51 protein-coding genes and 1 pseudogene (1 of these 52 running past the window's edge) are annotated in these 57,671 nt (G+C 40.9%); 24 read left to right on the top strand and 28 right to left on the bottom strand.

Annotated features, from left to right (window positions below; all coding sequences use genetic code 11):
* Window positions 1-298 precede the first annotated feature (298 nt).
* Window positions 299-1,123, top strand: a complete 825-nt coding sequence (locus H5182_RS11000) for a polysaccharide deacetylase family protein (protein ID WP_182760018.1) — start codon at window positions 299-301, stop codon at window positions 1,121-1,123.
* Here H5182_RS11000 and H5182_RS11005 read toward each other — a convergent pair.
* From H5182_RS11005 to yceD, 14 genes are all read right to left on the bottom strand, one after another.
* Window positions 1,120-2,973: a metallophosphatase gene (locus H5182_RS11005; RefSeq protein WP_145233594.1), complete on the bottom strand. Its 1,854-nt coding sequence runs from the start codon at window positions 2,971-2,973 to the stop codon at window positions 1,120-1,122. The genes H5182_RS11000 and H5182_RS11005 overlap by 4 nt on opposite strands.
* Window positions 2,974-2,980: 7 nt before the next feature.
* Window positions 2,981-3,760, bottom strand: a complete 780-nt coding sequence (locus H5182_RS11010; protein ID WP_145233593.1) for a TatD family hydrolase — start codon at window positions 3,758-3,760, stop codon at window positions 2,981-2,983.
* Between the two features lie 11 nt (window positions 3,761-3,771).
* On the bottom strand, window positions 3,772-4,098 hold the full coding sequence (locus H5182_RS11015) for a PilZ domain-containing protein (RefSeq protein ID WP_145233592.1): 327 nt from the start codon (window positions 4,096-4,098) through the stop codon (window positions 3,772-3,774).
* A 7-nt stretch (window positions 4,099-4,105) separates the two neighbouring features.
* Window positions 4,106-5,002 carry a DNA polymerase III subunit delta' gene (gene holB, locus H5182_RS11020; protein WP_149982363.1) on the bottom strand — a complete coding sequence of 299 codons (897 nt, stop codon included), beginning with the start codon at window positions 5,000-5,002 and terminating at the stop codon, window positions 4,106-4,108.
* Between the two features lies 1 nt (window position 5,003).
* Window positions 5,004-5,633: a dTMP kinase gene (tmk, locus tag H5182_RS11025; protein WP_182760019.1), complete on the bottom strand. Its 630-nt coding sequence runs from the start codon at window positions 5,631-5,633 to the stop codon at window positions 5,004-5,006.
* 54 nt (window positions 5,634-5,687) lie between these two features.
* Entirely contained in the window at window positions 5,688-6,689 is a 1,002-nt protein-coding gene (mltG, locus tag H5182_RS11030) for an endolytic transglycosylase MltG (protein WP_149982365.1), read from the bottom strand.
* The gene (pabC, locus tag H5182_RS11035; RefSeq protein WP_259398279.1) at window positions 6,683-7,525 is read right to left on the bottom strand and encodes an aminodeoxychorismate lyase; all 843 of its coding nucleotides are present in this window, start codon (window positions 7,523-7,525) and stop codon (window positions 6,683-6,685) included. The genes mltG and pabC overlap by 7 nt, the downstream gene beginning before the upstream one ends.
* Window positions 7,526-7,579: 54 nt before the next feature.
* Complete coding sequence (fabF, locus tag H5182_RS11040; RefSeq protein WP_149982366.1) at window positions 7,580-8,818, bottom strand: beta-ketoacyl-ACP synthase II; 1,239 nt, start codon at window positions 8,816-8,818, stop codon at window positions 7,580-7,582.
* Between the two features lie 118 nt (window positions 8,819-8,936).
* The gene (gene acpP / locus H5182_RS11045; RefSeq protein ID WP_016707440.1) at window positions 8,937-9,173 is read right to left on the bottom strand and encodes an acyl carrier protein; all 237 of its coding nucleotides are present in this window, start codon (window positions 9,171-9,173) and stop codon (window positions 8,937-8,939) included.
* 240 nt (window positions 9,174-9,413) lie between these two features.
* Window positions 9,414-10,160 (bottom strand): 3-oxoacyl-ACP reductase FabG, encoded by a 747-nt coding sequence (gene fabG / locus H5182_RS11050; protein ID WP_145233587.1) that lies wholly within the window; start codon window positions 10,158-10,160, stop codon window positions 9,414-9,416.
* A gap of 12 nt (window positions 10,161-10,172) precedes the next feature.
* Window positions 10,173-11,099 (bottom strand): ACP S-malonyltransferase, encoded by a 927-nt coding sequence (fabD, locus tag H5182_RS11055; RefSeq protein ID WP_182760021.1) that lies wholly within the window; start codon window positions 11,097-11,099, stop codon window positions 10,173-10,175.
* A gap of 59 nt (window positions 11,100-11,158) precedes the next feature.
* Window positions 11,159-12,202: a phosphate acyltransferase PlsX gene (gene plsX, locus H5182_RS11060; RefSeq protein ID WP_145233585.1), complete on the bottom strand. Its 1,044-nt coding sequence runs from the start codon at window positions 12,200-12,202 to the stop codon at window positions 11,159-11,161.
* Window positions 12,203-12,214: 12 nt separating this feature from the next.
* Complete coding sequence (gene rpmF / locus H5182_RS11065; protein WP_002962381.1) at window positions 12,215-12,385, bottom strand: 50S ribosomal protein L32; 171 nt, start codon at window positions 12,383-12,385, stop codon at window positions 12,215-12,217.
* Window positions 12,386-12,394: 9 nt separating this feature from the next.
* On the bottom strand, window positions 12,395-12,919 hold the full coding sequence (gene yceD / locus H5182_RS11070; protein WP_145233584.1) for a 23S rRNA accumulation protein YceD: 525 nt from the start codon (window positions 12,917-12,919) through the stop codon (window positions 12,395-12,397).
* Between the two features lie 142 nt (window positions 12,920-13,061).
* On the opposite strand from yceD, the gene H5182_RS11075 reads away from it, so the two are divergent.
* On the top strand, window positions 13,062-13,655 hold the full coding sequence (locus H5182_RS11075) for a nucleoside triphosphate pyrophosphatase (RefSeq protein ID WP_145233583.1): 594 nt from the start codon (window positions 13,062-13,064) through the stop codon (window positions 13,653-13,655).
* Between the two features lie 18 nt (window positions 13,656-13,673).
* On the opposite strand, the gene H5182_RS11080 is transcribed toward H5182_RS11075, so the two are convergent.
* Both H5182_RS11080 and rluC read right to left on the bottom strand, forming a co-directional pair.
* On the bottom strand, window positions 13,674-14,318 hold the full coding sequence (locus tag H5182_RS11080; RefSeq protein WP_182718733.1) for an HAD-IA family hydrolase: 645 nt from the start codon (window positions 14,316-14,318) through the stop codon (window positions 13,674-13,676).
* The gene (gene rluC, locus H5182_RS11085; protein WP_182760022.1) at window positions 14,315-15,274 is read right to left on the bottom strand and encodes a 23S rRNA pseudouridine(955/2504/2580) synthase RluC; all 960 of its coding nucleotides are present in this window, start codon (window positions 15,272-15,274) and stop codon (window positions 14,315-14,317) included. Before rluC ends, H5182_RS11080 begins: the two co-directional genes overlap by 4 nt.
* Before the next feature lie 625 nt (window positions 15,275-15,899).
* Between rluC and rne the strand changes: the two genes are divergently transcribed.
* Window positions 15,900-19,271, top strand: coding sequence for a ribonuclease E (gene rne / locus H5182_RS11090; RefSeq protein WP_182760023.1), 3,372 nt, complete (start codon window positions 15,900-15,902; stop codon window positions 19,269-19,271).
* A gap of 201 nt (window positions 19,272-19,472) precedes the next feature.
* Here rne and H5182_RS11095 read toward each other — a convergent pair whose 3' ends face one another.
* The 5 genes and pseudogenes from H5182_RS11095 to yejK all read right to left on the bottom strand — a co-directional run bounded on the left by H5182_RS11095 (window position 19,473) and on the right by yejK (window position 23,363).
* Window positions 19,473-19,931 carry a GFA family protein gene (locus tag H5182_RS11095; protein WP_145233578.1) on the bottom strand — a complete coding sequence of 153 codons (459 nt, stop codon included), beginning with the start codon at window positions 19,929-19,931 and terminating at the stop codon, window positions 19,473-19,475.
* Complete coding sequence (locus H5182_RS11100) at window positions 19,912-20,643, bottom strand: alpha/beta fold hydrolase (protein WP_182731427.1); 732 nt, start codon at window positions 20,641-20,643, stop codon at window positions 19,912-19,914. The genes H5182_RS11095 and H5182_RS11100 overlap by 20 nt, the downstream gene beginning before the upstream one ends.
* A 213-nt stretch (window positions 20,644-20,856) precedes the next feature.
* Window positions 20,857-21,057: a hypothetical protein gene (locus H5182_RS11105; protein ID WP_182731426.1), complete on the bottom strand. Its 201-nt coding sequence runs from the start codon at window positions 21,055-21,057 to the stop codon at window positions 20,857-20,859.
* A 196-nt stretch (window positions 21,058-21,253) separates the two neighbouring features.
* Window positions 21,254-22,047, bottom strand: a pseudogene (locus H5182_RS11110) (alpha/beta fold hydrolase).
* A gap of 302 nt (window positions 22,048-22,349) precedes the next feature.
* Window positions 22,350-23,363, bottom strand: coding sequence for a nucleoid-associated protein YejK (gene yejK / locus H5182_RS11115; RefSeq protein WP_149982371.1), 1,014 nt, complete (start codon window positions 23,361-23,363; stop codon window positions 22,350-22,352).
* Between the two features lie 62 nt (window positions 23,364-23,425).
* On the opposite strand from yejK, the gene H5182_RS11120 reads away from it, so the two are divergent.
* The 7 genes from H5182_RS11120 to H5182_RS11150 all read left to right on the top strand — a co-directional run bounded on the left by H5182_RS11120 (window position 23,426) and on the right by H5182_RS11150 (window position 29,670).
* Window positions 23,426-23,638: a DUF1414 domain-containing protein gene (locus tag H5182_RS11120; protein ID WP_016707302.1), complete on the top strand. Its 213-nt coding sequence runs from the start codon at window positions 23,426-23,428 to the stop codon at window positions 23,636-23,638.
* A gap of 5 nt (window positions 23,639-23,643) precedes the next feature.
* Window positions 23,644-25,140 (top strand): DUF3413 domain-containing protein, encoded by a 1,497-nt coding sequence (locus H5182_RS11125; RefSeq protein ID WP_182760024.1) that lies wholly within the window; start codon window positions 23,644-23,646, stop codon window positions 25,138-25,140.
* Window positions 25,141-25,216: 76 nt separating this feature from the next.
* A complete protein-coding gene (locus H5182_RS11130; RefSeq protein ID WP_145233567.1) occupies window positions 25,217-25,693 on the top strand; it encodes a DUF4124 domain-containing protein in 477 nt (158 codons plus the stop codon).
* A gap of 82 nt (window positions 25,694-25,775) precedes the next feature.
* Window positions 25,776-27,494 carry a bifunctional isocitrate dehydrogenase kinase/phosphatase gene (gene aceK, locus H5182_RS11135; protein WP_182760025.1) on the top strand — a complete coding sequence of 573 codons (1,719 nt, stop codon included), beginning with the start codon at window positions 25,776-25,778 and terminating at the stop codon, window positions 27,492-27,494.
* A gap of 15 nt (window positions 27,495-27,509) precedes the next feature.
* Entirely contained in the window at window positions 27,510-28,448 is a 939-nt protein-coding gene (locus H5182_RS11140) for a LysR family transcriptional regulator (protein ID WP_145233562.1), read from the top strand.
* 167 nt (window positions 28,449-28,615) lie between these two features.
* A complete protein-coding gene (locus H5182_RS11145) occupies window positions 28,616-29,059 on the top strand; it encodes a PA2169 family four-helix-bundle protein (RefSeq protein ID WP_145233559.1) in 444 nt (147 codons plus the stop codon).
* 215 nt (window positions 29,060-29,274) lie between these two features.
* A complete protein-coding gene (locus H5182_RS11150) occupies window positions 29,275-29,670 on the top strand; it encodes a biopolymer transporter ExbD (RefSeq protein ID WP_145233557.1) in 396 nt (131 codons plus the stop codon).
* A gap of 57 nt (window positions 29,671-29,727) precedes the next feature.
* Here the strand turns inward: H5182_RS11150 and H5182_RS11155 are convergent, their stop codons facing one another.
* The 3 genes from H5182_RS11155 to H5182_RS11165 are packed head-to-tail and all read right to left on the bottom strand — an operon-like array spanning window position 29,728 to window position 34,399.
* Window positions 29,728-32,727 carry a TonB-dependent receptor plug domain-containing protein gene (locus tag H5182_RS11155; RefSeq protein ID WP_404936216.1) on the bottom strand — a complete coding sequence of 1,000 codons (3,000 nt, stop codon included), beginning with the start codon at window positions 32,725-32,727 and terminating at the stop codon, window positions 29,728-29,730.
* Window positions 32,728-32,768: 41 nt separating this feature from the next.
* Complete coding sequence (locus tag H5182_RS11160; protein ID WP_145233555.1) at window positions 32,769-33,845, bottom strand: FecR family protein; 1,077 nt, start codon at window positions 33,843-33,845, stop codon at window positions 32,769-32,771.
* Window positions 33,842-34,399: an RNA polymerase sigma factor gene (locus H5182_RS11165; protein ID WP_145233553.1), complete on the bottom strand. Its 558-nt coding sequence runs from the start codon at window positions 34,397-34,399 to the stop codon at window positions 33,842-33,844. Before H5182_RS11165 ends, H5182_RS11160 begins: the two co-directional genes overlap by 4 nt.
* A 384-nt stretch (window positions 34,400-34,783) precedes the next feature.
* On the opposite strand from H5182_RS11165, the gene H5182_RS11170 reads away from it, so the two are divergent.
* From H5182_RS11170 to H5182_RS11205, 8 genes are all read left to right on the top strand, one after another.
* On the top strand, window positions 34,784-35,980 hold the full coding sequence (locus H5182_RS11170) for an efflux RND transporter periplasmic adaptor subunit (protein WP_182760026.1): 1,197 nt from the start codon (window positions 34,784-34,786) through the stop codon (window positions 35,978-35,980).
* A gap of 14 nt (window positions 35,981-35,994) precedes the next feature.
* Window positions 35,995-39,168, top strand: a complete 3,174-nt coding sequence (locus H5182_RS11175; RefSeq protein WP_182735221.1) for an efflux RND transporter permease subunit — start codon at window positions 35,995-35,997, stop codon at window positions 39,166-39,168.
* A gap of 123 nt (window positions 39,169-39,291) precedes the next feature.
* Entirely contained in the window at window positions 39,292-39,924 is a 633-nt protein-coding gene (locus tag H5182_RS11180) for a PilZ domain-containing protein (protein ID WP_145234077.1), read from the top strand.
* 87 nt (window positions 39,925-40,011) lie between these two features.
* Complete coding sequence (locus H5182_RS11185) at window positions 40,012-41,067, top strand: agmatine/peptidylarginine deiminase (protein WP_182760027.1); 1,056 nt, start codon at window positions 40,012-40,014, stop codon at window positions 41,065-41,067.
* Window positions 41,064-41,957 (top strand): carbon-nitrogen hydrolase, encoded by an 894-nt coding sequence (locus tag H5182_RS11190; RefSeq protein WP_182760028.1) that lies wholly within the window; start codon window positions 41,064-41,066, stop codon window positions 41,955-41,957. Before H5182_RS11185 ends, H5182_RS11190 begins: the two co-directional genes overlap by 4 nt.
* 44 nt (window positions 41,958-42,001) lie before the next feature.
* Entirely contained in the window at window positions 42,002-45,475 is a 3,474-nt protein-coding gene (gene mfd, locus H5182_RS11195; RefSeq protein ID WP_182760029.1) for a transcription-repair coupling factor, read from the top strand.
* Window positions 45,475-46,311, top strand: a complete 837-nt coding sequence (locus H5182_RS11200) for a peptidoglycan binding protein CsiV (protein WP_145233539.1) — start codon at window positions 45,475-45,477, stop codon at window positions 46,309-46,311. Before mfd ends, H5182_RS11200 begins: the two co-directional genes overlap by 1 nt.
* An 18-nt stretch (window positions 46,312-46,329) precedes the next feature.
* Window positions 46,330-46,581: a DUF3862 domain-containing protein gene (locus H5182_RS11205; protein ID WP_145233537.1), complete on the top strand. Its 252-nt coding sequence runs from the start codon at window positions 46,330-46,332 to the stop codon at window positions 46,579-46,581.
* A 45-nt stretch (window positions 46,582-46,626) separates the two neighbouring features.
* Here the strand turns inward: H5182_RS11205 and H5182_RS11210 are convergent, their stop codons facing one another.
* The 4 genes from H5182_RS11210 to H5182_RS11225 all read right to left on the bottom strand — a co-directional run bounded on the left by H5182_RS11210 (window position 46,627) and on the right by H5182_RS11225 (window position 52,677).
* The gene (locus tag H5182_RS11210; RefSeq protein ID WP_182760030.1) at window positions 46,627-47,175 is read right to left on the bottom strand and encodes an HPP family protein; all 549 of its coding nucleotides are present in this window, start codon (window positions 47,173-47,175) and stop codon (window positions 46,627-46,629) included.
* Between the two features lie 70 nt (window positions 47,176-47,245).
* Entirely contained in the window at window positions 47,246-48,601 is a 1,356-nt protein-coding gene (locus tag H5182_RS11215) for a hypothetical protein (protein ID WP_182735217.1), read from the bottom strand.
* A 113-nt stretch (window positions 48,602-48,714) separates the two neighbouring features.
* Window positions 48,715-51,432 (bottom strand): TonB-dependent siderophore receptor, encoded by a 2,718-nt coding sequence (locus H5182_RS11220; RefSeq protein ID WP_145233519.1) that lies wholly within the window; start codon window positions 51,430-51,432, stop codon window positions 48,715-48,717.
* An 822-nt stretch (window positions 51,433-52,254) separates the two neighbouring features.
* Window positions 52,255-52,677, bottom strand: a complete 423-nt coding sequence (locus tag H5182_RS11225) for a hypothetical protein (RefSeq protein ID WP_145233516.1) — start codon at window positions 52,675-52,677, stop codon at window positions 52,255-52,257.
* Between the two features lie 338 nt (window positions 52,678-53,015).
* Between H5182_RS11225 and ccoN the strand changes: the two genes are divergently transcribed.
* The 6 genes from ccoN to H5182_RS11255 all read left to right on the top strand — a co-directional run.
* Complete coding sequence (gene ccoN / locus H5182_RS11230; protein WP_145233514.1) at window positions 53,016-54,449, top strand: cytochrome-c oxidase, cbb3-type subunit I; 1,434 nt, start codon at window positions 53,016-53,018, stop codon at window positions 54,447-54,449.
* Between the two features lie 12 nt (window positions 54,450-54,461).
* Window positions 54,462-55,136 carry a cytochrome-c oxidase, cbb3-type subunit II gene (ccoO, locus tag H5182_RS11235; protein WP_145234075.1) on the top strand — a complete coding sequence of 225 codons (675 nt, stop codon included), beginning with the start codon at window positions 54,462-54,464 and terminating at the stop codon, window positions 55,134-55,136.
* A gap of 6 nt (window positions 55,137-55,142) precedes the next feature.
* Window positions 55,143-55,328, top strand: a complete 186-nt coding sequence (locus tag H5182_RS11240) for a cbb3-type cytochrome c oxidase subunit 3 (RefSeq protein ID WP_064667100.1) — start codon at window positions 55,143-55,145, stop codon at window positions 55,326-55,328.
* A complete protein-coding gene (gene ccoP / locus H5182_RS11245) occupies window positions 55,325-56,290 on the top strand; it encodes a cytochrome-c oxidase, cbb3-type subunit III (protein WP_145233511.1) in 966 nt (321 codons plus the stop codon). Before H5182_RS11240 ends, ccoP begins: the two co-directional genes overlap by 4 nt.
* Window positions 56,291-56,439: 149 nt before the next feature.
* Window positions 56,440-56,931, top strand: coding sequence for a FixH family protein (locus H5182_RS11250; protein WP_145233509.1), 492 nt, complete (start codon window positions 56,440-56,442; stop codon window positions 56,929-56,931).
* A 10-nt stretch (window positions 56,932-56,941) separates the two neighbouring features.
* Window positions 56,942-57,671 carry the start of a heavy metal translocating P-type ATPase gene (locus H5182_RS11255; RefSeq protein ID WP_182731416.1) on the top strand. It continues 1,646 nt past the right edge of the window, so only the first 730 of its 2,376 coding nucleotides appear in the window; its start codon is at window positions 56,942-56,944; its stop codon lies beyond the right edge, outside the window.

Here is a 57,671-nt window from a genome sequence, read left to right on the forward strand (position 1 = left end):
CACCCCAAACGCGATCGAAAAACAGGAGTATTTCAGTATGGGGTAGAGCCAAATTTTTAAGGCTGTACTTAATATTTTTCTTAAGTACCTACCTATGACATCCATGTAAGTAACAAAGAGTTAATCGCCCCTAGGAAGAACCCTTTGGGCAGCGCATGTTTGGAATTTATACTGCGTTATCGCCTATTTATGGGGAACAACCACACTACATAGGCTCTGCCTTGCCTAAATACCAAACATACTGCTGCAAAATTAACCATAAAAGGTCAACACGCCCAAAGAAAGTGTAAGGACTACCATGTTAAAAATATCTTCATTGATCATGACTATTTCAGTACTGTCATTCTCTGTTATTGCCAATCCTGAGTCGCAAAAATACCTTGGTTTTAATTACCCGCATAAAGCGCAAAATGCTGTGAGTATCACGTTTGATGATGCCCGTCACAGCCAAGTCGATGTTGGCGCTGCGATTTTGAACAGGTACCAAGTCAAAGCAACTTTTTATGTTTCCCCTTTTAACGTCAAGCAGCGCCTAACTCAGTGGCAAGACGCGGTAAAATCGGGCCATGAAATTGCAAATCATACTAGCAGCCACGTATGTACAGGGAATTTTGAATGGTTAAGAGCACAAGACTTATCACTTGAACACATTACACTCAAGTGGCTTGAAAATGATATTTTATCAGCGCAGCAATACCTAAAAGATCATTTAGGAGTGACCCCTCGCGCCTTTGCTTATCCGTGCGGCAATACATTTGTTGGCCGGGGCATTGATACTAAGAGCTACGTGCCTTTAATCGCTAAACATTTTGACAGCGGCCGAACTTGGTTAGATGAGTCAGCTAATAATCCTAATTTTACTGATTTTGCACAGCTAACAGGACTTAGGATCGACGGAATGAGTTTTGATGAAATCATTACCATGCTGGATCAATTACGGGAAAATAATGCTTGGTTGATTTTAGCGGGCCATGAAATTGGTAACGGAGATCAATATACCACTGACGCAAAAGTACTCGAGCAATTGCTTGTTTATCTGAAAGATCCTGCTAACGGTTATTGGTTAGATACAGTAAGTAACGTGAGCGACTATGTAAGACAACAGCGCAAACCATTAAATTAATCATTGCTTAAATCAAACTCTGTGGTGCGATTATCGGGATGGAGTAACTGATAACGCGCCAGCTTTCCTTGTTGTAATTCAATCAAACTAATCGCTGAATCACTCACCAAGTATTTTTGCCCCTCCCCGATGGTTTGATGTTTATCGACTTCCATCTGCCAACGCTTTGTAAAAAAGTTTAACGGGCTTTTCGGCGCGTATAAAATCGAGTCTAACTTATCCAGCACGTTAATTAATTTACGCGGAAACTCATTTTTAATACCACTGGCAGTAAGTTGCCAAATTCTATTGGGGTGCTTACCAAAGCGTTTCTGTACGGAAAAACAGAATGAGTAATGTACATCACCCGATAAAATAAGTGTTTCTTTAGGGGTATCGTCACGGCGAAAGGTATCCAGTAACTTTTTAGCTGAGCCTTCGTGGGCCATCCAGTTTTCAACATCAACTAATAATGGCTGTCCGCAAATATTAAACAATGACTGAATAGCTTCAATTGATTTAACGCCAAACACCGGTGCGGGTGAGACAATGATCACTTGTTCATGAGTCACTAAACTGTCTTCGAGCTCAGTGAGACGCTCCCAATCAAGTAGACCAGAGGGCTCATTAAAGTTTTGCTCATTACGCCAACGATGAGTGCGGGTATCCAGCACGACCACTTTAGGCACAGTATTCAGCTCATAATGCCAATGATTAAACTCGAGAATGGTTTTATCAAACGCTTTAAATTGCCATTGTTTTTGCTCAGAAAAACTCGTCTTAAACGCATCAAGTAAAGCGGCTGTTTTATGACCTGCATCATTGCCAAAGCCTTGCATCAGCCAATAACTGATCAAGCCATTATTAACAATACGGCGGCTAACTGGATGTTGGTAAATAACCTGCTCCCAACCAGCCGTCAAGTTCCAATCATCGGTAACATCATGATCGTCAAACATCATTAACGTTGAAATATTTGCCAGTAGCACCTGAACGTGTACTAAGCCATTTTTAAAATCCGTTAAAGCTGCTTTTTCATTATCAAAAACTTGCTGGCATTTGGGTGTGCTTGCTTGATAGCTAATACTATCAAAGTCAATTAAGTCCCACAGTAACGGGCTAAAATTGAGTAAATAAAGGGCTATAAACTCTTCAAAAAAGATCAAGTGATTTGCAGCTTTTAAGCTTGAAAAATGTGGCTCATCTTTTTTTAGCCAATAGCCAACCCCTATTTTATTACGTTTTTGCCAAGGGACCGTCGGTAAATATAAGTGGCGCTGATACAGTTGTTCACTTAACTGTGCAGGTAAATCAATTGCCAGTGGTTGCTCTTGGTATATTCCTAATACGCTGATCAGTCGTTCAATTGCTAATAACATCGCACCAGCAACATCATCGGCATACACTTGATCACCAGAGAGCAGTAAAACATCCGCCCCGGTTTGATTTACACTGCGATTTTGCTGTTGAAAATCATTCGCAGCCACTAAGCTATCTTTTGCAGGATGATGTGGATTACGGCATGAGCCATGTAAAATCTGCTCAAGTTTTTGCGGGATCACAAATTCAGGGGTGGCTTTTCCTTGATAACAAAAATCACTTAAATCAACGTCTGAGTTGCTGTTTAATAGGCGGTAGCTGATCAGCTGATTAACAGGCAATGTTGCGGCAATCGGTTTTACGATCACAAAGTGCAAGTAAAGATGAGTACCTAAAGCAATGCTCTGTTGCTCACTAAAAACGTCTATATCATCAAATTCAATACTAAATTGTGATGCTACAGACGTTGCAAACTGTATGCAAACCTCTGCAGCATCAGCTCGGCGCACCATCGGCCCCATTATTAATAGAGGGAGTGATGCTGTGCTCATATGCTAATTAACCTTTGTTCACTAAGTTGAACAATGAGTAGAAGTTTTCCGTAGTCGCTTTGGCTAGCTCTTTGTAGCTAATACCTTTTAAATCAGCAATGTAATAAGCAACATCTTGCACATAAGCGGGCTGATTAGTTTTCCCACGATACGGTACTGGCGCTAGATAAGGCGAGTCTGTTTCGATTAATAATCTATCAAGAGGGATTTGTTTAACAACATCTTTAAGCTCTACGGCATTTTTAAAGGTCACAATGCCAGAGATAGAAATATAAAAGCCTAAGTCGATGGCTTTTTTAGCCATATCCCAATCTTCAGTAAAGCAATGCAATACACCACCACACTTTTGTGCGTTATGTTCACGCATTAAGTTTATGGTGTCGTCGCGCGCATCGCGAGTATGAATTATAAGTGGTTTTTGTAACTCGTTCGCCACTTCAATATGACCCACAAAACTTGCTTGTTGCACGGCATGGGTGTCTTTCGAATAATAGTAATCAAGCCCTGTTTCGCCAATTGCTACTACTTTATCGTGGCTTGCTAAATCAATTAAGCGTTGTTTATCAAGTGCGTCTTTTTGATCAAGCGGGTGAACACCACACGAGGCAGAGACATCACTATAGCCTTGAATTTTTTCTAGCATACTAGGGAATTGATCAAGTGTGACACTCACACATAAAAAGTGTTCAACTTGTTTAGCCCGTGCACTATCAAGTACTTGGTCTAAGTTTAAATCGAGTTTATCAAAATCGAGTCGGTCTAAATGGCAATGAGAATCTACAATCATGTTACTGCTTACTACATGGTATAAGTTGGATTACCAGAGTTTAACATAGTCCCTAGTAGTTTTTCGATCTTCACATTTAGGTTAGTTTTATCATCGATAAAACTAATACCAATGCCCGGTGGATTAGAACTTTGCGCGCCTTGTGGCGTGATCCATGTAACTTTTCCGGTTATTACATCATCTTCAAGCGCATCCGGTAATGTCACTTTTAATGCCAATGAATGACCCATCTCATAACGCATATTAGTGCGCACAAATAGTCCACCATTTTTTAAATACGGCATATAGCAGCGGTATAATTCATCTAGATCATCTAAATCGACTAATAATTCTTGCACAATAATCCTACTTATAGCTTTTACGTAAACGATACGCTAAACGAGACACTGCCAACGGCAAGTTCAATCCTAATATCTGTGTACTGTTTTGCACAAATTCGGCCAATGCATTTTGCGCACTCTGATATGAATCAAAATCCATTCCAGCAATGAGTTGTTGTTTTAATTGTTCGCTTAAAAATAAACAAAAGACGCGAACACGCTCTGTATCTTTACTGATAATATCAACTAACGCACTGAAATTATGGCCTTGTTTTAGCTCAGTTGCAAACTTATACAATTCATCGATTACTTCCAGCTGCTCATCTTGTTGCCAACGGGCAATCAATAATGGCTGCTGGGTAAACATTTTTAACCATGGATATGCAGGAACGTGCAGTTGGGAAATCCAATTCATAGCAACATTGGCGTCATTCACTTTTACTTGTGTAAGCGCGCAGCGACTTAAAATAGTGGCCGGTAATTGCGTTGTCGCACTCGTTGTTAGTAACAAAAATCGCTGTGGGCTGGGCTCTTCTAACGTTTTAAGTAAGGCATTGGCCGCCGCTGTGGTCATTTTATGGCAATCATTGATCACCACCACTTTATTGGCATTTTGCGCCGCTGATTGATGCATGAAATCGCTGACACTGCGAATATCATCCACACCAATGCTTTGTCCATCAGCTTGCACTACATATTTGTCAGGATGAGTAACTGCTTGATTTAAATGGCAGCTCTTACAATGCCCACAAGGGACTAAGTTAGTTGCAGACAAGCACAATAATGCATTAGCCAGCTGCTCCACTAAGGCGCGCTTACCAACACCTTGTTGACCATTAAATAATTGTCCATGGTGAAAACGCCCAGCATTAAAACTGGCTGCTAATTGCTGCTCAACATTGCTAAGCCAAGGATAAATCATGTTAATTGTTACTTTTCATAAATTGTTCAAGCACGGTAATAATATCTTGATGTACTAATTGCATACTTTGACCTGCATTAACTGTTTTAATAGTGTCATCACTATTTGCGAGTTCTAAATAGCGTGAGCGGGTACGTTCAAAAAAACTCAATGCTTGTTGTTCTATACGATCCAGTTCACCGCGTCCTTTCGCACGGGCAAGGCCCACCGCAGGTTCAATGTCCAAATAAATGGTCAGATCTGGTTTTAAACCTTTTAATACAATATTGGCGAGAGAATCTAACGTAGTAGCGGCAATTTCACGTCCGCCGCCTTGGTAAGCCTGCGATGATAGATCGTGACGATCGCCTAATACCCATTGTCCTTTAGCAAGTGCTGGACGAATAACATTATGTAGCAGTTGCGAACGGGCTGCATACATCAGCAGTAATTCTGTTTCGCTGGCAATCTGTTCGACATGGTTATCTTTTACAATAGTGCGCAGTGCTTCAGCGATGGGTGTGCCGCCGGGCTCGCGTACATTAATAAAATCAACTTTGTGCTGCTCTAAAAACTGTTGGCAAATTGCTATAGCTGTCGATTTACCGGCCCCTTCTAAGCCTTCAATCACAATAAATTTTGCTGCTGTCATGATCTCTCTTTTTAGTTTGAAAAAGCATTAATCGGCTTTCTCGTTTTATATTCTTTACTCTGATTTGCTTAACTGTTTTTGATAACGTAAGTAATCTTGTACTGCTTTGTTATGTTCTTTTAAGGTTTTAGAAAATTGATGGCTACCATCGCCTTTGGCAACAAAATAAAGGTACTCAGACTCAGGTGGATTGACTGCTGCAAGTATTGCCGCTTTTGACGGCATAGCAATCGGCGTAGGCGGTAAGCCATTAATTTTATATGTATTATACGGAGTATGATTAGTTAAATCTTTACGTTTTATATCACCATCAAAGTCAGCACCAATGCCATAAATCACGGTTGGATCAGTTTGCAAGCGCATTTTTGTATTTAGTCGATTAGTAAATACAGAGGCTATTAATGGCCGTTCGCTGGCAAGACCTGTTTCTTTTTCAATAATTGAGGCCATAATCAATGCTTCGTAGGCCGTTTTAAACGGTAAATCAGCAGCCCTGTTTTGCCAAGCCTCATCAAGTACATTTTGCATTATTTTATGCGCTCGTTTGAGCACTGAGCTTGTCGTATCATTAGCATGATAATAATAGGTATCAGGAAATAACCACCCTTCTAAATGCTGCTCAGAGCCGACTATTTGCTGAGATAACTCACCAAGACTTAAATCTTGACGAAGGTACTGGGCTTTACTTATTGCCGCTAACACGTCACGAAGTGACTGACCTTCAATAATTGTAAAACTAAAGCTTACTTGTTTACCTTGATTGATTTGCCGAATGTTATCAAGCACCGTGGCGTTATTAAGTTGATATAAACCAGCTTTTAAATCCGTCAGTGTCGGATCGAGTTTCGCGAGTATCTGATAACGTAAGCACCCATCTAACCATTTTTTTGCTTGCCACTGTTGGCAGAGTTGATTAAACCCCGTGCCTTTTTTAACTTCAAACAACGTATTTGCTGGCGCTTTTAAACTACTGTTAATAGTAGCTTGCAACTGTTGATAACCAACTCCAGTTACCAATAATGCTAGCAACACAATCGATATAATCACTCTTAACACGCAGACTCCTTGGTAAATAAACCATGCAATAATACTAAACTATTTGCTAACTCAAATTGCATACCATCAATCGCTGTAACAGGCACAATTCCCATTAAGCTATTACAACTAAATACTGCCTCCATTTGCAGCAATTGTTCTAGCTTAATATCAGTAAATTCAATGGTTAACTTATCACACAGTGATTGCAGATAAACCCCTTGAATGCCACAGTTTTGCAAACTTGGACTAAAAACTCGACCATTTTTAATAGCAAAAATATTTGCCGCAGAGGTTTCAATCACATTATGGTGATAATCACACACCAGTACATCATCACAATCTTGCCCTTGCATGGCGCGTTTGATCATTACTTGCTCTAAACGATTTAACGTTTTCAAACCAGCAAGCAATGGTTGCGATGCAAGTTGCACAGGACTAATAGCGAGTTTAATACCTTGTTGTGCTAATTGAGCGTAGTGTGAAGGAAACGGTAATAGCGACAGTACAATCAATAAATTGCTTTGTTCAGGAAGGCCATAACCACGCCCTCCTTCACCACGTGTAACCACTATTTTTAACACGCCCAGCGAAACCGTCTTAATATACTCAGCGATTGCTTGCTGCAGTGCCGATAAATCCAGCTCACCAAAACTAAGTCGCTGCGCGCATTCAACTAATCGTGCACTGTGAAGTGGCCAATGCTCTACTTGAGCATCAACTATTTTTGCTGTTGTAAAAAAGCCATCGCCATAATTAAAACCGCGATCATTGCTACTTATGCTAACGCCTTGCTGTGGCGTGACTAATTTTATTGTTTGCGCTATGTGAGTTTTTTGTTTTGGCATATTTTGCATATAAAAAAGCCCAGTAACAACTGGGCTCTTATTTTGTCTCGTTGTTAAAAAAGATTATACCTTTTTAAATACCAACGAGCCATTAGTACCACCAAAACCAAATGAGTTACATAATGCGTAATCAAGTTTCGCATCACGAGCCGTGTGTGGAACGTAGTCCAGATCACAGCCTTCATCAGGGTTATCAAGATTAATTGTTGGTGTTACTTTTTGATCTTGTAACGACAAAATAGTGATAATTGATTCAACAGAGCCTGCTGCACCGAGTAAATGACCCATCATAGATTTTGATGAACTCACCATCACATCTTTGGCAGCATTACCAAAAATTGACTTAACTGCAGAGGTTTCTGCTTTATCGCCAGCGTTAGTCGATGTACCGTGAGCATTAATATAACCCACTTGATCTGCATTGATTTGCGCATCGTTTAAAGCATTTTCCATTGCCAAGGCTGCGCCGGCACCATCTTCTGGTGGCGACGTCATGTGATAAGCGTCACCGCTCATACCAAAACCAACCAACTCAGAATAGATTTTTGCACCTCGGGCTTTCGCATGCTCGTATTCTTCAAGTACGATAACACCTGCACCATCAGCAAGTACAAAGCCATCACGGTCTTTGTCCCATGGACGTGATGCAGCTTGCGGATCGTCGTTTCGGGTTGATAACGCACGTGCAGCGTTAAAACCACCCATACCAATTGGCGTTGAGGCTTTCTCTGCACCACCGGCAACCATCGCATCAGCATCACCATAAGCAATCATGCGCGCAGCGTGACCAATGTTGTGTAAACCTGTTGTACAGGCTGTCACGATAGAGATATTTGGACCACGTAGACCGTGCATAATCGATAAATGACCAGAGATCATATTGATAATGGTCGACGGCACGTAAAAAGGAGAAAGCTTACGTGGGCCACTGTTTAATAACTTTATGTGGTTTTCTTCAATAAGTGTTAAACCACCAATGCCTGAACCCACAGCAACACCAACGCGGGCTGCGTTTTGCTCTGTGATCTCAAGGCCAGAATCTTGTAGTGCTTGTACACCTGCTGCAATGCCATACTGGATGAACAAATCCATTTTTTTAGCATCTTTTGCCGGCATATAGGCTGACGCATCAAAATCATTCAGCAAACCAGCGAACTTGGTGCCAAAACTAGATGTATCAAAATGAGTGATAGTTTGGATACCACTTTTGCCATTTAACAAGCCTTGCCAGGTTGATTCAACATCATTACCTAGCGGCGTCAACATTCCTAAGCCAGTTACGACGACTCGACGTTTAGCCACGGTTTGCCTCCAATAAGGGAATTATTATTTTTCTGGTGGGTATTAATACCCAAATGCGTGGAAATACAGGGTATAGATAGATTAAGGGCAGCGAACGCTGCCCTTAATATGCGATTGATTACTCAGCGTGAGCCGTTACGTAATCGATTGCAGCTTGTACTGTAGTGATCTTTTCAGCTTCTTCATCTGGGATCTCAGTATCGAACTCTTCTTCAAGAGCCATTACTAATTCAACAGTATCAAGTGAATCTGCGCCTAAGTCATCAACGAAAGAAGCTTCATGCTTTACTTCTTCTTCTTTAACACCTAGTTGCTCAATGATGATTTTCTTTACGCGTTCTTGGATGTCGCTCATTCTTCTTTCCTTTATTAAAAACGCCAATGCGTTATTTTCAGATTGCGGCGTAGTTTACGGCGCATAATTCTGTGATTCAAGGATTTGCTGATAATTTTTTATCTGGTCAAACCTCTTGACGGTTATTTGTGTCTTTTATCGCTTATTTTCAGCACGAATTCAAGTATGTTTAAAGCAAGTTAACAAAAAATTCAACATTTTTCGACAAGCCGCCTCAAAACAAAATAGGAACAAAGTTCCTTACACCATGTACATCGCACCATTTACGTGCAAAGTTTCGCCTGAAACATACGCTGCTGCATCAGATGCTAAGTAACATACTGCGGCGGCAATTTCATCCGGTTGGCCTAAACGCCCAGCAGGAACATTAGCAAGCGTAGCTGCTTTTTGCTCGTCAGTTAAGCTGTCGGTCATATCTGTTTGAATAAAACCAGGAGCAACTACGTTGACTGTAATACCACGAGAAGCAACTTCACGCGCTAACGACTTAGAAAAACCAATTACACCCGCTTTAGCTGCTGCGTAGTTAGCTTGCCCTGCATTACCCATTGTACCAACAACTGAACCTATATTGATAATTCGACCGTTTTTCTTTTTCATCATCGGGCGTAACACTGCTTTAGATAAACGAAAAACTGAGCTCAAGTTAGTATCAATGATATCGTCCCACTCTGCATCTTTCATACGCATAAGTAAGTTATCGCGGGTAATACCGGCATTATTTACTAATACGTCGATATCGCCTAAATCTGCTTTTATCGCAGCAAGTGTCGCCTCGATCGACGCAGGATCAGTTACGTTTAACGCATAACCTTTACCATTCTCGCCTAAGTATTCGCTGATATTTGCAGCACCAGACTCGCTGGTTGCAGTACCGGCAACTTTAGCACCTTGTGCTACCAATGTAGTGGCGATTGCTTTACCAATACCGCGACTAGCGCCTGTAATTAGGACAACTTTGCCCTCTAACGAAAATAAATTTGCCATTTTTTCCTACTCTTATTTTGCTTCGTCAATGGCAGTTTGGCTATTCACCGAACCACATACCATTGCTTTATCAATGCGTTTAGCAAGACCCGTTAACACCTTTCCAGGGCCAAACTCGTAGCTTTGGGTAATGCCCTGCGCTACCAATGCTTGTACTGTTTCTGTCCATCGTACTGGACTGTATAGTTGACGCACTAATGCATCTTTAATAGCGTCCGCTGAACTTGCAGCTGTTACATCAACATTATTAATTACATCACACTTAGGTGTATTAAATGTTAAAGCAGCTAAATCTTTTGCTAATTTTTCTGCCGCTGGTTTCATTAGTTCACAATGTGAAGGTACGCTTACCGATAAAGGCAATGCACGTTTTGCACCGGCTTCTTTACACGCTTCTGATGCTCTGTCTACTGCGGCTTTATGACCTGCAATCACAACTTGACCCGGTGAGTTATAGTTTACTGGTGCAACCACTTCACCTTGTGCTGATGCCAAGCACGCGGCTTTAATTTCGTCATCACTTAAACCAATGATCGCAGCCATTGAACCCACGCCTGCTGGCACAGCTTCTTGCATATATAAACCACGGTTTTCAACCAATTTTACAGCTTCGCCTAAGCTCAACACATCAGCACATACCAGCGCTGAGTATTCACCTAAACTGTGACCTGCCATCGTTACGTCTGCATCTGGATTTGCAGCAAGCCATTGGCGGTAAATTGCCACTGATGCTGTTAATAATGCCGGTTGCGTACGATGGGTTTGATTTAATTCTTGTTCTGGACCATTAAGTACTAATGCAGCCAAATCATAACCAAGTGCCGCTGATGCTTGCGCAAACGTCGCTTTAACAATATCAGATTGCTCTAATAGTTCACTTAACATACCCACAGATTGTGAGCCTTGACCCGGAAAAACAAGTGCAATTTTTTGTGCCATACTTTGCTCTTTTAATTAAACAAATAAATAAATGTTTAAGTACACACCTGACATAGTAATTAATCGTCAGTTGCGACTTTTTTAGTTGAATGTGTTTGCTCGAAGATAGCTGCAATTTTTTCAGGAAGTTGACGTTCCACCTCTCTAGCAGCTTCGTCGATAGCAGCATGAAATGCTTTAGCTGAGGCATTTCCATGGCTTTTTACGACAATACCGCGCAATCCTACCAGAGAAGCGCCGTTATACTGGTCGGGGTTCACCCGTTTATAGAGTTTTTTTATTACTGGCTGTAACATAAATGCTAAACATTTATAGAAAAAGTGCTTTTGCAGTGCTTTGGTAAGCTTAAACATAATCAGCTTGGCAATCCCTTCACAGGTTTTCAAAGCCACATTGCCCACAAAACCTTCACAGACGATCACATCTGATTTACCAGTAAAAATATCACTACCTTCGCTGTAACCAGTATAATTAAGGTAGCTACATTGTTGCATCAGTTGTGCAGCTTGTTTGATATCTTCATGGCCCTTAATGTCTTCGGAGCCAATATTTAATAAACTCACTTTTGGACTATCACAGCCCAGTGCTTGCCCTGCGACAACCGAACCCATAATGCCAAATTGATATAAGGTTTGTGCATCACAATGCACGTTCGCACCTAAATCAAGTAAGTAAACCGGATTTTTTCGCTCAGTTGGCACAGCAGAGATCAATGCAGGACGTTTTACGCCTGGCAACATTTTCAGCACATAGTGAGCCATAAATAATAATGCACCGGTATTTCCGGCACTAACGCACGCTTGTGCCTCACCTGATTTAACTAAATCAAGAGCAACGCGCATTGAGGAATCTTTTTTAGATCGCACAGCAGAAGACGGTTCACAACTATTGGTGACTACTTGACTACAATGACGAATTATTAAACGAGGATGAGATAGAGAATCGAGAGACTCGAGTTCTTTAGATATTACTTGTTCGTTGCCACATAAGATCAATCTTAGGTTGGCATTTGCATTTACCGCGTTAACGGCTGCGGGGATAGATGAACGGGGGCCATAATCGCCCCCCATCATATCTAACGCAATTGTTAGATTGGTCAGCATAAAAGCAATCTCTTATTTAGAAATTACTTGAACGCCTTTGTAGTAACCATCTGCAGTCACATGGTGACGACGATGAGTCTCACCAGATGTTTGGTCTACAGTTAAAGTTGGACCACTGATCGCATCGTGTGAACGGCGCATGCCGCGTCTTGCACGAGACTTTTTGCTTTTTTGTACAGCCATAGTCTTCTCCTAAGAATCTTTCTTAAGTTGTTTCAAAATATCAAATGGATTTGGTTTATCATCTTCCGCTTTTAAAACACCAAAGCTGGCAGGCTTTGCTGAATAACTGCATGAAGCTTCGTTGTGGGTAGCAACTAATGGCACGGCTAAAATTAGTTCGTCTTCGATTAAATCAAAAACGTTAACTTCACCATTTTCATCAAGCGCTACTTCATCGTAGTCTTCTGGAAAAATCTCTAACTCTGTATCCTCACCGACTGGTGAATAAACAAAGTCTTGAACCAAATCCAACCCTAAATCACCATTACAACGTTGACAAGTGACAGTAACATGTGTGGACAAATTGCCTCTAATCACAGCGAAACCTTGATCATCGTTTTTGCAATGAATTTTTACCGCTATTTCACCTACTTCTTCCTGCACAACTTCCCGTAAACGGGTAAGTTTTTCAAGCGGTACAATGCCGTCATACTTTAAACGGTGTTGCGCTGCCTTGCCTGGATGAAGAGTGATGGGAATTTTCACCTTTTGCATAGGGGCTGCATCATATAGATAGTTACTTGGTTAGTCAAAGTAAAAAACCAATTTTAGCTGGTTTTTCGCGATTCATTTCTTTGTTTTGCCAACGGATCTGATTTATCCTAACTCAATCTAATTTTCATTAGGAAAACAATCCATGCAGCACCCGCTTATTTTAGCCTCAAGTTCACCCTTTCGTCAGTCTTTATTGCAAAAATTTAATCTGCCGTTCGACAGTTTTTCACCTGATATTGACGAATCAGCACTACCCAATGAAGCCCCTGTTGAACTTGTAAAACGCTTAAGTGAACTCAAAGCACGCGCAGCCACTGCCCTTTTTAAACAAGGCTTAGTAATTGGCTCTGATCAAGTTGCCGTATTTGAGCAACAAATCTTAGGTAAACCACACAACAAAGAAAATGCCATTAAACAACTGAGTTTATTTAGCGGTAATACAGTCACATTTCTAACGGGCTTATGTGTTTATGATATTCAAAGCAATAAAACAAAAACCCTAGTTGAACCCTTTAATGTTACATTTAGAACACTGACACAAGCACAAATATCTGCTTACTGTGACGCAGAGCAACCCTACAATTGTGCAGGCAGCTTTAAAAGCGAAGGCTTAGGTATTTGTTTATTTGAAAAGCTTAGCGGTGATGACCCTAATAGCTTGATTGGTTTACCACTTATCAAACTCAGCCAATTATTGACTGAGTTTGATCTGGATGTGTTAAGTAATCAAGACTAACTATTTATTCACTACGACTTAAACTAAACGCGCAGCTAGTTGCTGATACGAATCAACTGTCGCAATCGGTGTAAACTCGTTTAGCTGCTGGGCGTTATGCACCCCCATAGTTACACCTAAACGGTCAATATTGGCCGCTTTTGCCATCGCCATATCTATTTTGGTGTCGCCAATCATCAGCGCATCATCATGGCTAATATTGAGTTCATCGAGCAGTTGCAACAACATATCAGGAGCTGGTTTTGACAATGCATCATCACTGGTGCGGGTCGCTACAAAGTAATCCCGTAACTGTGTTTCATCCAGCAAGCGTTCAAGGCCGACTCGGCTTTTGCCAGTAGCAACAGCTAACAATACGCCACGGTTTTTTAATGCCGCTAAAGTCTGTTCTACATCAGCAAATAAAGGCGTAGGCGTATTATCAAGATGTTTATACTGATGCTTATAACCGGCGATTAAATCAGCGTGTAAATGGCTCTGCTGAGGAAATAACACCGTCACGGCCTGCTCAAGTGATAAACCAATGATATTTTTAACCGCCTCGTCACTGGGGCAAACTACACCACAGACTCTCGCAGATTGATGCATACAGTTAACTATTTTAGCCACTGAATCCATCACCGTGCCATCCCAATCAAATATAACTAATTTATAGGGTTTCACGGTTTTGCTGCACGTAACGTTTTAATACAATTAGCCAGCGCTTTATCAAGCGGCGCTTCTACTCGCATAGTAGTTTCATTTTTTGGGTGATAAAAACTCAAATCGTGCGCATGTAAAAATAATCGCCCTAATCCCACTTTACGCATCGCCGCATCAAATGCTTGGTTGCCATATTTATCATCACAAGCAATTGCATGACCTTGACATTGTGTATGCACACGAATTTGGTGAGTACGACCGGTTACTGGTGATGCCTGCACTAACGAACATTCAGCAAAGCGTTCCAGTACTTTAAAACGAGTATGTGAAGGTTTACCTTCAACGTTATCCACACGTACTACTCGTTCACCTGATTGTAGGGTGTTTTTACGCAGCCCTTCGGTGACATTTTTAGTTTTAGAATCCCATTGCCCATCAACCAATGCCCAGTAATTCTTTTCCATGGTTTTTTCACGTAACTGTTCATGCAAGCTGGTCAACACTGAACGACGTTTCGAGATTAACAAACAGCCTGATGTATCACGGTCTAAACGATGTACAAGCTCTAAACTGCGCTCATCTGGGCGCAATACGCGCAATGCTTCAATTAAACCATAACTGAGCCCACTGCCGCCATGCACAGCCATACCTGATGGTTTATTAATGACGATAAGGTATTTATCTTCAAATAAAATAGCCTCTTCAAGTTTGGTCACTACATCAAGGTTTTTAGGCACAAACTCTTCACGTTCAGCTATTTGTATTGGTGGAATACGAACGATGTCATCGAGTTGTAATTTATACACAGGTTTGATGCGTTTTTTATTAACCCGCACTTCCCCTTTGCGAAGAATTCGATACACAGCGCTTTTAGGCACCCCTTTTAAATGAGTAATAAGAAAGTTATCAATCCGTTGACCTAAATGGTCTTCGGTAATCGTGACGAAAGATACTTGTAAGCCGGTTTTTTCTGACATTGCCTAATCACTGATTTAAGTAAAATAATTTTAGTTGCTAACACAGTTATAATAATGGGATAATCACCGTCGCAAATATATATTTGCAAATAACAACGGTGCTTTTTAACACATTAAAACATTCGTGATGCACATTCTGGGTAATTGATCATACAGATCCGAGATAAGTTTTCCAAAGCTTTTATACATACCCAGTTTACACGTGCCTTCAATTAACTCCGATGCGTGTAATATATCGCCAGTTAAGTTTGAGCATGAAGTGTTATTTAATGTTGATGAAAAAAGCAATTTGAACAGATAATTTGTCTGATCGTGACGGCGTACAATACGCCGTTCAGCAGATGTGTTGTAACCGTACAAGTTAATTTAATTAATGGTCGACTCTGGACAGAACTCGAATACGTCACTGTAAAAAAACAGCCGATAGTTTTGGCACCATAATAGAATTTAATAACGTGACAACACGTTATTGTCAGCCAGCACCATAAAGATACTTAGAGTACGGATACAGTACCAAGCTCCCCCACAGACCCAGTCGTGAGATTGTACAAAAAGAAGCGATGGGAGCAACTGAACAGGCGAAAAGTTTCGTCATGTCAGAGACATAACACAGTAGAGTAACAATATGAAACGTATGCTAATCAATGCGACGCAGCAAGAAGAAATGCGCGTAGCACTGGTTGATGGCCAGCGCCTGTATGATTTAGATATCGAAAGCCCGGGTCACGAACAAAAAAAAGCCAATATTTATAAAGGCAAAATCACTCGTATAGAACCGTCATTAGAAGCCGCCTTTGTTGATTACGGCGCTGATCGTCACGGATTCCTTCCTTTAAAAGAAATAGCCCGTACTTACTTCCCACAAGGTTATACTTTCCATGGTCGTCCGAATATTCGTGACGTGATCAAAGAAGGTCAAGAAGTTATTGTCCAAGTAGACAAAGAAGAACGCGGCCAAAAAGGCGCAGCCCTCACCACTTTTATTAGTGTTGCAGGTAGCTACTTAGTCTTAATGCCTAATAATCCTCGTGCTGGCGGTATTTCTCGTCGCATCGAAGGTGATGAACGCACTGAACTTAAAGAAGCTTTAAGTCGTTTAGAACTGCCTAAAGGCATGGGTTTAATCGTGCGTACTGCCGGTGTTGGTAAATCGTTTGAAGAACTAAACTACGATTTAAAAGCGCTGCTTGTTCATTGGGATGCGATTCAGCAAGCCTCTGATGGCGGTAAAGCACCGTTCTTAATTCATCAAGAAAGCAACGTGATTTTCCGTGCGATTCGCGATTATTTACGCCGTGACATAGGTGAGATCCTAATTGATAAAGCCCGTGTATTTGAAGAAGCTAAAGCGCACATTGAGCGTTTTCGCCCTGACTTCATGAGCCGTGTAAAACTTTATCAAGGTGAAGTGCCTCTTTTTACTCATTATCAAATCGAAAGCCAAATTGAGTCTGCGTTTCAACGTGAAGTACGCTTACCTTCTGGTGGTTCAATTGTTATTGACCCAACTGAAGCACTTACTTCTATCGATATCAACTCATCTAAAGCCACTAAAGGCGGCGATATCGAAGAAACTGCGCTTAATACCAACTTAGAAGCTGCAGACGAAATTGCTCGCCAATTACGTTTACGCGACTTGGGTGGCTTAATCGTTATCGACTTCATTGATATGACACCACCGCGCCATCAACGTGAAGTAGAAAATCGCTTAAAAGATGCTGTTCGTCCAGATCGTGCCCGTGTACAAATTGGTAAAATTTCGCGTTTTGGCTTACTTGAAATGTCGCGTCAGCGCCTACGCCCTTCATTAGGTGAAGCGAGCCAAGGCCCATGCCCACGTTGTAGTGGTCAAGGTACTATTCGTTCAAACGAGTCGATTGCATTGTCAATCCTACGTTTAATCGAAGAAGAAGCGATTAAAGACAATACCTCACAAGTTAATGCCCAAGTACCTGTAGCGGTTGCCTCATATCTGTTAAATGAGCAACGCCGTAGCGTGCATCGCATCGAAAAACGTCATAACTGTGATGTGGTGATCATTCCAAATCAACATATGGATACACCACATTATGAAGTAATGCGTTTGCGTAAAGATGAAACAATTGAAGCAGCAAGCTACGAGCAAATCACATTACCTGAACAAGAAGTGTATGAAACATCAAAAACACCAACGGTCGCGGTACGTGAAGAGCCGGTGTTAAAAGGCGTAGTTATGCCATCAACACCAGCACCACAAGCTCAGGCTCAAGCAGCCCCAGCAGCGGCACCACAAAGTGTTGCAGCCCAGCCGCAGGTAAGTTTATTTACGACCATCAGCAATTGGTTTAAGGCTTTATTTGCAACGCCTGCTGAGCAAACAGAAAGTAAAGAGCAACAGCAGCAAAAAACAGCGAGTGAATCTCGTAATAATCCACGTCGTAACAATGACGGTGATACACGTCGTCGTAATAACCAACGTCGCCGTAACAATAATTCACGCACTAAACCGCAAAGCGAGCGTACGGAGAGCGTAGCTGAAGAAACGCCAGCAGTTGAAAACACGCAAAACAACGAGCAACAGGAAAGAAACGATAACCGTAACAAACGTCGTCGCAATCCTAACTCACGTAAGCGTAACGATAACCGTAACGATGACAGCAAAGTAGTAGCAGAAAAAACCGAAGCAAAAGCTGACGTAAAAGACGTTGCACCAAGCCAAGATGTCGTTGTTGAAGCAACGGAGCAAAAACCTAAGGTTCGTCGTCAGCGCCGTAACTTACGTAAAAAAGTTCGCCTGCAAGATGAAAATGCACAACCGGCTACAACCAACAATGACGCAGAGCAAAAAGCTACGCCTGTTGTTGATGACAAGCCAGCTAAGCCAGTTGTAACTCAAACTGAAGAAGTTAAAGCACCGGTTGAGACTACTGCTGTTGAAACAACGGCTGTTGAAGCGCCTGAGCAAAAAGCTGAACAGACGGCACCAAACGAGCAAGAGACAGTAACATCGATTGATGAAGATCAAGGCCAAACTCGTACACGTTCACGCCGCTCTCCTCGTCATCTTCGCGCTGCAGGCCAACGCCGTCGTCGTCCTGAGGGTGAAGAAGCTACGCCAACGCAAGGTACACAACCACCAGCATTTATTCCAGTTGCAGATCAAGCCGCTGCTGAATATGAAGCTGAGTTAAAAGCCAAGCAAAATAAGCAAGCTGCAGAAGCAGTTGAAGAAAAACCTGCCGTTGCTGAATCAGCTCCAGAAGTGGTTGAACAAGCACCTGTTGCTGCTGAACCTACTCCAGAAGCGGTTGAACAAGCACCTGTTGCTGCTGAACCTACTCCAGAAGCGGTTGAACAAGCACCTGTTGCTGCTGAAGCAACTGAAGAAGTGGTTGAACAAGCACCTGTTGCTGCTGAACCTACTGAAGAAGTGGTTGAACAAACGCCAGTTGCTGAAGAAGTGGTTGAACAAGCGCCTGTTGCTGCTGAACCTGCTCCAGAAGTCGTTGAACAAGCGCCTGTTGCTGCAGAACCTACTGAAGAAGTGGTTGAACAAGCACCTGTTGCTGCTGAAGCAACTGAAGAAGTGGTTGAACAAGCGCCTGTTGCTGCTGAACCAACTCCAGAAGTTGTTGAACAAGCGCCAGTTGCTGCGGAACCGACTGAAGAAGTGGTTGAACAAGCGCCTGTTGCTGCTGAAGCAACTGAAGAAGTGGTTGAACAAGCACCAGTTGCTGCTGAACCTGCTTCAGAAGTAGTTGTTGAGGAAGCACCAATGGCAAAGACTAAGCCTACTGCAAAACCTGTAGCGCACACTAAAACAGTGATCACTTCAGGTAAAGCAAGTGCGCCAATGGCACAACCTACTGCCGTTGCAGATAGCGAAGTCGCCCATACGCCAAAAGCGATGGCACACGACAAACGTGACGCTATTCCAGATAGCGGCTTACGTGCCGGTTCTATCAAACCAGCTGGTCGCGCGAAAGCTGCAATGACTAAAACCATGAGTGTTGACTAACACTTTTGGTTTAGCTTAAAAGCACACTAAAAAGCCGCGTTAATGAAAATTAACGCGGCTTTTTTAATAGCAGTTATAAGGTTAAAGAGAACGATTTACTAGGCTCTAGCTAAAGCAGAGATATTAGATAAATAGTGATGGAAAACAAACAGCACATTGCACTTGTTATTTATAAAAAGCGCATGAAAGATAACGCTGTATTTATCCTTGTTTTTGCGCATACTCATGCAGCAATTCAGGAAACTTTTCCTGCGGTGGAAACTTACAAAAACTGTGCTTTGCCCCCGTACTCGCCCACTCAAGTTTTTCATCAGTGTAAGTTTCAATGAATGGTTTGTAGGTGCGAGAGTCATCTAGCATTGTTGAGCGAACATTTACAAAATCATCCAAACCTTCTAGGTGGGTAAATAACCAGCTCATACAATGTCCACAAAAAAAGTGCTGCGTACTACTGTCATGCAGCCCGCCAATAACAGGCGCTCCAGATGTAATAGAAAAGGCAGCTCGCTGAAATAATGAGCTTAAGCTAAATGCGCTAGAAGTCATTTTCTGACAGCCAGTGCAATGACAAGCCATGGTGATCATTGGCTTTGCGCTAACTTCAAACTTTACCTGTCCACAACGACAATGGCCTTTTGTTTTATGAGATGTACTGTCCATTATAATCTTCCTTTAAGTTCAATTTTATCAACGCCGATGCTACGTTGAATGTATCACAAATAACCTTAGCACATGCTACAGGGTTTGATTGCGCTATAAAATGTCCGCCTTCAATCTCAACTTGGCTGAAGCTGGAACACATTGACGCTAAGTACTTCACCGCACTCGCGCTTACCAGTAAATCTCTACTAGGGCGAATATAAGTCACTGGGCAATCTAACTCGCACTGTTGTTTTGAAAGGCCAGCTATGTTGCCTAATCTTAATTTGAGTTTACGTTTATTCGCTGTTTGCAGCGAAGCAAATACGGGATAAACCAACGTTTGGCCACCCGTTAAACTAAAACCAAACAGATAAAGTAGCTTTTTACTTAAATAATTTGCTGACAGTAAGCTAACAGGTAAAAAGCCTGCCAACTTAGATAACAAAGAAGGCGCTGAGATAAAGCTGGCCAAAAATACGATGCCTTTCACACGACTGCCAAGTAGCTTATAAAGCTCACAAGCCACCGGCCCAGAATAAGACTCCGCGACAATATAAATATCAGTATCTTTAAAACGCTTTGCTATTTCTGCCGCTTGTTTAGCATAAGTTACGCCTTCAAGTGATTCATATGAGATCACTTCAGTATTTATATTTTCAGGCAAGTTTTTTGTCAATTTAGCAAACAGACGGCCAGTACCATCAAGGCCAGGAAGCAGTATAATTTTCATATTTAAATTCAGCACCCAACGTTAGCATTCAAATACTTGAACTTTGATTTTGGCCTAGTGCTTTTGTGCACAAAAATCATGAGCAAGAAATATGAAAAGTGTAAAAACAATTTAGCTTTGCTCATAAACACCTAGACTCGTTAAATTATACAGTAACTAATTGATTATCTAAAACGATGGCAAGTCGAAGGCTCATATTATTAGGGATGTTTGTTATTTTTTCTTTTCTTGTATTGCGGTGCCAACTGAAAGACCAATGCCAGCGCCAACAGCAATGCCAATAGCTAAACTAAAATGTAATATGTTAAATATTACATCAATAACCACACCGATAGCAGAGCCAACTCCACACCCTATTGCCATATATACACCTAAGGTTTTATTTGCTGATTTACCTTCCTTTTTATTACTCATATCAGTCCTTAAATCATCACAGCTATATCGGCTTATCTACAAGTCTAAAAAATGACTCGATTTGATTTATTTTCATTTGTAAACTAAACACAGCCTAGTTACTATTTTGGTTAAATTATTTGTAAGCACATAGCTAACTATACCGTCTCATCGCTTACTGCAGCGGCAAATCATGTAAATCAATTCCCTGCACTTATTAGTCTTTAATTCTTTTCAATAATTCAATTACTTCTTGCACCACCCTATCTGGTTCATCATTTTGAGGATAATGATAGCTCTTATCTGTTAATACAGCTTTACCTTGTGGAAAAGACTCAGCCCAAGCTGAATGCAATTCGCCCCACATTTTCGGCCTTCATCGGTAAAAAAGAGTAATGGCGGATTTTTATACTTTTTCACGGATGCAATAACGGTTAATGGAATATCTGGGATCTGTGGATAATCTGGCAATGGTCTTTTCGCCCAAAAGTCCAGATACTGGTTGGACATACCATTAGCCATATCGTCTAATTTCACTTGTGCTATTTCTTTCTCAGCTTTTGCAAGATCAATTTGGCGCATGATATCAACATCATGCTCCGAAGCAGGCTCAATCAGCATGAGGGCTGAAACCCACTCAGGGTAAGTTGCAGCGAATCGTCTTGCGGTATAAGCACCATATGAATGAGCAATATAGACGATTGGTTTTTCAACGTGTAACGCTTCAAGTAACATGAGAGCTTCGTTTGCATACTCTTCCGAGCTGTAGTTTTTTCTCAATTGCGTAGAACCGCCGTTACCAATTTTTAAATAACGAATGATGCGGGCTTCCTTTGCAAGCTTTTCAAAAACCGGCTCCCAATCAAATAACCCCGCAGAGCCACCAGCCTCTAAAAATACAGTATGCTTGCCACTCCCCGCGATTTCGTACTCAATATCATAGCCATTAACCTTAATAAAATTAGGCTTGGCAAACACACTTGCCGTGACAAAAAACAGCAAAACATTAATCCAAATTTCACTTTTCCTCCTTAACGACTAAACCTGTAGATAAACTCATTTTATAATTCACTTTTATTAATAAACTATAGCCAAGTTACTATTTTGGTTAAATTATTTTTTGTATTAAAAGCTAGAGTAATAATCTTATTCGCGGTGGTTTTTTCATACAACTTAATTAATTTAGTATCGACTGTAACTATGCTTCGGCACACAGCAAAAACAAGAAAGCGCGGTGTAAACACCACGCTTTCAACTAATTCAAATCTGCTTAAAACTTACTGCTTATGGCTTATGGCTTATGGCTTATGGCTCTAATCTTCACTTTCCATAAACCGTTGCAATTGGTCTTTAAGGTTCGGCGGTATGCCTTTAATAACTAACGTATCAGTGGCCTCGTTGTACATTACCCGTTCGCCTAAGTGTTTGCGCTCAAAGCTGATGCTAACACCGCCGCCAAGGCCAGAGAATTTAACCATACTGGTAACTGTTTTTTTATCGACCGGGAATGACTCTTCTAAATCATAGCTTTGCTCTTTGCAAAAGCTTTCAAATGGGTTGTCGTCACCTTTGGTAAGCGTTGCTGATAACTCGCTGACGTTAGCATCTTCACCAGTAGTAACGCAGTCATTACAGTAATCAAATACTTGTTTACGCAGATCGTCTTTTTCAGATTTATCAAATTGTTGCTCTGATAAATAATCTTCAACTGCATTGAGCATTACTTGGCTTTGCTGTTTAGGATCGATGCCTTCTTCGCAACCTAAAAAGTCTAAGAAGAAGTCGGCGACTTTGCGCCCTGCTCGGCCTTTAATAAATGAGATATAACGATTGTCTTCTGCTTGGGTGTCCCACGCAGTTAAATCGATGCGTGCAGCTAGTTGCATGCGGGAAATATCTAAATGGCGTGACGAGGCTAAATCAAGCTCAGAGGTAATAGAGTAATGCTCTTTGATGTTGATCATTGCAATCAGCATATAATCGGTTGCTACGTATTGATAATGACAAAATACTAAATAGCCAGTTTCGTTAAACGCGTACTTATCAAGTTCCTCTTTAAGTACAGCTGAAGCTTGCTCTGTCATGTGCCAAAAGCCAAGCTCGCTGTTGCGGTAACTTTGCATGGCTGATGCAACTACAGAGTTTTTATCACCACTAAAAGCACAGTACCCTTTTCCTGGTTTGCCGTTGTATGCGTGATGAAGTTGCTCGATGAATACAGCGACTTTATCATTCACTGCCATTTCGTCATTGCGCAAATGAATTTGCGTATCGTCGTCTTTTTTGTCTACATAATGAACGACTAACTTTTTAACATCTATTGCCATCTTTGTTTTTCACGCCTCTGGTGTTAAAATGTGAGAATATAACTCTTTTATTGAACCAACTGATGCCAATCTTATCAAAATATTCTAATGATGAAGTAGAACAAATCGTCGATCAGCTCATTGATGTGTTAACTAAGCACAATGCGCCGGTTGATTTAAGTCTTATGTGTTTAGGAAATTCTATCACGCATATCTTAAAAGAGCATGTACCAACAGGGAAAAGACAAGCGGTTGCAGACAATTTTGCCAAAGCACTTGCGCAATCGGTTAAATAGACTTTATGAATTTATCGCAGCACAATCAGTTTTCGTCTAAAGCGAGTCAATTATTAAGTTGGGGGCATTTGTTTACTTTTGCCAATATCGGCTTAGTGTTGCTCATAAGTTTAAGTTACTTATTTGCTGACTCTCCACCTACCAGCTTTATGGGTATTCTTTATATGCTAGTGACATGGCTTAGTCACACTAGTTTTATTACCTTTATTGCCTTTGTACTGACGATATTTCCGCTAAGTTTAATATTTCCTTATCCACGTCATATCCGCGGTATGGCTGCAATACTTGCCACTTGTGGTGCATCACTACTGACGCTTGATGCCTATGTGTATTTTAACTTAGGCTACCATTTAAGTAGCTCTGCGTTACCTGAGATTATTACCTTATTGTGGCATCGTTTAACTAGCTCTCCAGCGCTGACAACCCTGCTCGCTGGGGGAATTGTAATGCTTATTTTTGCATTTCAGTTATTAGCAAGTAACTATACATGGCACCATTTAGCTCGCTTAAAACAATATAAATTTGCTCGCTACGCCGGCTCATTGTTATTGGTATGTTTTGCGATGAGCCACAGTATTCATATTTGGGCTGATGCAAATTTGAAGTTTGACATTACTAAGCAAGATAATGTTTTACCCTTGTCCTACCCAACGACAGCAAAAAGTTTATTGGCAAAAAATGATTTACTTGATATTGAAAGTTACGAGCAAGCACATAACGTAAAGGTTAATACACAAAATGTAGATTACACGGCTCCAACACCAATTTCTCGCTGTGAAGACTTTACTGCTGCGACAGTCGATATTTTAGTGTTTAGCTCTGCACCTGCGTTAACTAATTTTGCTAAACAGCACAAAAATTTAAATAAAACAGAGCAGTTTTTACAACCCGTTCACCATCAAGATGTACTATTTAGCTTGATTTACGGTTTACCTGCATACTACAAGCCAGCCTTAATGACAGAGCAAACATTACCGGTGTGGCAAAGTAATCGTCGTAGTATTAGTGTCAGTGGCTTTGATGATTTTAACTATATCAATAATACAACAGCGGGTGATGCAGCAATTCGTATCATTAAAGCCGATGAAAACACTGCGCTTCGAGAGGGAGTCAATCAAGTATTTGCATTTAGTTTAGCCGATGTTGATCACGGTATTGTGAGTGCTTCATCTTTATACAGCACGGATAGAAAAGTAACCCGCACTGAAGGCTTGATCCAGCCAAGCGATTTAATTGCCACAAGCGTTGGCCAATATTTAAATTGTGCTGATATCGCAAAGCAAAGCATGCTAGGCGTTAATCTGTATAACAAAAAAGGCGATATGGGCGTTAATTATTCGCAAGGCGTATTTATTGCCTATAAGAAAGACCGTATTACATTAATTGATTCTGATGGTAATTATAAAAATATCTCTGCTGCTCAAGGCTTTTCAATAGAGCAAGGTTTAGATATTCCGTTTTTAGCACAAAGCATTAAAAAGCTAAAAACCTTTACCGAATAACTGCCACTGGCAATTTACCCAAGTTAGGTTATAGTTTTCATATATGATTATGCCCTAACTAGGGAAGGCTAGCGTAATGAAACTGTGTACTCTTTTCGTTATTTTTATTAGTTTGCTATTTGTTGCTGATCAGGCGGCTTCCGCAGATCAATATTACAAGTGCGTAACCGACAGAGGTACTACTTTTAGCCAATTTCCCTGTGGCGGGCAGGCAACGCAACATAAAATAGCAGTGTCGCCCAACGTCACTCCGGCCAATGTAAATCATGTCAAAGCGCTTAATTCTCTTGAGCGTGAACAAATTATTCGTAATCTCAACGCTGAGATACGCAGCGTTAAATATAAACTCGCCATTTTGAGTCGTGACCGTGATCGCGCTGAATACGAGCAACTGCAACGGCTTAATCGTTTAATGAGTGATGATGATAAAAAAAAGCTTAGTAAAGAGATAAAAAAGCAGCTAAAAGTGATCAATAAAACGTTTGCCAAAAACACCAAAACGACCAACAAACAGCTCTCTGCACTCGAAAAAAAACTGAAACGTTATGAATAAACTATTGGGTTTTACCAATATTTAGCATACTCTTAACATGTGTAGAGCATATACTCTACAGGTCATTTTGGAGTACCCGTTCATGCAACCACAAAACATTGCCGAGCTAATTTTAAATGGCTTTAAAAAGCATTATAAATTATTTCAGCAGATCACCGCACAAGCACCTCTGGCATTTGCAAATAAAAACTGGACAAAAATGCACGACATTAGTCGCTTGCGGATCACTTATTACGATGATCGGGTTAACGAAACCACCCAGCAACTACAAAATCAGCAATTAGCCAATCAACTGGATGAATCACTCTGGCTGCAAACAAAACAAATCTACCAGCACTTTTTAACGTTTCATCCACAAGCAGAATTAGCCGAAACATTTTATAACTCTGTGTTTTGCCGCTTATTTCATCGACGTTATTTTAATAATAATTTTATTTTTGTAAAAGCCACCTTAGCAGATGCCCCTGCGCTTCCTGTAGAAGCAGAATACCGCAGCTACTTTCCTGTTGTAGACGGCTTAAAGCCCACTATCCGTAAAATAATTAATCAATTTGATTTTAAAGCCGATTTTGTTAATTTAGAGCGCGATATACGACTTTTAGTAAAGGCGTTTTATAAACAAGCACCCGACACCCATCACCGTGCGTGGCAAATGCGCTTTGACATATTACAAACGCCGTTTTATCGCAACAAAGCAGCCTATATTGTCGGCCGTGTGGTATCACAAAGTGGTGTGCAGCCATTTATTATTGCGGTGTTACATCATCAAGAGCAAGGTCTGTATCTCGATGCTTTACTGACTAACTCATCACAAATGCGGGTTATTTTTGGCTTTGCTCGCGCTTATTTTATGGTTGAAACCCACGCTCCTTCCGCATTAGTTCGGTTTTTAAACCAACTAATGCCCAACAAAACCTTAGCAGAGCTTTACAATGCCATTGGCTTTCATAAACAAGGTAAAACCGAGTTCTATCGCGAGTTTTTAACCCATTTACAACGCTCCAGTGATGATTTTGTGATTGCCCCTGGCACACCGGGCATGGTGATGATGGTATTTACCCTACCTTCATTTGATTATGTATTTAAAATAATTAAAGACAAATTTGGTGAAAGTAAACCATTTGGCCGCGATACCGTTCTCAAACGCTACCAATTAGTTAAAAGCCATGATCGGGTTGGTCGTATGGCAGATACCATAGAGTATTCTAACGTCGTATTCCCTGTTGCGCGTTTTAACGCTACATTGCTTGCACAGCTTAAACAAACTATTGGTTCATCAATGATCATCGAAGGCGACTTACTGATCATCAAACATATGTATATTGAGCGACGCATGACGCCACTGAATTTATATTTAGAAAAAGCTAATACTGAAGATGCCGCTGTTGCCATTGCAGAATATGGCCAAGCACTCAAGGAAATGATCGCCGTTAATATTTTCCCAGGCGATATGTTACTTAAAAACTTTGGTGTCAGTAAACACAAACGCATTATTTTTTATGATTATGATGAAGTGCAATATTTAACAGACATGAACTTTAGGGCATTGCCTAAAGCAAAAAGTTATGATGACTACTTAACCAATGAGCAAAGTTACTCTGTGGCACCACAAGATGTATTTCCAGAGCAGTTATGCACTTTTGTAATGCCAAACCCGCAATACAAAGCAGTTTTCAGCCAAACACATCCAGAACTATTAGACGTCGCATTTTGGCAGCAAGCGCAACGAAATATAAAAGCAGGGGTCGTTAGCCATATCTACCCTTATCCAGCAGCGCAGCGTTTTATCCATCAATGGTAGACGAAAGGACACACAATGAATATCAGTAAAATAGATTTAAACTTACTCGTTTATCTCGACACCTTATTACGCGAATGTAATGTTACTCGCGCCGCAAACCAGCTTAGCATTACACAGCCGGCAATGAGTAATGGTTTAAAACGTTTACGTAACCTGTTTAACGATCCGATCTTAGTACGCACCAGTGATGGTATGGTGCCCACTGAACGAGCTATTGAATTGCAGCCGGTGATCCGTGGCATCTTAATGACATTAGAAGAAACGCTTGCACCAAACCGTGAATTTGAGGCCAGCCAAAGCAAACGGGTATTTAGGATTATGGCCAGTGACTATGCTGCCAGCACCTTAGCACCTAAGCTACTGAGTAAATTACACGATGAAGCGCCGGATACCACACTCGATATTCTCACTCCAAGTGATGTTACTTTTCATGATGTAGAAAACGGTAAAGTTGATATGGCAATAAATCGTTTCGAAAACCTACCGCAGTCGTTTCATCACAAACGTATTTGGAAAGATAGCTTTTGTTGTTTAGTAAAAGCTGACAACCCGATCATTGAAAATTTTAGCCTCGATAGTTATTTAAAAGCTCGGCATATTTGGGTAAGTAAAACAGGTTTTGGTGTCGGGGTTGGTATGGATCCTAAAGACGTACAAAAACTTGGCTGGGTTGATGAAGCGCTCGCCCACTTTGGTAAACACCGAAATATTGCCACATTCACCCGTAATTACCACGTTGCAATACATCTAGCGAAAGAGAAGAACCTGATTGCGACACTCCCTTCAAAAGCCGCTAATATTTATTTAGATGATCCCGGTTTGCAAATTCTGGAGCCTCCCTTCCCTATACCACCATTTGAGTTAGATATGATTTGGAGCCCATTACTTCACAGAGATGCCAGTCATATTTGGTTACGCCAAAAAGTAGCCGAAGTTGCAGATGAATTAAAGTAACGCTCTTACAAAAGCCCTGTAAAATTTGCTTACTGGTATTTTCAAGTAAGCAAACATCAATTTAAAAGTATTAATAATCATGATGTTAAAATAATTTAAAAATGGAATGGCAATTGCTTTAAGTTACTTGAACTTTAATATTCATTTAACTTAAAGAGGTCAATATTATGAATGCCCAGCAAGGAAACGAAGTAAATCATATCACTGACATTATCCAAGTAATGAACAGCGGCATCGACTTTTATGAAAAGGCGCAGGAAAAAGTACAAGATCCAGCCATTGGTGCGCTATTTCAGCGTATGATAGACGCACGTAAAGTCAGCGTTGAAAACTTACAGCCTTACGCTATTAATCAGCAAGGTGAACGAGAAGATGGTTCGTCTTTTGCTGTTGAAGCTCGCCGAGCATATACCGCACTGATCACAAAATTTAGTGCCAACAACGACCAAATTTATGTCAAAGAGCTTGAAGAAGTGGAAGATAAAACACTTGAAGAAATTAAAGCTGCCATGAAAAAACCACAACCGCACGATTGTGAAGCCGCCCTCGCTAAAGTATTACTGACCATGCAAAGCTGTCATACGGAGATGAGCCGTATGCAGAAGCATTAACCACAATGCTTAAATGAGAGCCCAGCCACGCGCTGGGCTTTTTTATGCTCATAATTATAGTTAAATGATTTTTATAACAAAACAATGCAAATAATTAATAAAAATAGCATATTTATTTAACCACAGCATGATTTTAATCGTCTAGGCTTATTAATAGGTACCTACTATCCCGCTGTGGCGCCGCAGCATTTTATCAAAAATAACAAGGTTCCATTATGAGAAATAAACAACATGTAAACCCACAAAACGCTGACGTTGATATGACGCCGATGCTTGATATTGTATTTATACTTTTAATATTTTTTATTGTTACAACTTCATTTGTAAAACCTGTGGCAATAGAGCTGCAACGTCCTGTAGATAAACCCAGTATTGATAAACAAACTAAAAGTGCTCATTTTAGTATTGACCAAAGCAATGCGGTGTATTTTGCGGGGCGATTAATTGACTTAAACCAAGTTGCCACTAACCTTGCGATGTTTGCTGCGAAGTATAATATCGCCACAGTACAAATAGCTGCAGACGAAAACAGTACGCATCAAACTTTAATGACAGTAATGAATAATATCAAAGAGTATGATAACTACCCCATCGCACTCACATCACACTAAAAGCAAAAAAAGGGCCAGACGGCCCTTCAAAACTAAATAACGTAGGAGAAGTTATTTTTAGAATCGGTATTCAGCACCTACATAGTAGTAAGCACCGTTAAAACCAAATGGTGCTGAACGGCGTGAGTACTCAAATACACCGGTTGAACTGATAATAGTATTACCAGAAGCATCAACAATTGTGCCTGAGCGAGAATTACCTATGGTATTTTTATCAGGGTAAACGTCAAATAAATTGTTTGCACCAATATTTAGTGACAAGTTATCTGTGACAAAATAATTTACTTTTATATCGGTAAGAATTTCAGCGCCGTAAGTCTGGCGACCGCCATCTTCAACCGTGTATTCGCCATAACGATTGAGCGATAAGTTTACCGTCCAATCTTCAAGGCGATATAATGCACTTAAGTTTACTCTGTCTTGTGGTTGCCATTCTTCGATGATTGAGGTTTCTTGCGAAGAAAATACATCTTCGACAGGGATCGTTTCCAAACCACTGCCCGCAGGAGTAAATAAATCAACCACATCGGTTTCAGTAAAGTTAGCCGCTAATGTAAAATCTAGGGTACCGCCTAAGCCTTCCGTGTTCCATGTCGCAACAAAATCCACACCTTGCGTTTCGGTATCTGCACCATTTAAGAAAAACTGCCCTGCACCTGCGCCAGAACTAACCAATGCAGCATCTAGCGTTGATGACAACCCTTTACCTAAACGGTTACTGATCACAATACGATCGTCAATATCAATTGAATAATAATCAACGGTAACATTAATATTATCCGTCACGTTATACACAATACCTAAGCTCATGTTTTGTGACTTTTCTTCTTTAAGTTTTGGAATACCAATACTCTGTGCAAGTGTGCTGTCGTTTCTAAAAGTACCAACTTCTTCTGCAATTAGATCGCCATTAGGACCGACTACAAACTGAGTACTAATATTATTGAAGTACAATTGCTGCATTGATGGTGCTCTAAAACCAGTACTCACCGCACCGCGCAGTGAAACGTCATCAGTCACCGACCAGTTACCCGCTAACTTAAAGTTAACCGTATCACCAAAGCCTTTGTAGTTATCGTAACGCAGTGCGCCAGAGATAATTACATCATCAATAATGTAAGTTTCAGCATCAAGGTAAAACGAAATCACATCACGTGATTCATCCACAGAAGATTCCGGCGATGAACCACCAAAACCTTGTGTACCACCTGCTGCATTTTCGCTGCCAATACCACCGCTCATACCATCGTAAATATTAACACCATTATTAGTATCATAATCACGGTAAGCGTATTCACTGCCTTCTAAAATACGATATTCATCGGTGCGAAGCTCGGCACCCATTGCCAGTGAAAAATTATCATAGTCTTGTGTAAAATCAAGATTGATTGTTTGCAGTGATAACTCCATGCCATACGCATACGCTTGGCGAGGAATAGTGGCACGAATATCATCAGCACTTAAACCTTGATCATAACGTAACAAATTAGCGTATGAACCATTGATAGTGTCACTAGTGGTATAATCGATGCTGTTTTCACCATAGGTGTATGACAGGTCAAGACTAGAGCTATTATCAAACTCTTTTTTAAAGCCAAAGTTATACGAGATATCATCAATGGTGGTGTTGATCATTGGCAAAAAGCCCATCGGGATCACCGCATCACCATCTTGTAAAACTGGGTTGCCATCAGCATTGGCATTATGACGGAAGAACGCCGCTGATTCGTTATCACGAGTTGAGTAAGTAATAAAACCATATAACTCGCCACCTGCTAGTTCATATCCAGAATTCACAGTTAAAGCAAATTGTTGCGAGTCTGCATCGCCAATTCTAAATGTATCACGTGGTGCAGTCAGCTCACGAGGATCGCCCGCTAACAGCGTGCCATCATCAAGCTCTGTGCAACCATAAAACTGGCAAGAGCCATGTAAACCGGCACGATTTGTAGGTGCACGGTCGCGGTAGTTGATAGTGGTATTTAAATAACCATCATCGCCTAAGGCAAAGCCTTTATTAAAATCAACCGTAACGGTTTCGCCATCACCTTCAGAATACTGGCCATAATTAACCGCGGCTTTACCGCCTTCATCAGCATCTTTTAATACGATGTTGATAACACCCGCAATCGCATCTGAACCATATTGCGCAGCCGCACCATCACGTAATACTTCGATACGTTTAATTGCAGCAGCTGGGATCGCATTCATATCTGTACCTGCGGTACCACGACCTACAGATGTATTAATATGGATAATGCTGGCCTGGTGACGACGTTTACCATTGATAAGTACTAATGTTTGATCTGGCCCTAAGCCACGTAAAGTAGCAGGTCGTAGTGCATCAGTACCGTCACTGATCGATGAACTTGAAAAGTTAAAAGACGGTGCGATAGCTTGTAACATACGGCCGACTTCTGTTTGTCCGGTATTTTCTAGCGCTTCAGCACTTAAGATATCAACAGGTACGGGTAAGTCTTCGACCGAACGCCCTGCTACACGGCTACCAACGATGGCGATTTTTTCAATATTTTCTTGAGCGGCTTGTTCTTGTGCATTAGCAACTTGGCTATTGGTTGCCATTAAAAGTGGTATTACAGCAGCACTGACCCCTGAAAGCTTTCTCATGTTGTTATCATTCCTATTGATTTGTTTGAGTTTTATACTCAGTAAACCATTTTGATCAACAACCGCATCGAGTTCAGTATTTTTCAGCATTGTACTAAGCGCTTCTAACTGAGTGTAATAACCATACACTGATTGAGCTTGGTATTGTTTTGCTAAATCAAACGAAAAAACCACGGTTTGTTCTGTTTGTTTTGCAAACTCTATCAATGCTTGATCTGCTCGCTGCGCTTTTATATCAAATTGTACCATCTGTGGATTTGCAGCCTCAGCCTGAACTTTTAGGCTAAATACTAAAGGTGCTAATACAATTAACCCACAAATTGGATACGTTTGGTTACTGCGCAACTTATACAAACAGTTGAGAAAGAATAATCCGCTATGCAATCCTATTTTTTTATTAATTATTTTTTTACTTTTTATATTTACCATTGTAACTTCTGACACTTTAAATCAAAGAGCAAGCATAAAGCTTAGCTGTGATCACCGTGTTTTAGGCTTACGATATGTTCACCTAAACGTTCATGCTCAATGGCTAAATTGATGCGCAGGCTATCAAGTAAACCGATAATATCACCGGCTTTAAACACCCCAGCCACTTTTAAAGAAGCTAATGCAGGATCAGCAAGTTCAAAACGCGTTGCGGTATAGCGACTCACTTCTTGCAGTGCTTCGCTTAACGACTCGCCATTAAAAATTAGCATACCTTGTTGCCATGCTAGATCCCGTTGTACATCATCTTGTGTTAACCGTTTGATTGGCTTGGTAATACTTTCTTTAATTAATGCTTTTTCGCCAGAGATAACAATACTAGCATTAATTTTTTTCACACTGTCTGTATCATTACTAGCACTTTGTAATTGTACAAAATCATCAGCATTTACGGCAACCGAAGGATCCGTGATCATCACTTTACCCTCAGTAACAACCAGCTCAAGATCCGATGCTGCATTACGTTGCACATTAAAAACAGTCCCCAGTGCGGTAAATGACTTATCGCCTGCCATCACCGTAAATGGACGTGCGGCATCTTTAGCAACATTAAAACGTCCTTCGCCTCGACTTAAAATCAGTTGTCGGCGGTTTTTTGTATACGCAACTTCTAATAAGCTATTGGTATTTAATTGCACAATCGTACTATCTGGTAGCACAAACGTTGCTTGCTCACCGACTTTAGTACGGTAAATTTTACTGTACTTGGCTTGTTCTTGTGGTGTTGTTGGCCACTGCTCAATACCAACAAATATAAAGCTGGCAACTAGCAATGCGGCAAAGACACTTGCCGCAATCGAAAAATTAATTTCTCTGCGGGCAGGCTTATTGATGCTGTTTTTATTGGGAAATAAGCTACTCAACTCATTTAATACGCTCAGTTCATCCCATAACTGGGCTAACTCAAATACCGCATCTTGATGGGCTTTATTTTGTTGCACCCAGTGCTGAAATTGCATACGTTCTTGCTTTGATAAGCCCCTATCCATAGCACTTATCCAACGACTGGCATCTGCTTGAATAGCATCTTTAGACGAAAATTGATGGATATTACTCATTTTCCCACCCTCCTGGCAGGTTCAATAGTGGCACTGCTGTGCTCACCTAACTGCTCATGTTGCTGCATGTAGCGCATAGATTGTAACAAACCTTTGGCAATATGTTTTTCAACCGTACTTTCACTTAACTTCATTTGCGCTGCGATTTCTTTTTGGCTCATGCCATATACTTTCTTTAAAATAAAACATTTTCGCACTGGCTGGCTTAGTTGCTCAGTAGCACGGCAAAACAATAAAAAGCGCTCTTTTGAGGTCACTTCATCCTCAAGCTGCATAGATCTCAACGACTGCTGATAATCATCAGAGGTATCTAATGAATCGCAATGCTGATTATCCCATTTAGCAATGTGGTTAAGCGCCAAATGCTTAGCAGTCTTTAGCATATAACTGCGTGTATATTTAATATCTTGTTTTAAATCAGCTTGATAGCTCTTAACAAAGGTTTCTTGTACTATATCTTCCACGTCATCTGGTTGTACAATGCGCGAAACAAAACGTCGCAACTGTGAAGACAGATCAATAAATGTTGTAGATAATGTCGGCTTGCGCGTCATTATTAACTTTACCCTTGCTATTATTATTACTCCTAGGGTACGAGTTTTAGCGCCAATTACAAGGCAATTTGTTAATTTTGTGGTTATTAAAGCTGTTTCGCTAACAAAGCACTTACAGCACTTCATAATTAAGCTATTGTCATACAAAGTAATGACTTCATTACTTTATAAACAGCTTTACAGAATATCTAAATTCTAAGGTATCAAACTACTTTGAGCTTTAAAAAATACTGAAAAATAAACACGAGCCTGTACCTGTAAAAATTTAGGGTATACACTCGTATGTAACTAAGCTATAGGGATTAAGCACCACGTAAGTCATGCTTTTAGCTTATAAAACATTATAAATTATTCATACTTAACAATTGGAACTGTGGAGTAACCATGCGTCTGTCTTTCGCACTATCAAAATTATCTTTATTCTTATTTACTTCGGCTTCGCTGTTTCTACAAGGTTGTAGTGAAGCACCTAAAACTGAGCAAGCAGCAATGCATCCAGCAGCTGTGGCAACAACTATAGCAACCTATGAAAATGCCCCATTCACTATTGAACTACCGGCAACCTTATCAGGTTCTAAAGAAGTTCAAGTACGTGCCAGAGTAACGGGGATCCTAGAATCTCGTAACTTTGATGAAGGCCAGACAGTTAAGCAAGGTCAGTCACTTTTCACTGTGGATTTAGCCCCCTATCAATTGGCGGTTGAAAGCGCGCAAGCAGCTCTTAATGGTGCAAAAGCATCTTTAGTGCAAGCCGAACGTGAAGTGAAACGATTAGCCAAACTACGTGCTGAGAAATCAGTCTCACAACGAGATTACGATAACGCCAGCTCCACCCAAGATATTGCTAACACGACGTTAGAGGCCGCGAAAGTTGCATTAAAAGAAGCCCAACTGAATTTACAATATGCGCAAGTAAAAGCACCTGTCGCTGGAGTAATGGGCCGTGAATTTGTGTCGGTAGGTACTTTTGTATCAGGTCCCGATCTATTATTAACGCAAATTACCCAGTTTGATCCTATTCGTTTACGATTTGGTATTTCTGAGCGTGAACAATTACAAATGCGTCAAGATGTTGCAAATGGCTCTTTAACGCTGCCAGAAAAAGGTCAGTGGCACACGAGCATAAAATTACAAGACGGTTCACTCTCCAATAAAAGTGGCAAAGTTAACTTCTCTGATGTACGTATTAATCCAAATACCGGCACCAGCGAACTACAAGCAATTATCCCCAACACTGATTTTGAACTTCGCCCAGGTCAATTTGTGCGAGTGATGTTAAGTGGTGCGGTACGCAAAAATGCATTTGTAATACCGCAACGTGCGGTACTTGATAATGGCACTGGTAAATTTGTTTATGTAGTCGCTAAAAATGAACAAGGCGGCACGATTGCGCGCCCAGCTCCCGTTGAAGTAGGTGAGTGGATCCAAAAGCCAGATAATCAAGGTGATAAAAACTTTTGGTTGATTAAATCAGGCATACAGCAAGGCGATGAAGTGATCATCGATGGTATGGCAAAGATTTTCTTCCCGGGCATGCCAGTGGCCGTTAACAATGCAACAAACAACGTAAGCGCAGAATAGGCGCAGGGAGTTTTATGTTTTCTCGTTATTTTATCGACAGACCTATTTTTGCGTTTGTGATCTCAATTGTTATTGTGCTGGCGGGCCTGGCTGCCATGCGCAGCTTGCCGATCGCACAATACCCTGAAATTGCCCCACCCGTTGTGCAAGTGACAGCAGCCTATCCGGGTGCGTCGGCTGAAGTACTCGAACAAACCGTAGCCGCGCCGATTGAAAATGCGATTACCGGTGTTGAAGGCATGATGTATATGTCTTCAACCTCGACAAGCTCTGGTGCAACAACCATTGAAATAACGTTTGAAATTGGCACCGATATTGACCAAGCAGCAGTTAACGTCAATAACCGTGTAAAGCAAGTTGAAGCTCGTTTACCTGAAGAAACACGGCGCCAAGGCGTGGTGGTGCAAAAAGGTTCATCGAGTTTTTTGCAAGTTCATGCGTTTTATTCACCGGACGGCACTCGTGATAGTCTATGGACTTCAAACTATGTCACCCTGAATATTTTAGACCGTATTAAACGTGTTCCTGGTACAACGAGCGTACAAATTTTTGGCGCGAAAGATTACGCCATGCGTATTTGGCTGCGCCCTGATGTAATGAGTCAGCTCGGTGTTACTGTTGAAGAAGTCGCAGGGGCAGTTCGCAGCCAAAACTCTCAATATGCAGCAGGTTCGATTGGTGCAACCCCCACTTCACAATCAGCGCAAGAGCTGGTTTACAGTGTTACCGCTCAAGGGCGTTTATCAGAGCCTGAACAATTTGAAGAAATCATTATTCGTTCAAACCTTGATGGCAGTAGCTTACGTTTAAAAGACATTGCCCGTGTTGAACTTGGTGCAAAAGATTATAACTTCAGAGGCACTATCAACGGCAAAGAAGCAGTACTATTAGGTATTTTCCTACAACCTGGTGCCAATGCACTTGATGTAGCAGCAGAAGTTAATGGTGTATTAGCAGAGTTAACTCAGCAATTTCCCACTGGACTTGCTCACTTAAATTCGTACGATACCACCCGTTTTGTTGAAGTCTCGATCCGCGAAGTAGTGAAAACACTACTTGAAGCAATGGTGCTGGTTTTCTTAGTGGTGTTCTTATTTTTACAAAATTGGCGCGCCACACTGATCCCAACTCTTGCCGTACCGGTGTCATTACTTGGTACGTTTGCTGGCATGTATATGCTTGGTTATTCTATTAACTCATTGACTTTATTTGGTATGGTACTGTCTATTGGTATCGTAGTGGATGACGCCATAGTGGTACTTGAAAACGTAGAGCGTATCATGCACGAAGAGCATGTGAGCGCCCATGAAGCCGCAATAAAAGCAATGAAAGAAGTATCAGGACCTGTTGTTGCTATTGTTCTAGTACTTTGCTCAGTGTTTGTGCCAATTGCATTTCTAGGTGGCTTAACTGGCGAACTATTCCGTCAGTTTGCGATCACCATTTCAATTGCTGTGAGCTTATCTGGCATAGTTGCACTAACAATGACCCCTGCTTTATGTGTGCTTATTTTAAAACAAGAGCATAAACAAACCGCAAGCTTCTTTTTATGGTTCAACCGTGTATTTACTAAAATAACCAGTAAGTATGTGGGTGCTGTTGGTTTTATGGTGCGCCGTGGCGCATTAGGTTTATTGCTGATGATTGGTATGGTGTCAATTACCATTGGCCTTTGGAAAAGCACTCCAGGTTCATTAGTGCCTGATGAGGACCAAGGCTACTATATTTCAGCTATTTTCTTACCTGATGGCTCATCCCTTGAGCGTACAGAAAAAGTAGTGGCTGAAGTTATTAGCGCCGTACAATCTAATCCTGCCAATGAAAATGTGGTGGCATTTACAGGCTTTGATTTTATTGGCGGCGGTTATAAAAACAGTGCAGCCACCTTATTCGTCACCCAAAAACATTGGGATGAACGAGAGATTGATACTAAAAGTTTGGTTAATGAGCTGTTTATGAAAACTGCGCATATCAACGAAGCACTTGTTTTAGCGTTTAACCCCCCTGCTATTTTTGGTTTAGGGAGCACTGGCGGATTTGAATTTTATATTCAAAACAAAGGCGCAGGTGGCCCAGAAAAACTGCAACAAGCCATGGGCTTAATGATGGCTGAAGCACAAAAAAGCCCTATTTTAAGTGGCCTACAAACGTTGTGGCGACCAAATGCACCGCAACTTAAAGTTGATGTAGATCGTGAACAAGCCCGCGCGATGGGCATTGAAATTGACGATGCCTTTACAGCCCTTGCCGGCACACTGGGTACATATTATGTGAACGACTTCAATAAGTTTGGCCGAGCTTGGCAAGTACTTATGTCAGCAGAAGCTGAATTTAGAATGAAGCCTGATGACATTGGACGAATTTATGTAAAAAATAGTCAAGGTGCTATGGTTCCTATGTCTGCGTTTACTAATATTGAATATAGTCGCGGACCAGAAAGTCTAAATCGTTATAATAACTTGCCTGCGGTAAAACTGCTCGGTAATGCTGCACCCGGTTACAGCTCTGGCCAAGCAATTGCTGAAGTTGAACGTATTGCAAAAGCAGTATTACCACCTGATATGACCTACGACTGGACCGGCTCTGCGTATCAAGAAAAACGCAGCTCAGGTACCACAGGAATTGCTTTAGGCCTTGCGGTGATCATGGTTTTCTTAATCCTTGCAGCACTGTATGAGCGTTGGTCATTGCCACTCTCGGTGATGCTAGCATTGCCATTTGGAACCTTTGGCGCATTGGTATCAATCTGGTTAGTAGGCATGACTAACGATGTGTACTTCCAAATCGGCTTAGTGACCTTACTTGGTTTAGCCAGTAAAAATGCCATTTTGATTGTTGAATATGCATTGATGAAACATCAACAAGGTTGGAGCGCAAGCGCTGCAGCACTTGAAGCTGCCCGTCTTCGATTTAGACCCATCATCATGACTTCGATGGCCTTTATTTTAGGTGTAGTGCCATTAGTATTGAGCTCAGGCGCCGGTGCAGGTGCACGTCATAGCGTTGGTACTGGCGTTATGGGCGGCATGATGGCAGCAACCTTCCTTGCCGTGTTCTTTGTACCACTGTTCTTTTATTGGTTAACTGAGCGCAAACTTACTGAAAAACGCTCGCGAGCAGATTTATCCGATGAAATTGCAAGCCACCACAAGCGTGAACATGTCGACACCCAAGAGGGTAATTTATGATTTAAGCTCAGCTACAAAAATATAAGGGCAAACAGTGGTTTGCCCTTTTTTATGGTAATTTGATAACTAGCAATTTTATACTGTCGGCGCTACTATTAAACTATTGCGTCGAGGAGCCTTATGATGAATAGTGAAAAATTAACCGAGTTTGAGCAGTACTTTCAGATTGATGAAAGTAATCGAGTAAATTTATTTGCTGTTGACGATAGCAAAGTGCCTACTACCTTAGCGCAACTAGAAGCAGATATCCCACCGTTATTTAAATTGGCCAATGAGGTTAGTGAATTAGAGCAAAGCTCGTTAAGACCATTGCGTAGCCTTGGTGATTTGGCACAAGAGCTTGCCGTATTTTTACAAGCACAATCGCGTAAAATCGACTTGATCATGAGCCATATATTGGCCTCAGAGCAGCCCGAAGATAACGCCATTTATTGTGATAGCTACGGCGGTGGCGGTGTCAAACTAACCGATACAAAAGTCTACTCTATTGGCCAAGCATTTCGCACTAAATTATTTTTACAGCATGAAGCCTCTGCTATTTATTGTTACACCGAGGTAGTTGCAGTTAATAAGATTGACGATGAATACTACCAATACACCCTACTTTTTAAAGCCATCCGCGATACTGATCAAGAACTTGTGGTACGTGCTAGTTTACATGCACAAACCAGACAACTGAAAAAGCGTCAGCTGCTGCAACATGAAAGCGACAACTTTGATACCCAAGACACAACAGAGCCAACAAAACCAGAATAATATAGCTACTAGCAACCCTCATTTTGAAGTGGCTTGGCTATAGTTGAAATGCTAAACTAATAGCACCTTTGTTTGTTTATTAAATTCATGAACTTTAGACTTTTACCCGAATGGGCTGAGCAAGACGCCGTTATGCTCACTTGGCCACACCAAGCCACTGATTGGTGCGACAATTTAACCGCTGTAGAGCCTGTATACGTGCAATTATGTCAGCATATTTGTAATGCAGAGCAATTAGTGATCATCGCTCATGATGAAGCCTTAAAAACACACATTAGCCAATTATTGCGCAACAACGCTGTTGATTTGAGCCGCGTGCATTTTGTTGTTACTCCCTGTAACGATACGTGGGCACGTGATCATGGCCCATTAACCTGCGCCGCAGTTGCTGATAATAGCCAACTAAAAATTGTTGATTTTATCTTTAATGGCTGGGGTAATAAATTTACCAGTGAATTAGATAATAAAATTAATGCGGTACTAGTTAAACAACTTGCCGATACGCGCAATCAATACCAAGCGCTTGATTTGGTTCTTGAAGGTGGCGGTGTAGAGATTGATCAACACGGTGTACTATTGACCACCAGTGAATGTTTGCTTAATCCAAATCGTAATCCAGATCTAACCCAACAAGACATTGAACAGTGCTTGCGTGAACAACTTGGCGCCACCGACTTTTTATGGGTTGATCATGGCTATTTAGCTGGTGACGATACCGACAGTCATATCGACACTTTAGTGCGTTTTGCGCCCAATGATACCTTAGTGTATGTAAAGTGTGATGATAAAAATGACCAACACTTCAGCGCTCTTGATGCCATGGAAAAGCAGTTACAAGGTTTTAAAACAACAACAGGTAAACCTTATACCTTAATTGATTTACCATGGCCAAAAGCCGTATTTAATGATGATGGCGACAGGTTACCTGCCACCTACGCAAATTATTTAATCATTAATGGTGCTATACTTGTGCCTATTTATGCTGATGCCAATGACGAATTAGCCTTAGCACAAATTCAAACGGCCTACCCTGAGCATCAAATAATAGGCGTAAACTGCTTACCAATTATTCATCAATTTGGTAGTTTACACTGCATTACTATGCAATTACCCCGTGGATTTTTAGCTGGAGCATCATTATGAGCAGCCCTGCAAATTTAACCGTTGCCTTAGTGCAGCAAAGTAACAGTGATAATGCCGCACAAAACATGGCAAAATCAATTGCCGGTATTCGCGATGCCGCAAGCCAAGGCGCACAACTGGTGGTGTTACAAGAATTACATCGCAGTCTGTACTTTTGTCAAACCGAAGATGTTGATGTATTTGATTTGGCAGAGACTATTCCTGGCCCAAGTAGCGACACTTTAGCTGAGCTTGCAAAAGAATTAAGCATTGTTATTGTTGCCTCTTTATTTGAAAAACGTGCCACAGGGCTTTATCACAATACTGCGGTAGTGCTTGAAAAAGACGGCACAATTGCGGGTAAATACCGTAAAATGCATATCCCTGACGATCCAGGCTTTTACGAAAAGTTTTATTTCACTCCGGGTGATTTAGGTTTTGAACCAATTCAAACTTCTGTCGGCAAACTTGGTGTCTTAGTGTGTTGGGATCAATGGTTTCCAGAGGCTGCGCGTTTAATGGCAATGGCCGGTGCTGAACTATTAATTTACCCAACCGCAATTGGCTGGGATCCACGTGATGACGAAGGCGAGAAAACACGTCAAAAAGATGCGTGGGTAATATCGCAACGCGCACATGCGGTTGCCAATGGCGTACCCGTGATTAGTTGTAATCGTGTCGGTCATGAAAGTGATCCAAGTGGTCAAAGTGAAGGTATTCAATTTTGGGGTAACTCTTTTATAGCGGGTCCTCAAGGTGAACTGCTAGCAGAAACCAACAACACTGATGAGCAACTGTTACTTGTTGAACTTGATCAAAAGCGTTCTGAAAATGTAAGACGCATTTGGCCGTACCTACGCGACCGTCGTATAGATCATTACCACGATTTAACCAAAATATATCGCGATTAAGAATAAATTAGCGCCTCAGTAGAGGCGCATTAAAGGAGTAGTAAATGGCGTTTGCGCAATGGGCAGCCTTGCCTTGGGTAAAATCTCAAAAAGATAAAATTCAATGGGGGCAACTCACTGGCAGTGGTTTAAGTATTGCCATTGCACAAGGGGTTAAACAACAAGATGGCTTAGTGCTTATTGTTACCCCTGATACACCCAGTGCACTGCGCCTTGAAACAGAGTTGGAGTGCTTGCTACCCGAGCATCCAGTAATGATATTCCCTGATTGGGAAACGTTGCCTTACGATCATTTCTCACCCCATCAAGATATAATTTCATCGCGCTTAGCCACCTTAAATACTTTAAAGAAAGAACAACAAAGTGTATTAATTGTGCCTGTGTCTACCTTGATGCTACGTACCGCCCCTGCTTCGTTTATTTATGGTTCAACGATTAATTTTAAAGTCGGTGATATTCTCGATACCCACAAACTTCGCAGTAACTTAGAGCAAGCAGGCTATTTGCATGTGCAACAAGTCATGGAGCATGGTGAATACGCCATTCGTGGCTCGATTGTTGATTTATATCCAATGGGCAGTCCGCATCCATTTAGACTCGATTTTCTTGATGACGAACTTGATACCATTCGTTTATTTGATGTTGAAAGCCAACGCTCGGATGAAAAAGTCGATAAAATTGAATTACTACCTGCTCATGAGTTCCCTACCAACGAAGCCGATATTGAACGATTTAGAATAAACTACCGTGAAAAATTTGGTGCCAGCTCATCGCAAGATTCCGTGTATATGCAAGTGACCAAAGGCAATTGGCCTGCTGGTATCGAATATTATATGCCGCTGTTTTTTGAGCAATTAGCCACTATCTTTGATTACCTGCCAGATACTGCAACAGTGATGCAACTAGGAGATTTAGAAGATGCTGCGGAGCATTTTTGGCATGATATTAATGTGCGTTATGAAAACCGTCGAGTCGATCCACTGCGCCCGTTACTTGAGCCAGTTGCACTTTATCAACCCATTAATGAACTGTTTGAAAATTTAGGCAACTTTGCTCGCATTCGGTTATCGCAAGCAAAACTCGCGACAAAAGCAGGCAATAAAAATCTAGTCACCAGCGAGTTACCCGCAATACGCATTGATCATAAACTACATGACCCCTATCAAGCATTTATAAATTATGTAGCAGCGCAAAAGAAACAAAAAGGCCGTATCTTACTGTCAGTAGAATCCGATGGTCGCCGTGAATCTCTGCTCGCTATACTTAAACCCAGCGGCTTAAAGTTTAAAGAGTTTTCATCATTCGATGAATTTGTAAATAGCAGTAGCGATGTTGGCTTAATTGTCAGCCCACTAGAACAAAGTGTAGTACTTGGTACAAAGCCCGCATTATCCATAGTTACTGAACAAGAATTACTTGGCATTAAAGTATCCCAGCGTCGCCGTCGTAAACATAAATACGAAGCTAGCCAAGATGCGCTCATCCGTAACTTAGCTGAACTTAAAGTTGGCCAACCGATTGTACACTTGGACCACGGTGTAGGCCGCTACCAAGGTCTGCAAACGATTGATGCGGCGGGACTGATCACTGAGTTTGTAACCATTACCTATGCCAATGAAGCAAAGTTGTATGTGCCAGTGTCAGCCCTGCATATGCTCAGTCGTTATTCTGGTGGCGAAGAAGCCAGTGCACCGCTGCATAAACTGGGATCTGATGCTTGGGAGAAAGCGAAAAAACGCGCGGCTGAAAAGGTACGTGATGTGGCCGCTGAATTACTCGATATTTACGCCCAGCGTCAAGCTAAAGCTGGTAATGCATTTGCCCTTGATGATGCTGCTTATCGCGTATTTAGTGATGGGTTTCCATTTGAAGAAACTGACGATCAGCGTAACGCTATCGAAGCTGTGCTAGGTGATATGCAAAGTAAACAAGCAATGGATAGGTTAGTCTGTGGTGATGTAGGTTTTGGCAAAACTGAAGTTGCGATGCGCGCCGCCTTTGTTGCTGTAAACGACAATAAACAAGTAGCGGTTTTAGTACCAACTACCTTGCTTGCACAACAACACTTTGAAAACTTTAAAGATCGATTTGCCGACTTACCCATTGAAGTCGGTGTGCTGTCTCGCTTTAATTCGCCTAAAGAACAAAAAGACACCCTAGAAAAAATGGCTAAAGGTACCTTGGACATCGTCATTGGTACTCACAAATTGATCCAAGCCGATATTATATTTAAAGATCTTGGCTTGCTCATTGTCGATGAAGAACACCGGTTTGGGGTACGTCAAAAAGAGAAGATAAAATCACTGCGTGCCGATGTTGACATTTTAACACTCACTGCAACACCAATCCCACGTACATTAAATATGGCCATGAGTGGTATGCGTGATCTTTCAATCATCGCGACCCCTCCTGCAAAACGCTTAGCGGTTAAAACATTTGTTCGTCAACGCGATGCAGATTTGATCAGAGAGGCGGTATTGCGGGAAATAAAGCGCGGTGGCCAAGTATACTTTTTACATAATAACGTTGAAACTATTGACCGCGTGGCAGAAGAAATTAGTGAGTGGGTACCTGAGGCAAGCGTCGCTTCTGCCCATGGCCAAATGCGCGAACGTGATTTAGAACAACTGATGAGCGAATTTTACCACCAGAAATACAACGTACTTGTATGTACTACCATCATTGAAACGGGAATTGATATCCCCACAGCCAATACAATTATTATGGATAGAGCCGATAAACTAGGCTTAGCGCAGTTACATCAGTTACGGGGTCGAGTTGGTCGCAGCCATCATCAAGCTTATGCTTACTTATTAACGGGTAATCCTAAAGGGCTGTCGAAAGATGCTGTAAAACGCCTTGAAGCCATCGAGTCACTGGAAGATTTAGGTGCCGGTTTTGCACTCGCAACCCACGATTTAGAGATCCGTGGTGCTGGTGAGTTGCTTGGTGATGATCAATCAGGACAAATGCAAACCATCGGCTTTAGCTTATATATGGAAATGCTTGAGCAAGCTGTGAAATCTCTTCGTGAAGGCAAAGAGCCTACCCTTGATAACTTGCTACAACAACAAAGTGAAGTGGACTTAAAATTAGCCGCTTTACTCCCTGAAGATTATATTCACGATGTAAATGCGCGACTAGGTATTTACAAACGGGTTGCCAGCTGCGCTAACCTAGATGATATGGACGAATTACAAGTTGAGCTGATTGATCGCTTCGGTCTGCTGCCTGATGCAACTAAAAACCTATTTAGTTTGCAGCAACTGAAACTCAAAGCCAGCGAATTAGGCATCAAAAAAATTGAAGCAAATCCAAAAGGTGGCTATTTTGAGTTTAGTCAACATACTAAGGTTAACCCTAGCTTCATTATAGGTTTGATACAAAGTGCACCTAAGGTGTATAAAATGGATGGTGCAAATAAGTTGCGCTTTGCGATCAATGAAGCGAATGCCCGCGAACGCTTAAAAATGGTCACTGCAATGATTGCGGATTTCGAAAAAAAGGTTAGCCATTAATGTTGCTTAAAAAATCTCTTATCCTACTATGCTGTGTATTTAGTAGCACAGCATTTGCAGAACGTTGGTTTGAAGTAGAAATACTGATATTCAAACAGCGCCCAGCCCCTTATTTGCAAGAAGACTTTAGCTTAGCTAAAGAACCAATTAACGCTAAACGTAGCATTGATTTACTGACACCACTTTATATTGAACAAGCTAAGCAGGAATGTATCAACGGCGACACTCGCTTTAATTCACAGTCGTTAACCGATTCTGTGATTGGTGTAAACCGCTCTAATTTGTGCGATAACAACATCGATTACCTGCGCAGTTATTCAGTGTTACCACTGAGCCCATTAGCGCCTGTTAAAGATGATATGGAGCAAACCTACTTACTTGCTCCCGAACAGCTACAATTTACATCACAGCAACAAGAACTACTGCGTAAAGGCCTCAAACCTATACTTCACACCGGGTGGCGTTTTGAAGGGGCGAGCCAATCTCGTTCTGAAAGTATTAAACTGTTTGGTGGTAAATTATTGCACGCACCTGTGATTGCGCAAACGCCACAGTATACAAATAATGACTTTATTAGTTTAGTCAGTCCTAATCAGTTCATAGCCCCTGCAATTGAGCAAAATGCAGATAAGTGGGAATTAGATGGCACTTTTAATATTTATTTGCGCCATTATTTATTTATTAATGCCAGCTTTGACGTAAATGAAATCCAAGTAACTGGTGAAATCCAACACGCTCGGTTCTCACAATTCAAACGTGTGATAAGTGGCGACATTCATTATTTTGATCATCCAAAAATGGGCATGATTGTACAAATTAGAAAATTTAACCACTAAATAAAGGAAGATGACCGAATGAAAAAACTTTTAATTATTGCTGCAACATTAAGCCTAGCAGCTTGCTCAAAAGTAAACTTAGATAATTACGAGAAAATCGAAATTGGCATGGACAAAACTGCAGTAGAAGCAATTTTAGGAAGCGCTGATAATTGTGTAGAAAAAACCCTACACACAAATTGCACATGGGGCGATGACAGTAAAAACATTGAAATAACCTTGGTATCAAACAAAGTATCTTTGTATAGTAAAACTGGTTTAGAAAAATAAACCATTGCAGTAGGTAGTAACGATGTTGCCACCTACTGACAGTTATTACCACCAATAGACAGGATAATGACGCTTAGGGTTACGTGATAAATTATTAACTAGCAACCCAACTAACAGCATAATTGTCGTACCAAACAATACAGGGCTTACGACATAGTAATAACCTAGCTGTTGTATACCGCTACCACCAATAACCGCAATCAAAGCAGTAGCGCCACCCGGTGGATGCAAAGTACGCGTTAAGTGCATAACCGCAACTGATAGTGAAACAGCCAAAGCACTTGCCAACATTAAATCGGCAGTTAGCAGTTTTGCCACAGTAACACCCACCAACGCACTGAGAACATGACCGCCAATAAGATTACGCGGTTGAGAAAACTCTGCCAATGGCGCACCGTAAACAAGCACAGCAGTTGCACCTAAAGAACCAATTAAAAATAAATTAGTTAACGGATCAAGCTGTAAGCTTTTGCCAATTATTGCAACTAAATAAATGCCTAAAAATGACCCAATTAAAGACCAGATGATTTTACTCATCGGTTTACGTGGTGGACATTGACTGGTTGCGGCCATCCTGGAAATCAGAAAGCGCATATCACTCCCCCTCAAGCTGTGTAAAAAGAGGGAGATAATACCTGATAGATAAGAAAATCGACGACAACATTTATTCCATTTCGCTATAAATCAGTTCAATGCTAACTATTTTACTTCTATTTAAGGTGATTTTATAACGCTGGTACTTTATCTCTTCGTCATTTTGATATGAAAGCACTACATTTAGTTGATAGCGCCGCTCCACACTTTGTTTAGATATTTTATTATTATCAAGATGATACAGTTTACCTTCGCCTTTTTTTAAGTTCCGCGCAAACGCCGCTAAACTAAACTGCAAGGTCTGTTGCAAGCTATCATAACCAGGTAAGAACTCTTTTGCATTAACCCGTATTTCACTGGCAAAGTGCAGCCATTGCGCTGCTTGTTTATTTTGTTGACGTCGTTTTGAAAATATTTTTCGTACATCCTCTGGAATATGTTTAAAGCGTGTATATTCAAGCCAGATGTATTGTGTAGCTATTTTATCTTTGGTAACACTATTTCGAAATTGAAATCGCCATTTTGGGCGCCCTTTCACAATAGCTCGCCAAATAACTCGTGTTATGTCTTCTTTAAAAATTTCTCGCATCCCGTAAATAGCGCCCAAAATGATCACTAATGTTGCAGTCACTTCGGTAAATGAGATCCGCGCATTCAGAACCACAACCATAACAAGCGCCATTATAATCGCTGTAACGGTTCCTTTAACCAATCGTTTTAAATAACTATTAAGGTAACGAGTATTACGATTTAACACCACACCATGCTCAATCAAACGCTGTAAAAGACGCATCTTATTGGTGATCCGGTTTGCATCCTGAAGGGTTGATTCCGAGTTATATTGCAGCTCATGTCGATAATCTTGCTCGGCTTTACAAAAATTCATCAGATCATTACGCTCTTTCGCGTAATCACTGCTACGTGGCCCTTCGTCAAGTAATTTTAAAAACGACTGCTCAATATGCCAACTCAGATAGTTATCTGCATTGGTATAAAACGAGATCAGTTTTTCATCATCAGGTGTGTAACGCCTTAGCTTTTTAAGTAAGCTTTGACTTTGTTCACATAATTCAATAGCGCGCTGATAAAACTCATCAACTTCTTCAATCTTTAATGTATCTTTGATATCAGTATCAATCGCTAGGCGGACTTGATAACAATACAAATTGAGGTTTTGCCGATAGTCTTGTTGTTCACCTTTATTTTTACTAACAAAGCGACTGCGCACTAAAGGTAAATGGATATTATTGGCGTTATACGCTAAATACGATTTGAAGTGGTTATTAAAATACGATTCTTCTGTTAACGTTTGCGGATTGATGCCCATTTCATTCGGAATAGAAAAGTACATATCAATGCGCTGTTCAGAGCGCGGGCTCAATTCAGGTTCAATTATAAAGGATAAGTTTTCATCCTGTTTTAGCAATCAGCTCTCCTAATAAGTAAAAAGATGCATCTAGTTTACTGCCACACTTTCATTTGTTCAATAAAAAAGGCCTAGTAAACTAGGCCTTCATAAGAATCCAATATTCTTACTAATTAGAATTTAACATTCACACCAGCGAAGAAACGACGACCCAGTACATCGTATGTGTACGGGTCAGTGTTTGAATCATTATTACCTGTGTAGTAAGGAGGTTGCTTATCAAATAAGTTGTTTACACCTGCAGATAATGCAACAGTTTCATTGATCATGTATGAACCACTGATGTCATGGTAGATAACAGTTGGTGTAGACGGCGCATAACACGTGTCTTTACCGATACATGAGTAACTATCCATACCAGAGATGTAACGAGCTTGATACTGTGCATCCCAGTTATCGCCAGCTGCATTTAGTGTAAAGTTAGACTTAAGATCTGCATAGCCACCAATGTTTGAAGTTATCAAACCAGCGTAATCAACAGTATCATCAAGAACAGTTACAACATACTCGTCTAGGTAAGTAGTGTCTAAACCTGCTTTCCAGTTAAGGCCTGCAGCTTCAAAGCTATATGATAAGTTTAAATCTACGCCAGACGTTTCCTCAGCACCAACATTTTGCAGCTGATTGTTGAAACTAATTCGACCTGTGCTATCCATGCCGATATTAGCTGACTGACATAATACAGAATCAGCATTTGCAGTTGTTGCTAAACATTGATCGACAATATATTGCTCGTTAACTGATGCAATCGCATTATCAATCTCAATTTTGTAATAATCAATTGTCATGCTGAAGCCGTCAAACCACTCTGGCTCGTATACGATACCTGCTGTGAAAGTATCCGCTTCTTCAGGAGTAAGTAATGAGTTACCACCTACTGTTACTTCAGCTTGATCTTGTGCACCAGGGAAAGTTACACGTTCAAAAGAAGGTGAATTACCTGAATAAAGCTCAGAAACGGTTGGTGCTCGGAATGCTGTAGATACTACACTACGGAACATTAGTTCGTCATTTGCTTTCCATGTTAAACCTAGCTTCCATGTTTCGTCAGAACCAAATGTGCTGTAATCAAACGCACGAATTGCAGCACTAAGCTCTACGTTTTGAGCAAATGGTGCATCAGCAAGTAATGGGATTGCAAATTCAACATACGCTTCATTTACGTCAAAGCCGCCAGCGGTTGGTTCAACCATAGGGTCATTTGCAAGGCCTTGCGCTGTTAGTGAATCTGGTGTGTACCATGCTTTCTCTTGACGGTGCTCAACGCCCGCAGCAAAAGCAGCATAACCTGCTGGTAATTCAAACATTTCACCTGATACAGATGCTGAAACTATAAATAACTGACTACCACCATTGTTTACTTCAGTGTAAACATTTTTACGGAAATCTTCAGATGTCCATGCAGCTTGATCAAGCGGGTTAAATGTACCTTCAGTGATTTGTTCTTGGATAGCACCCATATTGTGAAGGTTGGCTGTCTTATCAACAGAATCATTACGACCGAAGTTAGCTGACACATCCCATGAGTAATCACCTACAAAACCTTCTGCACCAATTACCGCACGAACAGTGTCTACTGACTGTTCGAAATAACGAGGGCCAGTGTCTGACATACGACGCCCATAAGAGATATCATCACCATATGCGTAATTTAATGTGTCAGTAATATATTTACCGTCTGCATCACGATCTGCAAGACCATCGCCATTGCGGTCAACTTTACCTACATAAGTTTGACCAAGTAATGAATCGCCCATATTTTCATTGTACTTGAAATCAAACCATACTGGCTGTGCAGCCATTTGCTGTTGCGACCAACGTTTTGTGTAGGTAAATTCCGTAAATACACGTGTATCGTTTGAAATTTCATAACTTGCAAGGCCAGTTAAGTTCAAACGCTCCATTGGCGTGTATAAGTAGCTATCTGGCGCAAAGTTATAAAGGTCTGAATCTGTATACGGATGGAGTCCACCAAGGCCGCCTAAACCATCATCGGTTGGGGCAAGACCTGAAGTAACAGGGTTACCATCAGCATCAACTGTTGAACCATCTTCATTTACATCACCAATTACACCACCTTGCCAAATATGGCCACCTGGGCTGTATGGAGAACCACCGTTACAATTTAGACCGTTAGCACCTTCTGCAATAGGACAACTTGAGAAATCACGATCTGATTGCTTTGCTTTACCACGGTCAGTGTACTGCATACCGATAACAATGTTACCTTTATCGAATGAAGAACCAACTGTAAAATCGAATGAACTTTCAGTTGCATCGCCTTCGCCTGTGATTGCCGAGTTGACGTTCATATCAAGGCCTTCGAAATCATCTTTTAGGATGATATTCACAACACCTGCAACCGCATCCGTACCATATACAGCAGATGCACCATCTTTAAGTACTTCTACAGATTTGATCATTGAAACAGGGATCGTGTTTAGGTCAACAGTTGATGCAGCGCCAGTACCTGAGGCAATCATACGACGACCGTTTACAAGTACTAATGTTCTACTAGAACCTAGTCCACGTAAATCAATACGTGCATTACCACCAGAACCATTGTTAACGCCAGGGTTTGTCATTGCACCGCCTGTGGCGGTCATTTTTTGTAATACGCTATCGATGCTTGTGGCACCCATTGCTTTAATATCATCTGCGCCAATTAATGTAACTGGGCTAGCGTTTTCCATATCTGAACGCTTAATGCGAGAGCCCGTAACTTGGATTTTTTCAATTGATTGGGCGCCATCTTCCGCAGCCACTGCTTGCATTGTTGAAAACATAGGGATAGCTGTAACTACAGCTAAACCGATAATAGATTTTTTCATGTGAAACCCTACTTGTTGGAGAAATACCTTGCTCAGGTAGCGCTCGTTTTATTTGAGAATATCGAGTCAGCGAGGGCAACTTAGGCGGACTTAACTGAATGAAATCTGAATGAGCGGTTAATAATTACCTTCGCAATTATTGATAAACCCGCAATAGGTACATTGGTTAATGAATGTTTCATTGTTAACTAGTTAATACACCTTATATTCAAACACTTAAGTGCGAAGAAAAACATTTTAAACATGTATGAAATCAAACTAATGGACTTTGTAATTATATGTAATTAACGTATAAAAATACCTAAATCAGAAAATTTCACAAGTTAATCACATCATTTTATTAAAACTGCAAAACTGACCAACAACTGCTAACCATAGTTATGCAATAATTTTGCGTATTTAAGCTCTATGCAACTTTTTTGATAGCAATATAGTGGGGTTTAGCTTTGTTCATTGCAGCTTAATGTCAAAATAAGGTGGTTTTATGCGCACTCTATAAATTTAACTGAAAATATAAAAATTCAAGGCGAGACTTAAACTAGAAACCCTGATTTACAAATAGATACTCAACTTAATATTCAGCGTATTATTTCAGTAAATATTGCTTTGAAGTGTTTTGAACCGTTAAAGGATCAATTAAGAAATGGGTCCAGTGCATTGTTAATGCATTAAGTCAGCTAATACTTAGCAAATGAAGGTAACAAAAATAGCGTGTTTGGATAGGCAGAATAAGTGATAACGGACATTTGCAACTCTATGCCCTAAGCTTCGGATAGCAACTTTCTTAACCAACACTCCGATTTAATATGGATTAAACTGATATCAATAAGTCGCATCAAAGTAATAAAATACATGCTTAAGTTGACCCTGTGGATTTTTAACTTCGAGTGTCAATTTCCAGGTCATATTGCGCTCGGAACAAATACCAACCATACTTTGTGCGACTAAAATATCGTCAAGCGGCTCAAACAACACCGGAATATATCCCATATACATAGTGATGCCTTCAAGTTTTGCACTGTGAACTAACAATGAGCTTGGTAACGATAAATTTATCTCAAAAGGCGTTTCTGGCGTTATTTGTTGCTCACTCAACCAAATTTTCACCTGATTATCATACTCGCATAACTGATTTGGCTGACAGCTTGCACCTTGGCGTTGCTCTTCTATACTTAGCGATTGTGGGCCACATGCAATTAACAGGTTCAATACGCTTAAAAACACAACTAAAAGCTTAATTGGCATAATATTCCCTAGATAAAGTAAAGGCTGATACTAATCAGCGCAGTGTTAAAATACAACCACAGAACTAAATTCTTACACAAATGTACAAAAGTGCATCAAAAAATAACCAACTGCATGTGAAAAATTGATTGATGTCATAATTTTATGCAATTGACCTATCTTTTTTAGGCCAAAAATTTTATCATTTCCCCGCAAAAATAAGGGTTTCTCGAGTTTGTTTTCTGAAGCAGTCAAAGCTTTGAGGGTTTTTGATAACATACTTAAGAATAATAGTAGGCCCCACTTTATATAGTGGGTAATTCATTTCTAAACGCATTTATTGCAGCGGAAGCCAGAAAATGAGCCAAACAGTAGCATCACAAACTGAGTACAACTATAAGGTTGTACGCCAATTCGCTATTATGACAGTGATTTGGGGCATCGTTGGCATGAGTATTGGGGTTCTGATTGCTGCCCAATTAGCTTGGCCAGCACTTAACTTTGATACACCATGGTTAACATACTCTCGACTACGTCCGTTACACACGAACGCAGTTATTTTCGCATTTGGTACAAGTGCACTATTCGCGACATCATATTATGTCGTGCAACGTACTTGCCAGACGCGCCTTCTCTCAGACAAATTAGCCGCCTTTACCTTCTGGGGTTGGCAGTTAGTTATCGTACTTGCGGTTATCACTCTACCTCTAGGTATAACAAGTTCAAAAGAATATGCTGAGCTTGAGTGGCCAATCGATATCTTAATTGCTGTAGTGTGGGTTACCTATGCGGTTGTGTTTATGGGCACCATAGCTAAGCGTAAAGTATCGCACATTTATGTCGCTAACTGGTTTTATGCTGGCTTTATCATTACTGTTGCAGTGCTTCACATTGTAAATAGTATGGCTGTGCCTGTATCGTTAACTAAATCATACTCAATCTACGCAGGTGCAGTAGATGCGATGGTTCAGTGGTGGTACGGTCATAACGCTGTAGGTTTCTTATTAACGGCTGGTTTCTTAGGTATGATGTATTACTTTGTACCAAAACAAGCAGGTCGTCCAGTTTATTCTTACCGTTTATCTGTTGTTCACTTTTGGGCTTTAGTATCACTTTATATTTGGGCAGGCCCTCACCACTTACACTACACTGCACTTCCTGATTGGACACAGAGTTTAGGTATGGTTATGTCAATCATCTTATTCGTTCCTTCTTGGGGTGGTATGATCAACGGTATCATGACGCTATCTGGCGCATGGCATAAACTACGTACTGATCCAGTACTACGCTTCTTAGTTGTTTCATTGTCTTTCTATGGTATGTCTACCTTTGAAGGCCCGATGATGGCGATCAAGTCTGTAAATGCCCTTTCTCATTACACTGATTGGACTGTTGGTCATGTTCATTCTGGTGCACTTGGTTGGGTTGCGATGATTTCTATCGGTGCTATTTACCACCTTATCCCAGCATTATTTTCTCAAGGTCGTATGTATAGTATTAAACTGGTTAACACACACTTTTGGTTACATACTGTAGGTGTTGTTTTATACATTGTAGCAATGTGGATTTCAGGGGTTATGCAAGGTCTAATGTGGCGCGCAGTAAATGCTGACGGTACATTAATGTACAGCTTTGTGCAGTCACTTCAAGCATCACATCCATTCTATGTTATGCGCTTCCTAGGCGGTGTGTTCATCGTGGTAGGCATGCTGGTTATGGCTTATAACGTTTACCGTACTATTTCTGCGAAGAATGATTCGTTGAAATTAGATGCGCAAGCACAGTTAGCATAACGGAGTGAGATGATGAGCAATAATAATTCACAAAACAAACATGAAATAGTCGAAAAAAATATCGGCCTTATGGCTATCTTGACTGTTTTTGCTATCAGCTTCGGCGCACTAGTAGAGATAACTCCACTGATGTTCCAAGATGATACAACAAAGCCAGTCGATGGTTTACGCCCACTAAACGCGCTTGAAATGGAAGGCCGTGATATCTATGTACGTGAAGGTTGTTATAACTGTCACTCACAAATGATCCGCCCTTTCCGTGACGAAGTTGAACGTTATGGTCACTACTCGGTTGCTGGTGAGTCGGTTTGGGATCACCCATTTCAATGGGGTTCTAAACGAACTGGTCCAGACCTAGCACGTGTGGGCAAACGTTACTCGGATGACTGGCATTATGCTCACTTAGTGAATCCACGTGCTGTGGTTCCTGAGTCAAACATGCCAGGTTTTCCTTGGTTAGCAGAGGATCGCGTTGATACTAGCCTTACTCTGAAAAAGCTTAAAATTTTCCGTGATACATTTGCTATTAATCCACAAAATCCAGCTCACCCTGGTTTAGGATATGGTAGTGATGAAGAACTAATCGCTGACGTTGCTAAAGTTGATGCTATGAATGACGGTAAGGGTGCAACAGAAATGCAAGCCCTCATTGCTTACTTGCAACAACTTGGCACGCACTTGAAGTAATTAATTATGGATTACGGAACATACAGAGGCATTTTAACTCTGGTAATTTTAGTACTATTTATTGTCATTGTTGTGTGGGCATATAGTAAGCGTAGTAAAACACGTTTTAAAGACGCCGCTAATGTCATCTTTGAAGATGAGAAAAAACATAATGATACAATCTCTAACGAGGAAAAGGGGTCTGAGAAATGACTAGCTTTTGGAGTATATGGGTTATTGTATTAACCCTTGCATGCTTATTTATCATTTTTGGATTACTAGTGTGGAATTTAACAAACTACACTGGTGTTAAAGAAGGTGAAAGCTGCGGGCACGAATTTGATGGTATTGAAGAACTAAATAATCCACTACCTAAGTGGTGGACTTACATGTTCTTTGCAACATTTGTATGGTCAGTTTATTACTTAGCAGCATATCCTGGCCTAGGTAACTGGGAAGGTATTGCTAAGTGGAGCAGTTCTAACCAGGGTATAACCTCTTTAGCTGAATCTAAAAAAGCAGTTGAAGAAGCTAAAGCGAATGGCGAATTTGTAAAGCTTGATGCGGAATATCGCGCTGCAGATGAGCGTTTTGGTCCTATTTTTGCGGCTTATGCTCAGCAAGATATTGAAACACTTGTTACTGATGAAAAAGCACTGGAAATTGGTCAGCGTTTATTTGCTCAAAACTGTTCACAGTGTCATGGTTCTGATGCTCGTGGTGGTCAAGGCTTCCCTAACCTAACTGATAAAGATTGGTTATATGGCGGCACGCCAGATAAAATCAAAGAAACACTTTTATATGGTCGTATTGCTGCAATGCCACCTTGGGGTGCTGCATTGGGTGAGCAAGGCGTTAAAGAAATGACTGCTCATGTACTAAGCTTATCAGGTCGTACCGTTAACCAGAAAGATGCAGCAGCAGGCGCAGCTAAGTTTGCAATGTGTGCCGCGTGTCATGGTGCTGATGGTAAAGGTTCAGTTGCACATAACTTACCGTTTGGTGCACCTAACTTAACTGATAACATCTGGCTGTATGGTGGTTCTCAACGTGCTGTTGAAGAAACACTTAATAACGGCCGTGCCGGTGTTATGCCTGCATGGAAAGATATTTTAGGTGAAGAAAAAATCCACCTATTAACTGCATACGTTTATAGTTTATCGCAAGATAAATAATTAAAATGTTAATGGGTTGTTTATATTTTAATGTTTTAATTCAATAGATTAATTAAGATCAAAAAAGCCTCCATCTGGAGGCTTTTTTTTAGTCTTTTCAATTTAAATCCTATAAAATGCCCTTATCGCAAAACAAATTAAGTGTATTTATGACCTCTACTCCTTGGTATAAAAATTTCTGGCCGTGGTTTTTAATCTTTTTTCCGCTAGTTGCCATCATTGGCTGTATTTCCCTCTTTATAACTGCGATCGGCAATGGCCCTGATATGGTGGTTGATGATTACTATAAAAAAGGCAAAGCAATTAATTTAGAATTGAGCAAATTTGATAAAGCCAAAGCGTTATATTTACATGGGGAATTAAACGTCGAAACAGACAAAGTAAGCTTTAAATTCAATAAAGGGGATACCAGTAATATCCATTCTTTAAAGCTATCGTTTTACCACCGTACAATCCAGGCCCATGATTTTAGTACTCATTTAACCCCTAATGCAAATGGTGAATTTACAGCAATTATTGATCCATATAGTGATGGTACTTATACTGTATTTATTGAGCCAATAGACGGTAGTTGGAAGTTAAAAGAAAACATCACTTTGCCAAGTAAGCAAAGTATTACCATAAGTCCTGAATATAAGTAGTAAAGCTATCATGTCTAATAACTGCTTTCATTGCCTTGAAAGTGTACCATCTGGTTTTAGCGCGACTGTTGTTATAGACGCAAGCGCGCAACCGATGTGTTGCATTGGCTGTCAAACCGTTGCCGAGACAATTGTTGCTCAAGGTATGACAGATTATTATAAATTCAGAACCGTACGCGCTGGTAAAGTAGAACAGCTAGTACCAGAGCAATTAGCATTTATTAGCAGTTACGATAATCCAGATATTCAAGACGAGTTTATTTCTCAAACCAACGACATCAGTGAAGTGTTATTGACCGTTGAAGGGATCACTTGTGCCGCCTGTGCATGGTTGATTGAAAGGCAGCTGTTAAATATACCCGCAATCAAACGCGTTGACGTAAATACATCAACAAACCGTGCGATGATCCAATGGCATAAAGATCAGACACCACTAAGCGACATTATCAAATCGTTATTAGAAATTGGCTACAAGGCCTACCCGTTTCAAGTCGATATTGAAGCAAGTCAAAAGCAGCTAGTTGCCAAATCGTACATTCGCAGGCTCGGCGTAGCAGGCTTAATGACAATGCAAGTGATGATGTTTGCTTTCGCCATGTACTTTGGCATGTTTTCTGGCATGGAAGAAAGCTTTGAACAGTATTTTCGATGGATCAGCTTAATACTCGCTTCACCGGTTATTTTATACAGTGCTATGCCCTTTTTAACCAATGCAATTAATGGCTTAAAAGCCAAGCAGT

The sequence above is a fragment of the Pseudoalteromonas sp. SG44-17 genome, assembly GCF_014164235.1.
Taxonomy (GTDB): domain Bacteria; phylum Pseudomonadota; class Gammaproteobacteria; order Enterobacterales; family Alteromonadaceae; genus Pseudoalteromonas; species Pseudoalteromonas rhizosphaerae.

Excerpts from the sequence above, each read along its gene's own strand:
- H5182_RS11220 (WP_145233519.1), bottom strand. The coding sequence starts at position 51,432 with ATGAAAAAATCTATTATCGGTTTAGCTGTAGTTACAGCTATCCCTATG.
- ccoN (WP_145233514.1), top strand. The coding sequence starts at position 53,016 with ATGAGCCAAACAGTAGCATCACAAACTGAGTACAACTATAAGGTTGTA.
- H5182_RS11130 (WP_145233567.1), top strand. The coding sequence starts at position 25,217 with ATGAAACTGTGTACTCTTTTCGTTATTTTTATTAGTTTGCTATTTGTT.
- fabD (WP_182760021.1), bottom strand. The coding sequence starts at position 11,099 with ATGGCACAAAAAATTGCACTTGTTTTTCCGGGTCAAGGCTCACAATCT.
- H5182_RS11185 (WP_182760027.1), top strand. The coding sequence starts at position 40,012 with ATGAACTTTAGACTTTTACCCGAATGGGCTGAGCAAGACGCCGTTATG.
- yceD (WP_145233584.1), bottom strand. The coding sequence starts at position 12,919 with ATGCAAAAGGTGAAAATTCCCATCACTCTTCATCCAGGCAAGGCAGCG.
- rpmF (WP_002962381.1), bottom strand. The coding sequence starts at position 12,385 with ATGGCTGTACAAAAAAGCAAAAAGTCTCGTGCAAGACGCGGCATGCGC.
- ccoO (WP_145234075.1), top strand. The coding sequence starts at position 54,462 with ATGAGCAATAATAATTCACAAAACAAACATGAAATAGTCGAAAAAAAT.
- H5182_RS11010 (WP_145233593.1), bottom strand. The coding sequence starts at position 3,760 with ATGATTGTAGATTCTCATTGCCATTTAGACCGACTCGATTTTGATAAA.
- acpP (WP_016707440.1), bottom strand. The coding sequence starts at position 9,173 with ATGAGCGACATCCAAGAACGCGTAAAGAAAATCATCATTGAGCAACTA.
- H5182_RS11155 (WP_404936216.1), bottom strand. The coding sequence starts at position 32,727 with ATGGTAAATATAAAAAGTAAAAAAATAATTAATAAAAAAATAGGATTG.
- H5182_RS11125 (WP_182760024.1), top strand. The coding sequence starts at position 23,644 with ATGAATTTATCGCAGCACAATCAGTTTTCGTCTAAAGCGAGTCAATTA.
- holB (WP_149982363.1), bottom strand. The coding sequence starts at position 5,002 with ATGATTTATCCTTGGCTTAGCAATGTTGAGCAGCAATTAGCAGCCAGT.
- pabC (WP_259398279.1), bottom strand. The coding sequence starts at position 7,525 with ATGCAAAATATGCCAAAACAAAAAACTCACATAGCGCAAACAATAAAA.
- rne (WP_182760023.1), top strand. The coding sequence starts at position 15,900 with ATGAAACGTATGCTAATCAATGCGACGCAGCAAGAAGAAATGCGCGTA.
- H5182_RS11190 (WP_182760028.1), top strand. The coding sequence starts at position 41,064 with ATGAGCAGCCCTGCAAATTTAACCGTTGCCTTAGTGCAGCAAAGTAAC.
- H5182_RS11200 (WP_145233539.1), top strand. The coding sequence starts at position 45,475 with ATGTTGCTTAAAAAATCTCTTATCCTACTATGCTGTGTATTTAGTAGC.
- rluC (WP_182760022.1), bottom strand. The coding sequence starts at position 15,274 with ATGTCAGAAAAAACCGGCTTACAAGTATCTTTCGTCACGATTACCGAA.
- H5182_RS11205 (WP_145233537.1), top strand. The coding sequence starts at position 46,330 with ATGAAAAAACTTTTAATTATTGCTGCAACATTAAGCCTAGCAGCTTGC.
- H5182_RS11145 (WP_145233559.1), top strand. The coding sequence starts at position 28,616 with ATGAATGCCCAGCAAGGAAACGAAGTAAATCATATCACTGACATTATC.
- aceK (WP_182760025.1), top strand. The coding sequence starts at position 25,776 with ATGCAACCACAAAACATTGCCGAGCTAATTTTAAATGGCTTTAAAAAG.
- yejK (WP_149982371.1), bottom strand. The coding sequence starts at position 23,363 with ATGGCAATAGATGTTAAAAAGTTAGTCGTTCATTATGTAGACAAAAAA.
- H5182_RS11105 (WP_182731426.1), bottom strand. The coding sequence starts at position 21,057 with ATGAGTAATAAAAAGGAAGGTAAATCAGCAAATAAAACCTTAGGTGTA.
- H5182_RS11000 (WP_182760018.1), top strand. The coding sequence starts at position 299 with ATGTTAAAAATATCTTCATTGATCATGACTATTTCAGTACTGTCATTC.
- H5182_RS11100 (WP_182731427.1), bottom strand. The coding sequence starts at position 20,643 with ATGAAAATTATACTGCTTCCTGGCCTTGATGGTACTGGCCGTCTGTTT.
- H5182_RS11140 (WP_145233562.1), top strand. The coding sequence starts at position 27,510 with ATGAATATCAGTAAAATAGATTTAAACTTACTCGTTTATCTCGACACC.
- H5182_RS11170 (WP_182760026.1), top strand. The coding sequence starts at position 34,784 with ATGCGTCTGTCTTTCGCACTATCAAAATTATCTTTATTCTTATTTACT.
- H5182_RS11175 (WP_182735221.1), top strand. The coding sequence starts at position 35,995 with ATGTTTTCTCGTTATTTTATCGACAGACCTATTTTTGCGTTTGTGATC.
- tmk (WP_182760019.1), bottom strand. The coding sequence starts at position 5,633 with ATGACAGCAGCAAAATTTATTGTGATTGAAGGCTTAGAAGGGGCCGGT.
- H5182_RS11210 (WP_182760030.1), bottom strand. The coding sequence starts at position 47,175 with ATGCGCTTTCTGATTTCCAGGATGGCCGCAACCAGTCAATGTCCACCA.
- H5182_RS11075 (WP_145233583.1), top strand. The coding sequence starts at position 13,062 with ATGCAGCACCCGCTTATTTTAGCCTCAAGTTCACCCTTTCGTCAGTCT.
- H5182_RS11250 (WP_145233509.1), top strand. The coding sequence starts at position 56,440 with ATGACCTCTACTCCTTGGTATAAAAATTTCTGGCCGTGGTTTTTAATC.
- H5182_RS11005 (WP_145233594.1), bottom strand. The coding sequence starts at position 2,973 with ATGAGCACAGCATCACTCCCTCTATTAATAATGGGGCCGATGGTGCGC.
- H5182_RS11150 (WP_145233557.1), top strand. The coding sequence starts at position 29,275 with ATGAGAAATAAACAACATGTAAACCCACAAAACGCTGACGTTGATATG.
- H5182_RS11160 (WP_145233555.1), bottom strand. The coding sequence starts at position 33,845 with ATGAGTAATATCCATCAATTTTCGTCTAAAGATGCTATTCAAGCAGAT.
- plsX (WP_145233585.1), bottom strand. The coding sequence starts at position 12,202 with ATGCTGACCAATCTAACAATTGCGTTAGATATGATGGGGGGCGATTAT.
- mfd (WP_182760029.1), top strand. The coding sequence starts at position 42,002 with ATGGCGTTTGCGCAATGGGCAGCCTTGCCTTGGGTAAAATCTCAAAAA.
- ccoP (WP_145233511.1), top strand. The coding sequence starts at position 55,325 with ATGACTAGCTTTTGGAGTATATGGGTTATTGTATTAACCCTTGCATGC.
- H5182_RS11180 (WP_145234077.1), top strand. The coding sequence starts at position 39,292 with ATGAATAGTGAAAAATTAACCGAGTTTGAGCAGTACTTTCAGATTGAT.
- H5182_RS11165 (WP_145233553.1), bottom strand. The coding sequence starts at position 34,399 with ATGACGCGCAAGCCGACATTATCTACAACATTTATTGATCTGTCTTCA.
- fabG (WP_145233587.1), bottom strand. The coding sequence starts at position 10,160 with ATGGCAAATTTATTTTCGTTAGAGGGCAAAGTTGTCCTAATTACAGGC.
- H5182_RS11225 (WP_145233516.1), bottom strand. The coding sequence starts at position 52,677 with ATGCCAATTAAGCTTTTAGTTGTGTTTTTAAGCGTATTGAACCTGTTA.
- H5182_RS11120 (WP_016707302.1), top strand. The coding sequence starts at position 23,426 with ATGCCAATCTTATCAAAATATTCTAATGATGAAGTAGAACAAATCGTC.
- H5182_RS11095 (WP_145233578.1), bottom strand. The coding sequence starts at position 19,931 with ATGGACAGTACATCTCATAAAACAAAAGGCCATTGTCGTTGTGGACAG.
- H5182_RS11240 (WP_064667100.1), top strand. The coding sequence starts at position 55,143 with ATGGATTACGGAACATACAGAGGCATTTTAACTCTGGTAATTTTAGTA.